59 protein-coding genes (1 of these 59 running past the window's edge) are annotated in these 57,671 nt (G+C 44.8%); 24 read left to right on the top strand and 35 right to left on the bottom strand.

Going from position 1 to position 57,671, the window contains the following annotated elements:
- The 3 genes from gltS to NCCP2331_RS02590 all read left to right on the top strand — a co-directional run.
- A protein-coding gene (gene gltS, locus NCCP2331_RS02600) for a sodium/glutamate symporter (RefSeq protein WP_153723350.1) crosses the window boundary here: on the top strand, positions 1-798 show its 3' portion. 393 nt of this gene lie to the left of the window's left edge; the window shows 798 of its 1,191 coding nt (coding positions 394-1,191); its start codon lies beyond the left edge, outside the window; it ends in the stop codon at positions 796-798.
- A gap of 311 nt (positions 799-1,109) precedes the next feature.
- Entirely contained in the window at positions 1,110-2,336 is a 1,227-nt protein-coding gene (pepT, locus tag NCCP2331_RS02595; protein WP_251668288.1) for a peptidase T, read from the top strand.
- A gap of 4 nt (positions 2,337-2,340) precedes the next feature.
- The gene (locus NCCP2331_RS02590; protein WP_251668274.1) at positions 2,341-3,288 is read left to right on the top strand and encodes a DMT family transporter; all 948 of its coding nucleotides are present in this window, start codon (positions 2,341-2,343) and stop codon (positions 3,286-3,288) included.
- Between the two features lie 40 nt (positions 3,289-3,328).
- Here the strand turns inward: NCCP2331_RS02590 and NCCP2331_RS02585 are convergent, their stop codons facing one another.
- The 9 genes from NCCP2331_RS02585 to NCCP2331_RS02545 all read right to left on the bottom strand — a co-directional run bounded on the left by NCCP2331_RS02585 (position 3,329) and on the right by NCCP2331_RS02545 (position 13,827).
- On the bottom strand, positions 3,329-4,222 hold the full coding sequence (locus NCCP2331_RS02585) for a DMT family transporter (RefSeq protein ID WP_251668272.1): 894 nt from the start codon (positions 4,220-4,222) through the stop codon (positions 3,329-3,331).
- 319 nt (positions 4,223-4,541) lie between these two features.
- Complete coding sequence (locus tag NCCP2331_RS02580; RefSeq protein ID WP_251668469.1) at positions 4,542-5,612, bottom strand: ABC transporter substrate-binding protein; 1,071 nt, start codon at positions 5,610-5,612, stop codon at positions 4,542-4,544.
- A gap of 32 nt (positions 5,613-5,644) precedes the next feature.
- Positions 5,645-6,424: an ABC transporter ATP-binding protein gene (locus NCCP2331_RS02575; RefSeq protein WP_251668270.1), complete on the bottom strand. Its 780-nt coding sequence runs from the start codon at positions 6,422-6,424 to the stop codon at positions 5,645-5,647.
- Positions 6,425-6,429: 5 nt separating this feature from the next.
- Positions 6,430-7,248, bottom strand: coding sequence for an ABC transporter permease (locus tag NCCP2331_RS02570; RefSeq protein WP_251668268.1), 819 nt, complete (start codon positions 7,246-7,248; stop codon positions 6,430-6,432).
- A gap of 99 nt (positions 7,249-7,347) precedes the next feature.
- A complete protein-coding gene (locus NCCP2331_RS02565) occupies positions 7,348-8,274 on the bottom strand; it encodes an aminopeptidase (protein ID WP_251668266.1) in 927 nt (308 codons plus the stop codon).
- A 951-nt stretch (positions 8,275-9,225) separates the two neighbouring features.
- Positions 9,226-9,891 (bottom strand): AroM family protein, encoded by a 666-nt coding sequence (locus NCCP2331_RS02560; protein WP_264879206.1) that lies wholly within the window; start codon positions 9,889-9,891, stop codon positions 9,226-9,228.
- A complete protein-coding gene (locus tag NCCP2331_RS02555; protein ID WP_251668264.1) occupies positions 9,888-11,051 on the bottom strand; it encodes an amidohydrolase family protein in 1,164 nt (387 codons plus the stop codon). Before NCCP2331_RS02555 ends, NCCP2331_RS02560 begins: the two co-directional genes overlap by 4 nt.
- Positions 11,051-12,142, bottom strand: a complete 1,092-nt coding sequence (locus NCCP2331_RS02550) for an amidohydrolase family protein (protein WP_251668263.1) — start codon at positions 12,140-12,142, stop codon at positions 11,051-11,053. The genes NCCP2331_RS02555 and NCCP2331_RS02550 overlap by 1 nt, the downstream gene beginning before the upstream one ends.
- 77 nt (positions 12,143-12,219) lie before the next feature.
- Positions 12,220-13,827: an ABC transporter substrate-binding protein gene (locus NCCP2331_RS02545; protein ID WP_153723576.1), complete on the bottom strand. Its 1,608-nt coding sequence runs from the start codon at positions 13,825-13,827 to the stop codon at positions 12,220-12,222.
- 247 nt (positions 13,828-14,074) lie between these two features.
- On the opposite strand from NCCP2331_RS02545, the gene NCCP2331_RS02540 reads away from it, so the two are divergent.
- The 8 genes from NCCP2331_RS02540 to NCCP2331_RS02505 all read left to right on the top strand — a co-directional run bounded on the left by NCCP2331_RS02540 (position 14,075) and on the right by NCCP2331_RS02505 (position 21,777).
- A complete protein-coding gene (locus NCCP2331_RS02540) occupies positions 14,075-15,040 on the top strand; it encodes an ABC transporter permease (protein WP_153723575.1) in 966 nt (321 codons plus the stop codon).
- Complete coding sequence (locus tag NCCP2331_RS02535) at positions 15,040-15,939, top strand: ABC transporter permease (protein ID WP_251668262.1); 900 nt, start codon at positions 15,040-15,042, stop codon at positions 15,937-15,939. Before NCCP2331_RS02540 ends, NCCP2331_RS02535 begins: the two co-directional genes overlap by 1 nt.
- 18 nt (positions 15,940-15,957) lie before the next feature.
- Positions 15,958-16,971, top strand: a complete 1,014-nt coding sequence (locus NCCP2331_RS02530; RefSeq protein WP_153723574.1) for an ABC transporter ATP-binding protein — start codon at positions 15,958-15,960, stop codon at positions 16,969-16,971.
- Complete coding sequence (locus NCCP2331_RS02525) at positions 16,964-17,932, top strand: ABC transporter ATP-binding protein (protein WP_153723573.1); 969 nt, start codon at positions 16,964-16,966, stop codon at positions 17,930-17,932. The genes NCCP2331_RS02530 and NCCP2331_RS02525 overlap by 8 nt, the downstream gene beginning before the upstream one ends.
- A gap of 18 nt (positions 17,933-17,950) precedes the next feature.
- Positions 17,951-18,898 (top strand): DUF1177 domain-containing protein, encoded by a 948-nt coding sequence (locus NCCP2331_RS02520; RefSeq protein WP_251668261.1) that lies wholly within the window; start codon positions 17,951-17,953, stop codon positions 18,896-18,898.
- The gene (locus NCCP2331_RS02515) at positions 18,898-20,166 is read left to right on the top strand and encodes a M20 family metallopeptidase (RefSeq protein WP_251668260.1); all 1,269 of its coding nucleotides are present in this window, start codon (positions 18,898-18,900) and stop codon (positions 20,164-20,166) included. The genes NCCP2331_RS02520 and NCCP2331_RS02515 overlap by 1 nt, the downstream gene beginning before the upstream one ends.
- Before the next feature lie 53 nt (positions 20,167-20,219).
- Positions 20,220-20,975, top strand: coding sequence for an IclR family transcriptional regulator (locus NCCP2331_RS02510; protein ID WP_251668259.1), 756 nt, complete (start codon positions 20,220-20,222; stop codon positions 20,973-20,975).
- Positions 20,976-21,198: 223 nt separating this feature from the next.
- The gene (locus NCCP2331_RS02505; RefSeq protein ID WP_251668258.1) at positions 21,199-21,777 is read left to right on the top strand and encodes a hypothetical protein; all 579 of its coding nucleotides are present in this window, start codon (positions 21,199-21,201) and stop codon (positions 21,775-21,777) included.
- Positions 21,778-22,026: 249 nt separating this feature from the next.
- On the opposite strand, the gene NCCP2331_RS02500 is transcribed toward NCCP2331_RS02505, so the two are convergent.
- The 3 genes from NCCP2331_RS02500 to NCCP2331_RS02490 form a co-directional block, all read right to left on the bottom strand.
- Positions 22,027-22,320, bottom strand: coding sequence for a hypothetical protein (locus NCCP2331_RS02500; RefSeq protein ID WP_309296353.1), 294 nt, complete (start codon positions 22,318-22,320; stop codon positions 22,027-22,029).
- A 99-nt stretch (positions 22,321-22,419) separates the two neighbouring features.
- Positions 22,420-23,499: an AI-2E family transporter gene (locus NCCP2331_RS02495; RefSeq protein WP_153723567.1), complete on the bottom strand. Its 1,080-nt coding sequence runs from the start codon at positions 23,497-23,499 to the stop codon at positions 22,420-22,422.
- Between the two features lie 84 nt (positions 23,500-23,583).
- The gene (locus NCCP2331_RS02490; RefSeq protein ID WP_251668256.1) at positions 23,584-24,783 is read right to left on the bottom strand and encodes an MFS transporter; all 1,200 of its coding nucleotides are present in this window, start codon (positions 24,781-24,783) and stop codon (positions 23,584-23,586) included.
- 164 nt (positions 24,784-24,947) lie between these two features.
- Here NCCP2331_RS02490 and NCCP2331_RS18370 point away from each other — a divergent pair, with 164 nt between their 5' ends.
- Positions 24,948-25,070: a hypothetical protein gene (locus NCCP2331_RS18370; protein WP_255425152.1), complete on the top strand. Its 123-nt coding sequence runs from the start codon at positions 24,948-24,950 to the stop codon at positions 25,068-25,070.
- 64 nt (positions 25,071-25,134) lie between these two features.
- On the opposite strand, the gene NCCP2331_RS02485 is transcribed toward NCCP2331_RS18370, so the two are convergent.
- Positions 25,135-26,871 carry a methyl-accepting chemotaxis protein gene (locus NCCP2331_RS02485; RefSeq protein WP_251668254.1) on the bottom strand — a complete coding sequence of 579 codons (1,737 nt, stop codon included), beginning with the start codon at positions 26,869-26,871 and terminating at the stop codon, positions 25,135-25,137.
- 190 nt (positions 26,872-27,061) lie between these two features.
- Here NCCP2331_RS02485 and NCCP2331_RS02480 point away from each other — a divergent pair, with 190 nt between their 5' ends.
- On the top strand, positions 27,062-27,877 hold the full coding sequence (locus NCCP2331_RS02480) for a flagellin N-terminal helical domain-containing protein (protein ID WP_251668252.1): 816 nt from the start codon (positions 27,062-27,064) through the stop codon (positions 27,875-27,877).
- 67 nt (positions 27,878-27,944) lie between these two features.
- A complete protein-coding gene (locus NCCP2331_RS02475) occupies positions 27,945-28,157 on the top strand; it encodes a CsbD family protein (protein WP_153723563.1) in 213 nt (70 codons plus the stop codon).
- A 109-nt stretch (positions 28,158-28,266) separates the two neighbouring features.
- On the opposite strand, the gene NCCP2331_RS02470 is transcribed toward NCCP2331_RS02475, so the two are convergent.
- Complete coding sequence (locus tag NCCP2331_RS02470; RefSeq protein ID WP_251668250.1) at positions 28,267-28,740, bottom strand: YflT domain-containing protein; 474 nt, start codon at positions 28,738-28,740, stop codon at positions 28,267-28,269.
- Between the two features lie 158 nt (positions 28,741-28,898).
- Between NCCP2331_RS02470 and NCCP2331_RS02465 the strand changes: the two genes are divergently transcribed.
- From NCCP2331_RS02465 to NCCP2331_RS02455, 3 genes are all read left to right on the top strand, one after another.
- Positions 28,899-29,198, top strand: coding sequence for a DUF3243 domain-containing protein (locus tag NCCP2331_RS02465; RefSeq protein WP_228551158.1), 300 nt, complete (start codon positions 28,899-28,901; stop codon positions 29,196-29,198).
- Between the two features lie 16 nt (positions 29,199-29,214).
- Entirely contained in the window at positions 29,215-29,454 is a 240-nt protein-coding gene (locus NCCP2331_RS02460) for a hypothetical protein (RefSeq protein ID WP_153723560.1), read from the top strand.
- Positions 29,455-29,614: 160 nt separating this feature from the next.
- The gene (locus tag NCCP2331_RS02455; protein WP_251668248.1) at positions 29,615-30,511 is read left to right on the top strand and encodes an EamA family transporter; all 897 of its coding nucleotides are present in this window, start codon (positions 29,615-29,617) and stop codon (positions 30,509-30,511) included.
- Positions 30,512-30,575: 64 nt separating this feature from the next.
- On the opposite strand, the gene NCCP2331_RS02450 is transcribed toward NCCP2331_RS02455, so the two are convergent.
- From NCCP2331_RS02450 to NCCP2331_RS02390, 13 genes are all read right to left on the bottom strand, one after another.
- On the bottom strand, positions 30,576-31,316 hold the full coding sequence (locus NCCP2331_RS02450) for a hypothetical protein (protein WP_251668246.1): 741 nt from the start codon (positions 31,314-31,316) through the stop codon (positions 30,576-30,578).
- On the bottom strand, positions 31,306-31,803 hold the full coding sequence (locus NCCP2331_RS02445; RefSeq protein ID WP_251668244.1) for an RNA polymerase sigma factor: 498 nt from the start codon (positions 31,801-31,803) through the stop codon (positions 31,306-31,308). The genes NCCP2331_RS02450 and NCCP2331_RS02445 overlap by 11 nt, the downstream gene beginning before the upstream one ends.
- A 268-nt stretch (positions 31,804-32,071) precedes the next feature.
- Positions 32,072-32,263, bottom strand: coding sequence for a hypothetical protein (locus tag NCCP2331_RS02440; RefSeq protein ID WP_251668242.1), 192 nt, complete (start codon positions 32,261-32,263; stop codon positions 32,072-32,074).
- A 108-nt stretch (positions 32,264-32,371) separates the two neighbouring features.
- Positions 32,372-32,905: a dihydrofolate reductase family protein gene (locus NCCP2331_RS02435; protein WP_251668240.1), complete on the bottom strand. Its 534-nt coding sequence runs from the start codon at positions 32,903-32,905 to the stop codon at positions 32,372-32,374.
- Between the two features lie 143 nt (positions 32,906-33,048).
- Positions 33,049-33,231 (bottom strand): hypothetical protein, encoded by a 183-nt coding sequence (locus tag NCCP2331_RS02430; protein ID WP_251668238.1) that lies wholly within the window; start codon positions 33,229-33,231, stop codon positions 33,049-33,051.
- Positions 33,232-33,604: 373 nt separating this feature from the next.
- Positions 33,605-34,642: a DUF4179 domain-containing protein gene (locus NCCP2331_RS02425; RefSeq protein WP_251668236.1), complete on the bottom strand. Its 1,038-nt coding sequence runs from the start codon at positions 34,640-34,642 to the stop codon at positions 33,605-33,607.
- Positions 34,639-35,208: a sigma-70 family RNA polymerase sigma factor gene (locus NCCP2331_RS02420; RefSeq protein ID WP_251668234.1), complete on the bottom strand. Its 570-nt coding sequence runs from the start codon at positions 35,206-35,208 to the stop codon at positions 34,639-34,641. The genes NCCP2331_RS02425 and NCCP2331_RS02420 overlap by 4 nt, the downstream gene beginning before the upstream one ends.
- 83 nt (positions 35,209-35,291) lie before the next feature.
- A complete protein-coding gene (locus NCCP2331_RS02415; protein ID WP_251668232.1) occupies positions 35,292-35,861 on the bottom strand; it encodes a hypothetical protein in 570 nt (189 codons plus the stop codon).
- Positions 35,854-36,744, bottom strand: a complete 891-nt coding sequence (locus NCCP2331_RS02410) for a hypothetical protein (protein WP_251668231.1) — start codon at positions 36,742-36,744, stop codon at positions 35,854-35,856. The genes NCCP2331_RS02415 and NCCP2331_RS02410 overlap by 8 nt, the downstream gene beginning before the upstream one ends.
- Before the next feature lie 12 nt (positions 36,745-36,756).
- Positions 36,757-37,386 (bottom strand): alpha/beta hydrolase, encoded by a 630-nt coding sequence (locus NCCP2331_RS02405; protein ID WP_251668230.1) that lies wholly within the window; start codon positions 37,384-37,386, stop codon positions 36,757-36,759.
- Positions 37,387-37,478: 92 nt separating this feature from the next.
- Complete coding sequence (locus NCCP2331_RS02400; RefSeq protein ID WP_251668229.1) at positions 37,479-38,453, bottom strand: c-type cytochrome; 975 nt, start codon at positions 38,451-38,453, stop codon at positions 37,479-37,481.
- Positions 38,454-38,650: 197 nt separating this feature from the next.
- Positions 38,651-39,328 carry an ABC transporter ATP-binding protein gene (locus NCCP2331_RS02395; RefSeq protein ID WP_153723159.1) on the bottom strand — a complete coding sequence of 226 codons (678 nt, stop codon included), beginning with the start codon at positions 39,326-39,328 and terminating at the stop codon, positions 38,651-38,653.
- A gap of 1 nt (position 39,329) precedes the next feature.
- Complete coding sequence (locus tag NCCP2331_RS02390; protein WP_153723158.1) at positions 39,330-40,361, bottom strand: ABC transporter permease; 1,032 nt, start codon at positions 40,359-40,361, stop codon at positions 39,330-39,332.
- A 915-nt stretch (positions 40,362-41,276) separates the two neighbouring features.
- Here NCCP2331_RS02390 and NCCP2331_RS02385 point away from each other — a divergent pair.
- From NCCP2331_RS02385 to NCCP2331_RS02370, 4 genes are all read left to right on the top strand, one after another.
- Positions 41,277-42,227, top strand: coding sequence for an ABC transporter ATP-binding protein (locus NCCP2331_RS02385; protein ID WP_251668228.1), 951 nt, complete (start codon positions 41,277-41,279; stop codon positions 42,225-42,227).
- Positions 42,220-43,737, top strand: a complete 1,518-nt coding sequence (opuFB, locus tag NCCP2331_RS02380; protein ID WP_251668227.1) for an osmoprotectant update ABC transporter permease/substrate-binding subunit OpuFB — start codon at positions 42,220-42,222, stop codon at positions 43,735-43,737. Before NCCP2331_RS02385 ends, opuFB begins: the two co-directional genes overlap by 8 nt.
- A gap of 168 nt (positions 43,738-43,905) precedes the next feature.
- Positions 43,906-44,088 carry a KGG domain-containing protein gene (locus NCCP2331_RS02375; protein ID WP_251668226.1) on the top strand — a complete coding sequence of 61 codons (183 nt, stop codon included), beginning with the start codon at positions 43,906-43,908 and terminating at the stop codon, positions 44,086-44,088.
- A 102-nt stretch (positions 44,089-44,190) separates the two neighbouring features.
- Positions 44,191-44,445: a KGG domain-containing protein gene (locus tag NCCP2331_RS02370; protein WP_251668225.1), complete on the top strand. Its 255-nt coding sequence runs from the start codon at positions 44,191-44,193 to the stop codon at positions 44,443-44,445.
- Positions 44,446-44,550: 105 nt separating this feature from the next.
- Here NCCP2331_RS02370 and NCCP2331_RS02365 read toward each other — a convergent pair whose 3' ends face one another.
- Genes NCCP2331_RS02365 through NCCP2331_RS02355 form a run of 3 tightly spaced genes read right to left on the bottom strand, consistent with a single transcriptional unit; the run spans position 44,551 to position 46,731 of the window.
- Positions 44,551-44,721, bottom strand: coding sequence for an acyl-CoA dehydrogenase family protein (locus tag NCCP2331_RS02365; RefSeq protein WP_264879213.1), 171 nt, complete (start codon positions 44,719-44,721; stop codon positions 44,551-44,553).
- 1 nt (position 44,722) lies between these two features.
- Positions 44,723-45,454 (bottom strand): LytR/AlgR family response regulator transcription factor, encoded by a 732-nt coding sequence (locus tag NCCP2331_RS02360; protein ID WP_251668221.1) that lies wholly within the window; start codon positions 45,452-45,454, stop codon positions 44,723-44,725.
- On the bottom strand, positions 45,451-46,731 hold the full coding sequence (locus NCCP2331_RS02355; protein WP_251668219.1) for a sensor histidine kinase: 1,281 nt from the start codon (positions 46,729-46,731) through the stop codon (positions 45,451-45,453). Before NCCP2331_RS02355 ends, NCCP2331_RS02360 begins: the two co-directional genes overlap by 4 nt.
- A 160-nt stretch (positions 46,732-46,891) precedes the next feature.
- Between NCCP2331_RS02355 and ccsB the strand changes: the two genes are divergently transcribed.
- On the top strand, positions 46,892-48,064 hold the full coding sequence (gene ccsB, locus NCCP2331_RS02350) for a c-type cytochrome biogenesis protein CcsB (RefSeq protein ID WP_251668217.1): 1,173 nt from the start codon (positions 46,892-46,894) through the stop codon (positions 48,062-48,064).
- Positions 48,065-48,296: 232 nt separating this feature from the next.
- On the opposite strand, the gene NCCP2331_RS02345 is transcribed toward ccsB, so the two are convergent.
- Both NCCP2331_RS02345 and NCCP2331_RS02340 read right to left on the bottom strand, forming a co-directional pair.
- Positions 48,297-49,889, bottom strand: a complete 1,593-nt coding sequence (locus tag NCCP2331_RS02345; RefSeq protein WP_251668215.1) for a DUF4179 domain-containing protein — start codon at positions 49,887-49,889, stop codon at positions 48,297-48,299.
- Entirely contained in the window at positions 49,867-50,433 is a 567-nt protein-coding gene (locus NCCP2331_RS02340; RefSeq protein WP_251668213.1) for an RNA polymerase sigma factor, read from the bottom strand. Before NCCP2331_RS02340 ends, NCCP2331_RS02345 begins: the two co-directional genes overlap by 23 nt.
- A 175-nt stretch (positions 50,434-50,608) precedes the next feature.
- Here NCCP2331_RS02340 and NCCP2331_RS02335 point away from each other — a divergent pair, with 175 nt between their 5' ends.
- Entirely contained in the window at positions 50,609-51,196 is a 588-nt protein-coding gene (locus NCCP2331_RS02335; protein WP_251668211.1) for a hypothetical protein, read from the top strand.
- 233 nt (positions 51,197-51,429) lie between these two features.
- Here the strand turns inward: NCCP2331_RS02335 and NCCP2331_RS02330 are convergent, their stop codons facing one another.
- The 3 genes from NCCP2331_RS02330 to NCCP2331_RS18365 all read right to left on the bottom strand — a co-directional run bounded on the left by NCCP2331_RS02330 (position 51,430) and on the right by NCCP2331_RS18365 (position 55,233).
- Positions 51,430-51,867 (bottom strand): GatB/YqeY domain-containing protein, encoded by a 438-nt coding sequence (locus NCCP2331_RS02330; protein WP_251668209.1) that lies wholly within the window; start codon positions 51,865-51,867, stop codon positions 51,430-51,432.
- A 53-nt stretch (positions 51,868-51,920) separates the two neighbouring features.
- Positions 51,921-54,947, bottom strand: coding sequence for a hybrid sensor histidine kinase/response regulator (locus NCCP2331_RS02325; RefSeq protein ID WP_251668207.1), 3,027 nt, complete (start codon positions 54,945-54,947; stop codon positions 51,921-51,923).
- 163 nt (positions 54,948-55,110) lie between these two features.
- On the bottom strand, positions 55,111-55,233 hold the full coding sequence (locus NCCP2331_RS18365; protein ID WP_285835507.1) for a hypothetical protein: 123 nt from the start codon (positions 55,231-55,233) through the stop codon (positions 55,111-55,113).
- An 87-nt stretch (positions 55,234-55,320) separates the two neighbouring features.
- On the opposite strand from NCCP2331_RS18365, the gene NCCP2331_RS02320 reads away from it, so the two are divergent.
- A complete protein-coding gene (locus NCCP2331_RS02320; RefSeq protein WP_251668205.1) occupies positions 55,321-57,516 on the top strand; it encodes a DNA topoisomerase III in 2,196 nt (731 codons plus the stop codon).
- Positions 57,517-57,671: the final 155 nt, after the last annotated feature.

Genomic DNA, 57,671 nt, shown 5'->3' with positions numbered 1-57,671 from the left:
GCGGTTTCGATGGAAGGCGGTCACGGCGGTGCGACAGCCTATGGGGAAACGCTTGAGAGTCTCGGGATTGATTCAGCGCTGTCCATCGGGATTGCGGCTGCTACGTTCGGGCTTGTAGCAGGCGGTCTTGTCGGCGGTCCAATCGTCAAATACTTGATTAATAAGTATGATTTGAAATCAACGGAAACCGAGCACGAGGAAGCTTTTTCTGCAGAGGCCCTGGAGGAACCGATCCACACGGATAACTTCTTAACCCAGGTTCTGCTGATTACGCTTTGTATCGCAGGCGGTACGTTCATCGGTGATCTGTTCTCCGAAATAACCGGTTTTGTCATGCCGGGCTATGTCGGTGCCATGTTTGTTGCGGTTATCGTACGGAATATCGTGGACCGAATCAAAGATGACGCTGTGCATATGAAGAGCATCAATCTGATCGGTGATGTTTCATTAGGAATTTTCTTATCGATGGCACTCATGAGCATCAAGCTGTGGGAAGTCGCTGATCTAGCACTGCCATTACTGGTCATCGTTTTTGTGCAGGTACTATTCGTCGTACTCTTTTCGATTTTCGTCTTGTTCCGCATACTTGGAAAAGATTACGATGCCGCCGTGATGATCGCCGGCTTTGCAGGCCACGGGCTCGGTGCAACGCCGAATGCCATGGCGAACATGGCTGCAGTCACTGGCCGTTACGGTCCTTCGCGTAAAGCATTTTTGATTGTGCCGATCGTCGGTGCATTCCTGATCGACGTCGTATCGATGCCGATTATCATTACGACAATTAATATATTCAGCTAATCTGCAGCTGCCCGGAATTACATCCGGGCAGCTTTTTTATTTGCCAAACTTTGATGCAGCGAGCCAAAACAACGCTCAACCGCACGTAAGCATCCGCCAAGCGAGCGAAACTTGGTCTGCAGCGCACGAAACTCGGGCTTCAGCGCACCAAAATGCTTTTGCGGCGAGCCAAACCCCCTGCAAACCGCACCAATCCGGCTGGTATTCAGAATGCTTTACAATTCTTCATTGCATTCATTTTCAGCGTATTCAGTCTGTTTTTCTGTTAAAATGAAAACAGTAATTCGCATCTTGGAGAGGAGTTTTTTCTAATGAAAGAACAATTGATTGAACGGTTCATTCGCTACGCAAAAATTGATACGCAGTCAGACGCAGCATCTGACACAACACCTTCTACAGCTAAACAGTGGGATTTGCTGCACCTGCTTGAAAACGAGCTTGCTGAAATTGGTTTAGAGGACATTTCATTGGATGAAAACGGCTATTTATTTGCGACATTGCCATCCAATACAGACAAAAAACTGCCGACAGTCGGTTTCCTGGCTCACGTCGATACAGCGACCGATTATACCGGGACAGACGTCAATCCGCAGCGCATCGACAATTATGACGGCCAGGACATCCAATTAAACGAAAATACCGTCATGACGACCGCGGCATTTCCTGAATTGAATAATTATCATGGCCACACGCTCATCACGACGGATGGCACGACGCTGCTCGGCGCGGACGATAAAGCGGGCATCACAGAAATCATGACGGCCATGAAATATATAAAAGAGCATCCGGAAATCAAGCACGGCAAAGTACGCGTAGGCTTTACGCCTGACGAGGAAATTGGGCGCGGACCGCATAAATTCGATGTAGAACATTTTGGCGCAGACTATGCCTATACGATGGACGGCGGTCCGCTCGGCGAACTGCAGTATGAAAGTTTCAACGCAGCCGGCGCAGAGATTGTTTTCCGGGGAACAAACGTCCACCCGGGCACAGCAAAAGGAAAAATGGTCAATTCATTATTAATTGCGGCTGAATTCCAGGCAGCAATGCCCGCGAATGAAATCCCGCAGGAGACCGAGAATTATGAAGGATTTATTCATTTGATGGATGCGGAAGGCTCTGTTGAAAAGACTGTATATCAGTATATTATCCGCGACCATGACCGCCAGGCGTTTGAAGCCCGTAAGCAGCTGGTAAAAGACACGGTCAAGCGTCTGCAGGAGAAGCACGGGGAGCAGGCGGTTGAGCTGACGATGGCTGATCAGTACTTTAATATGCGTGAAAAAATTGAGCCGGTCATCGAGATTGTCGATTTGATGGCAGACGCCTACCGAAATCTCGGAATTGAACCGAAAATCGAACCGATCCGGGGCGGTACGGACGGCTCACAGCTGTCCTTTATGGGAATGCCGACACCTAACGTCTTTACAGGCGGCGAAAATTACCACGGCAAATATGAGTTTATTTCAGCAGATAGTATGGTAAAAGCGACAGAAGTGATTATCGAAGCACTGAAACTGCAGGAGCAACGCGGCTGATCCGATGAAAGCTATCTGGATCGGCATTTTATCTGCACTCTTTTTCGCTGTCACGTTTGTCTTGAATCGATCGATGGAGCTCGACGGCGGCAGCTGGCTGTGGAGCGCATCGCTGAGATATTTCTTCATGGTGCCGTTTCTCGTTGTAATCGTCGCCTTTCGCGGAGGCCTGCCTGGAATGAAACGCGAAATGACAGCAGCTCCCGTGCCATTTTTCATTTGGAGCTTCGTTGCCTTTGTACTATTTTATGGACCGTTGACATTTTCAGCCGGCTACAGCCCGGGATGGCTCGTCGCAGGAACATGGCAAATGACGATCGTAGCAGGCGTTTTGCTGGCCCCGCTCTTCACATTTCAGGCGAAGACCGGGACGGGTGAACTGCGGACGATCCGCCATCGGATTCCTGCGGCGTCGCTCATCATTTCATTGGTTATTCTGGCAGGTGTGGTATTGATTCAAATTCCGCACGCCGGCAGTGTATCGACGAAAACGGTTTTGCTTGGAACATTGCCGCTGGTAATTGCGGCGTTCTCCTATCCGCTCGGCAATCGTAAAATGATGAACCTGCTCGGCGGACGCCTCGATATGTTCCAGCGGGTGCTGGCGATGACGCTGATGACACTTCCTGTCTGGCTCGTCATGGCCGTCTATGCCACTGCAACAGTCGGTCTGCCGTCCGTGAGCCAAGTCGTGCAGTCGCTGATCGTGGCGGTGAGCTCTGGCGTCATCGCGACTTCCCTCTTCTTCATGGCGACCGATATGGTACAGCATGACCAAGGGAAGCTCGCTGCAGTGGAAGCAACGCAATCCGTCGAGCTGATTTTCGCAATGCTCGGTGAAATGCTGCTGCTCAGCCTGCCTTTGCCTGGTGCACTTTCATTGGTTGGAGTACTGGTCATCATCGGCGGCATGTCGCTGCACAGCTATCAAACCTCCTTAGCGGCAAAATAAAAATCGGACTGCCTATTTTCAGAGGCAGTCCAATTTCTGGTTATACGTTTCGTTCTTTCACCCGCTGAATGCTGCGTTTTTTGAAAAACTGCGGCTTCGTCTCGGATATCAATATCGCGATGAATATTAGCAGTGCTCCGATAAACATCCGCCCCGTTAATACTTCATAAGCCAGCGCGACAGAGAATGCCATGCCCCATACCGATTCCGTCGACAGAATAATCGCCGCTTTCGTCTCGGATAAATGCTTCTGGCCGACTGTCTGCATCAAAAATGCGATCGTTGTCGAGAATAGCGCCAAGTACAGCACCGAACCCACGCCGGCCGGATGCATCGAAAACGATGTTTCTCCTAATCCAACGACTGTCACACAGGCAATCAGCGCCGCAGTTCCCATTTGCAGAAGTGTCAGCAAAATTGCATCTTCCGTCCGGACAAATCGCCCTGTGCAGAAAATATGGAATGCGAACAGGACTGCGCAGCCCAGTGTCAGTACGTCTCCGAAGTTAATACTCGACGACCATTGCAGCGACAGCACCGCAACGCCGACTAATGCCAAAACCGCTCCGAATAATTCAAACGTATCAAGCTTCCGCTTATATAAGATCAACGCAATGAACGGCACAATCACCACATTGACACCCGTCAAAAATGCATTTTTCGAAGGTGTCGTAAATTGCAGTCCGACTGTCTGCAGAGCAAATGCCGTGTACAGCAGGAATCCCAGCAGCATACCTTTCCACAAAACCGCTTTGTTCATCTGACGCAGTTTTTTATGGAATACCAATCCCAATAAAACCGCCCCCAGCGCAAACCGCACCGCTAGTATTTGATACGGCGTATAATAATCCAGCGCCAGTGCACTCATGACAAAGCCGCTGCCCCAGATAATTGCCGTTATCATCAGGCCGATTTCCCCTATGTATCGCTTCAAGTAGTTCACCATTCTTCCACTATTCAGTCGTTTTAGTTTATCACGAATTTCATTGGGATTGTAGGCGGATTTTGTATTTTCAGGGCGTGTTCCTGGCAGGATTGGTGCGGCGCGGGGCTGGTTTGGCGCGGTCAAAGGGCTGTATGGTTCGGTAAAGCAGGAGAAATGTGCGGCAGAGGGCCGGTTACGCTCGGTTACTCAGCAGTTTGGTGCGGCCGGGTAATACTTTGGCGCGGCTGGGCGGCCTTCATGATCACGCCGCCAGTCTATCCAAATAAAAAAGGGAGCCGTCCGATGCGCCGGATAGCTCCCCCTCTTTTTACTCTTCGTACAAACCAATTTCCTCAATGGCCCGTTCCACAAGCGACGGATCGACCGACTTATCGAAATCGATATCTCCGCGAATCGCGCCGTTTGCTTTATATGTCTCATATTGCTTCTTGATATCATCAATAAACATTTTTCCGTTTGGATCAAGACCTGTGACGAAAACCCGCTCCCAAAGCTCAGGATCTTTCAGCGCCGTATGCTTCACCATGATATCGATGATTTCTGCTTCTCCCTCATCCTTAAAGAAGGCATCATTATAATCGCGCACACCTTTCAGATAGGCAGCCATGAAGCGCAGCGACAGCTCATCATTCTCCATAAATTGCGGTGAGGCGAGCACCATTGCGATTTGTGATTCAGGTGCATAATCTGTCGTATCTCCAAAACGGAGGTGGAAACCTTGATTGATTCCTTGGGCAATGAGAGGCTCAATATTCAGTGCCGCGTCAATCGTTCCTGAATCAATCGCGCCGAGCATCGCACCAAAATCGGCAATGTGTACATATTCGACATCTTCCTCCGTCAGACCTGCATGTTTCAGCATTTCTTCATAAATATAGCCATCAATCGAATTTCGGGAAGACACTGCAATTTTCTTGCCTTTGAAGTCACTGTACTCTTTAATTTGATCCTTCATATGATTTCCGATAACAAAACTGAAATACGATTCCCCGGGCATATTATGTCCTTTATCCGCTATGATCCGCACGTCAATGCCCTGTGCAATCGCGTTAAAGAAGGATGCAGTGGAAACGCCGCCTGCGATATCGACCTCTCCTGCTGCCAATGCCGGAAGCATGTCGTCACTATTGGCAAAATCCGCAAACTCTACAGAAATATTATAGTCCTCAAAGTAGCCCCTTTCCTTCGCAATATAGAATCCCGCCCCTGAAGCCGCTCCATCTTCCGCAATGAAAATTTTCGCCGGTTTCTCAAGCGGCGCCAAATCGCCGGACTTCGGTGTTTCATCAACTGGTGCCGGTTTCTCTGCTTCTTTCTGCGAGCACGCCCCGACCAATAAAACCACAGACAGCAACCCGGCCCACCCTGCTTTTTTCATCCACTTCCCCACATCATCTCTCCTTTGCCTGTTTATTCTCTAGATTTCCGTACTTCTTCCTGCAAATGATGCCAAATTTCAATAAATTTCGCGGCCATTTCCGGATCATTCCGGATGTCTTCTACTTTTCGCGGCCGCGGCTTGTCAATCACAATTTCCTCAATAATCTTCCCAGGCTGCGTTCCCATCAGTAAAATGCGGTCGCTCAAAAGCAAGGCTTCATCAATACTGTGCGTAATGAACAGCACCGTCTTCTTCGTTTCCGCCCAGATACTCAGCAATTCTTCCTGCAGGATAAAGCGATTCTGTTCATCAAGCGCGCCGAACGGTTCATCCATTAAGAGAATTTCGGGATCATTCGCAAACGCACGTGCGATGCTCACCCGCTGCTTCATACCGCCCGACAGTTCTTTCGGATACAGCGAAGCAAATCGTTCCAGACCTGTTTTCCGCAGGTAATAATCCGTCCGCTCCACAATCAATTCTTTCGGCAAATTGCGCATCTTCAGTCCGAATGCTACATTTTCCGCCACAGTCAGCCAGGGAATCACACCACGCTCCTGAAACACCATCGACTGCAGCGGCCGGTCCTGCTGCTCCGTATCAATCGTAAAGCTGCCCGTACTCGGCTGTTCAAGCCCCGCCAAAATCCGCAGCAGCGTCGTCTTGCCACAGCCGCTCGGTCCGACCAGGCAGACGAATTCCCCTTCCTGCACAGTCAACGATATATCCTCCAGTGCGACCACACTTCCCTGCTTCTTATAAAAAGATTTCATGAGATTGTCTACCGTAATCTTAGGTTTCCCCTCCATTTCATTCACCTCCATGGCAGTAACTTATTCTGCATTGCGCGCAGGATGATGGAAAACAAATAGCCGAAAAAGGAGATGAGTATCAGGCCGACGAACATTTCGGGCAATAAAAACGCCTTATACGACGTCCAGATCAAATAACCGATTCCCGAAGTAGCTCCCATCATTTCCGCCGCCACAATCGTCAGCAAGGCAATCGCCTGCCCCATCTGAATCCCTTCGAGCATGACCGGCAGTGCTCCCGGCAGCGCAATTTTAAAAAAGAAATTCCAGCGCCCCGTCTGATAATTATGGGCGACGTCCAAATAGATTTTATCGATATTCAGCACCCCGGCCGCCGTATTGATCACCACAGGGAAAAAGACACTTCCGGCAATCGTCACCACTTTCGACAAATCCCCGATGCCGAATAAAATAATGATGATCGGCAATAATGCGATTGTCGGGATCGGCATGAGCGCCATGACAATCGGCTGGATGAAATGCCGGATCGGTGAATACAGCCCCATGAGCAGCCCGATGATCACGCCCGGTATGACACCGGCCAAAAATCCAAGGAAAATCCGGTACATCGAAACGCCTACATGCTGCGCCATCGTCCCGCTGACCACCATTTCAAAAAACGTCTGCAAAATGACGCTCGGCGGAGGGAAAAAGCGTATATCCAGCATGCCGGTCCTTGACAATACTTCCCATAGAAGCAGCATAAAAATTGGTGATACGACCGTCAGCAGCTGCCTACCCCGCTGCTTGCGCTGCCGCCGTTTCCACTCCTGCTGCTCCACTTCAAATGACTCATTGTGTATAAGCTGTTGCTTCTCCACCTTTCACCACCTCTTCACTGCCTATAATATGTGTATGCCTAGTGAATTGGTTGGGCATGCCTAAAAAAAGCATCGGCTGATTTAGCCGATGCTCGTCCGTTATATGGATATATTACTGTCCCATTCAATTCGTGGCTGCTTTGTTACACAATCGATATGAACAGTAGATTTAATCATCCCGCCAAATGTATGGTTAGAGCCAAAAGCAATATGGGCAGTCTGATAAGCTTTTTCATCCTCTAAAATTTTTCCTGTCAGCCGAGCAGCATGATTAGTCCCGATACCCAGTTCACACAAAAGTCTGCCGCTTTCTTGTCCTAATAACGATAATAGTTTTTCACCATCAGTTCCGGTTGCTTCTGTTAAGCATCCTTTTTTTATGGTCAGCACAACAGGCTCTTGTACTAATCCAATACCTGCAATGGAGCCATTGATTTCAATCGTCCCTTCTGCCTGGCCTTCCAGCGGAGCGACGTATGCTTCACCAGACGGCAAATTGCCCGACATCCCTTTTTCCTTAAAGACACCCGTGCTGGCGATCCCCTGTCTATCTCCTATTGGTATAATTAACTTGTGATTACCTCCTGTATAAAGAGTCACCTGTTGAAAAGTATTCAGTTTCTCTGTCATTTCAATCGTTTCCTGCTCGACCCTGCTATAATCAGCACGCATAGCGCCATTTAAAAACATATCTTCTGAAATGCCCGGCATGGTTATGACACTTATCCCCTTGGCATTCGCTTGCTTACGCGCAACTGTATGTGTTAAGGAGTGCTTAGTCAAACAAAAGACCATATCATATTTCAGCATATGACGTGCCGCTTCAACAGACGGCTCTTCTCCTGATTTTGTACGATCCTCCATTACAAATAGATCTGTCTTCCATTCATCTGCTTTTAATGCACTTTCGAACTTACGGCCAACGTCTTCCGTGCTTCGATCTGTCAATACTAGAATAGATGCTGACCGATCCAATGAGAAGTTCGTACTCATGAGGCCTTTAACAATTGTTGCAAATTGAGACATTTTCAACATCCTTTCTTATAAATTAATTATTTTACTTTGTAAAATCGGCTCTTCACCAAAACATGTGCTTGACAACCTGTCACGTGCATGTTGGCAGTGTGTGGATCTACTATGTGCGAATTTCGTTTCTCGACTTTTTATGGATTTTAATTGAAGTGTGAGTTTGCAGTGTAAACCCGCTTTGGCGCTGGGGGATTGCCTTACGCTATGAGCCTACTGACGAAGAGCATGCCAGCAGTCTCACAGCCACGGCCTACCCCGCAGTTGCGCCTGCGCTGGTGTTGGAAAAGTACAATGTACTGATTTTTTTGCAGAGTATGAATTAGCTTGTCTTGTTCCGCATCTCGAGTTTGTAAATGCATCGATCACAAGAATCTAAGCCTTTGCATGATGATAAGTATGGCATGAAAAACCTTACCCATTGTCATAGCCCCAAATAGTGTGCTCATACTGCCTGCTCACACAAAAAGTCTTGAAACACCAGCCAGTGTACCTTCGTTCCAGGCAACCTAAGTACGCCGACAGGTGCCTTAATTTCTGCGAAGGACACAGAAATACGGCAAAGCGAACCCTACGCTGTTCGCTTGGCAACGGTTGCATGACTCACTTCGTGTGAGCCCGCGGCTAAAAACACTCTGGGAGGATCAGCCCGACAGGTGAGACAACTTGCGGGAGCGAAAGCCTTTACGAAGAAAGGCTTTTGCGAATAAAAGCGTAGCGTTATGAGCACAGTTTGCCTAAATTTCTGCAAAGAGCGCAGAAATACGGCAAAGCGAACCCTTCGCTGTTCGCTTGGCTCACCGCGGGCCCTCAAGACACGCGTCCGCCTGGAACGCAGGGAAACGGTATCCTTCCACGCTCATCCTATATTGCGCAATCACAGTCCAATCTCAAACTGCTCATGAAATAGCCTGTCAAGCACACATTTGGGTGCAGACCCGTAAAATCGCACTAAAACATTTCAGCAACTGCAGCAAACACCAGATTTCTTGAGGGAAGGATTGGTTTTGCAGTATAACGGGCCATATAGTGCTTCATTTCATCATCGTATCCCATACAATCTAAAACAATAGCTTGTATAGGCAAATCATCCATATACCTCGCTGCCTTCTGAAATTCATTCCAATCCAATTGATAGGGTGAGCAATAATCAAGCATACAATTGATTTCAGCTTCTTTCCACTTCCCAGAAATTTCGGTTTGCTGTTCGGATAACGGGACAATCACGCCGATTTCCTTTTCACGGAACAACCCTTTTACTATCTGACTCACAATATAGTCGGGATACAAAATAGGTTTTGTTGAAGTTAATAATTCAAACTTCCCTGTACAAGCAACCAATATAGCATCCACATGTTCATTTTGACATACTGCAACCAACTTGTTTAATTCCGCATCGACAAATTTCTTATCCAAACGCACCTTAGAACCATCGCGCAAACGGGAAACGAGCGTCTGCCCCGACTGAGAAGGGACTAACATTTCTATTTCATCCATTGAATAGGAATCCAAAATACCTCGTTCCACTATATTTACATGCGGAATGTACTTTTTGAAAGTCTCATGCATATCCTCTCTTGGACTTTGACCAATCGTTAAGACACATAGCGTTTTCAACGTATCATTCCTGCATGGCGAAATACTTCTTTACCTTCTATATAGGTAGAAAGAACATTTGCTTTCGTTTCAAATGGTTTGTGTGACCAAATAGCAAAATCGGCGTCTTTTCCTTCTTCAATCGAACCTACTTTATCGGCAATACCCATAATCTCAGCTGCAGCCAGTGTGATACTTTTAAGTCCCGCCATCTCATCCAATCCATACTTGACTGCTTCTACTACACAATAATACAGGTACTGGATTGGGATAAATGGATGGTCGGTCATAATCGCAAACGGAATATCCAACTCATGGAAGTGTTTTGGACTCTTAGCTGTAGAAAGTCTATTTTCATATTTCGATGCGGGCGTCATATAAGGACCCAATGTTACGGTGGCTCCACTCGCTTTAATGGCATCGAGCATCAACACCCCTTCCGTACAATGTTCCAATGACAATTTAACATCGAACTCTTTCGCAATTCGAATAGCAGTCGCTATATCATCGGCTCGGTGACAATGTAACCGAAGAGGCATTTTCCTTTCCAATACTTCAGCAAATGGAACCAATTCTGAATGATTCTCTGCCAGCCGCTCCCTCTCACAATCTTTCAAATGCAATACTTCCAGGAAGCCTTTGCGAATCAAGTGCGCCACCGCCATTCTTGTCATCGGCATCGTTTTATATTGATTGCCAAACACATTCTTTGGGTTTTCTCCTAAAGCTCCTTTCAATCCACTTCGCTCTATTATTATTCTGTCGTCAAATGATACGCCTGCTGTCTTTAAAATACTCCATACACCACCGATTGGATTAGCACTGCCTGCTCCGGTTTGAACAGTTGTGACTCCTCCCATTACGGCCTGTTCAAACGAGAAGTGCCGTGGATCAATACCATCCTTTGCATTCATTAAAGGAGTCCAAGGACTGGAATATTCATTGGCATCGTTTTGTCTTTCCGTAACTTCCGCCCATAATCCCACATGTGTGTGCGCATCTATTAATCCAGGAGTAATAAATTGGCCCGAACAATCTATAACCTGTGAATCCGAAGGCAGATCAAAGCATTTGCTGACCTTTACAATTTTTCCTTCACTCACCCAGATATCTGCATTCTGCAGAACTTCATTTGACTTATTCATCGTATACACTGTACTGTTACGTAAAACTGTTACCATCAGAAATCACCTCTACTATAAACTTCAGTACCTTTAATAAACGTCTTCCATACTGTAGCTGTTACATTCATTGGATGTTGATCCCAAATTACTAGATCGCCAAACATTCCGGCCTCGATTGTTCCCGTTACATGATCAATTGACAAGAGTTCAGCCGCTCCTTTAGTTAATGCGTAAAGCGCTTCATTCTCAGGCACTCCTTCTCTAATGGCCAAAGCCGCCTCCAGCTTCAAATTGGAAACTCCGCTTTTGGGATGGTCGGATGCAAAAACGAACTTTTTTTGGCGTTGATATAAGTTCTGGTATATAGAGGGATGCAGTTTCATCAATTCATTGCGTTCGATAGATTGAAACACAGGTCCCGCAATAATTTCCTCAACCTGATCAGACCAACGTTCATCCATCGAGGTGAATTCAGTGGCATGGACGAGTGTAATGGATTTATCCATTTCCTTTGCAATTCGCAATGCTGTTTCCAAATCATCAGCTCGATGACAACGGATAAAAATGCGCTTGTCCTTCAAGTCGGAAGATTGATTGAGCTGATGCATCATTTTCCGCATCTGTGCAGCAATCCCCATTCGTGTCAAAGGTTTTCCAGTCGCATCAAAAAAAGCCTGCTTGGGTACATCGCCCATCGAAAAGGAAATACCTGCTCCATCTGCAATACACATTTCCTCAAATGTAGTTCCTGCAGAATGGATGACTGCGGTCACCGCACCGACAACGCTTTCGGGACCCGACATGATATGACTGGCGGTTACTCCGGCTTCCAATGCATCTTTAAACGAAGTATCAAAAGGGTATATCCCATCCCGGACGTGGAAGATCATTCCTTCATCGGCATATGGCTCATAGCTGTCATTACCTTCCCGGCCAATTCCAGATTCCTTTAAACCAATGGAAGAACAGGTATCGATTAATCCCGGAGTCACATACATTCCATTCGCATCAATCAACATATCTGCTTCTTGTTCGTTCGATCCATCTGTTACTTCATAAATACGCTCCTCTTCAAGCAAAATATCTTTTTTAAAAAACGCCTTATGAATGGTGTCAAATACAAATCCATTACAAATTAATATTTTCAACGCTTCCGCCTCACTTTTCATCTGTCAAAGAAAAAAGCAGAGTGACGTGCACTCTACTTTTCTCTTTGCTTGATATTTTATTGCTTCAACCAAACATTGGCGCCATTTGGATGAACAATTTGAATGGAGTTATCTGGTGATACGTCAAACCCTTGTACTTTTTTATTCACCCCGGCAGTTGATTCTTGTACATCAATTTCAAGACGAGGTACATCTTTCAAGATGATTTTCAATGCTTCTTGATACAACTTTGCACGTTCCTCTTGATCTGCTGTATCTGAAAGTGCGCTATTTAATAATTTATCTACTTCCGGATTTTCATATCCTTTACCATTGCCCAATGCGCTCAACTGATCGGTATGGAACAGCTGGTATAAGAAGAAGTAAGGATCTGGATACCATGACCAGCCGCCGATTGACATAGGTGCATTTCCTTTAGACACCGTATCACTGTAAGTTCCCCACTCGACAACTTTAATCTCTACATCAATATTTAAGTTTTCTTTCATTTGGTTCTGGAAGATGGTTGCATATGGAACGCGTGCTTCCGCTACATAAATCTCTGTTTCAAAACCATCCGGATAGCCTGCTTCTGCAAGTAATTCCTTCGCTTTTTCAGGTTCGAATGTTGGCACTAAATCTTCCAAAGCTTCATCATATCCCCATGAACCTGGAGGTAATGGTAGATAAGAGCGTACAGCTCCGCCCCACTGACTCACACCTTGTACAAGCTCATCTACATTCGTTGCTTTATAGATTGCTTCACGGACTTTTGGATCCGCAGTGGGTCCTTTTTTGTTATTCAAATCCAAGTACGTGATTGATAATGCTTGCGTTGTAAGCAAGTCCAAATTTTCGTCTTGTTCAATTAATGCACGGTTTTGCCCTTTTACGTCCATCGCGATATCGATATCACCTGAGCGCAATGCATTTGTCATCATATTCGTATCCGCAATTACTTTCATCTTCACGGAATCTACGTGAGGCTTTTCGCCCCAATACTTATCGAAACGGTCCAATGTCAGCTGCTGATCTTTCTGCCAATCTGTAATCATGAATGGGCCTGTCCCAACTAGATTCGCACCAAAACTCTCTCCCCATCCTTCTACTTCTTCTTTCGGTACAATAACGTTCCCTGCGTCTGTCAATACCGCCAATAAAGCTGCATTGGCTTTTTCTAAATGTACTTCCACTTCATTTTCGCCTGTCACTTCTACTTTTGTTACTCCGCGTAATCGATTCATAACAGATTCTTTTGCAGATCTTTCCAAACTATACTTTACGTCTTCTGCTGTCATTTTACGTCCATCCTGATATTTGCCCGGCTGGAAATAAATATCGTCTCGCAGCTTGAATGTATATACCAATAAATCATCGGAAATTTCCCACTCTGTCGCAAGTGATGGTTTAATTTCGGATAAATCTTTACTGTAAACTACTAGTGTATCCGCTACTGATCTCATAACCTGAGACTCATATACCCCGGTATACTTCACTGGATCCAATGTTTGTGGATTCGCTGATAAACCAATTTGCAATACTCCGCCGTCTTGTGGTTCCCCACTAGTTGAATCTCCACTGCTTGCTGACTCATCACCTGTCGTAGACTTCTTTCCCGAACAAGCACTCAGAACCAACAATAACGCCATACCCAGTAAAAATATTCTTAACGTTTTACTTCTCATCTTTCTCCCACTTCCTTCTGTTTCATATTGTGAACCAATGATTCACTGACTAAGATAGTTAATAATTTATCACAGAGATCTTTTCATGTAAAGAGGTAATTTCAAATATTCTGACCCTTCGTATACTTGCTAATTAATTATGGAGACAGAAAATTTATCATTTACTTTTAATTCTTACAATGCTAGAATTACGAATATTCACATTGTGGACCAGTGGTTCAAATTTATGAAACAGAGGTGAAGGCGCATGGGGAAATATATAATCAGACGATTATTCGACCTACTTCCTACCGTTTTTGTAGTAGCAGTCATTGTATTCATCATCACACGACTGATCCCCGGTAATCCTGCGGCTGTCATGTTAGGACCGACAGCGAGCGTAGAAGATATTGAAAAATTAACTACACAATTGGGATTGGATCAACCGCTTTATAAACAATTTTTTGACTATCTGCTGGGATTATTACAAGGCGATTTTGGGACTTCCCTTAGTTATAACCAGCCTGTCGTTCAATTAATAATGGAGCGTTTTCCTAATACAGTGATTCTAGCTCTTGCAGCTCTGATCATTGCATTGCTTATCGGAATTCCTGCAGGCATGATTTCAGCTGCACGCCAAAACTCCGCATTGGATTATGGCGTTATGCTTGTTTCATTACTTGGGGTTTCGATGCCGATTTTCTGGTTAGGCGTCATGCTCGTTCTATTCTTCAGCGTAAACTTAGGATGGTTTCCGGCAACAGGAATGGGGACGCTCGATGATGGTTGGATTTCATATATAAAACATCTCATACTTCCAAGTATTACTCTGGCGACGATCCCGATGGCGACATTTGCCCGAATTACACGATCTAGTATGTTAGAAGTAATTTCACAAGAGTATATTAAGACCGCACGTGCAAAAGGTGTTGCCGAATTTTGGGTCATCTCGAAACACGTATTGAAAAACGCTTTAACACCAATCTTGACTGTCCTTGGTATGCAAATTTCCATGCTTTTAGGCGGTGCAGTTCTAACAGAAACCATTTTTAGTTGGCCGGGCATGGGCCGACTCATCGTAGATGCAATCGATAAACGGGATTTCGTCGTCGTTCAGGGAACCGTTCTATTCATTGCCATTATCTTCGTATTAGTGAACTTACTCGTTGATATCTTATATAAAGTTGTCAATCCAAGAGTTAATTATGAATCTAGCAAAGGAGGCGGACAGTAATGATGAACGTCCAACCGAACACTCCTGAAACGATTGCTGCAGCAAAAGGCAATATTCCTGCTAACGAAAAAGTGTTCTTGAAAAAACTATTGAAAAATAAATTAGCAGCAGTTGGGCTGGCCGTTACCATACTGATGATTCTCGTTGCTGTCTTTGCACCTTTTATCGCTACACATCCGCCAAACGAAATGAATGTGGGAAACTCTTTAAAACCGATCGGAACGGATGGTCACATTCTAGGTACAGATAATTACGGCCGTGATTTATTCAGCCGTCTGGTATATGGAGCTAGAATTTCACTGCTAGTCGGTGTTTCTGCTGTTTTATTCGGTGCGATCTTAGGTACATTCCTTGGTTTGATTTCGGGTTATTTCGGCGGAAGACTTGATTCCATCATCATGCGTACGATGGATGGACTGTTCGCATTCCCATTCATTCTTCTGGCAATCACGCTAATGACTGTACTCGGTCAAGGTCTCGTCAACGTAATTATTGCCATTGGTATTGCGAATATTCCCGGCTTTGCAAGGATTGTGCGCGGACAAGTACTAAGTGTGAAAGAAGAAGAATATATCGAAGTCACACATTCACTTGGGGCAACTCATTCGAGAATTTTATTCCATCACGTGCTGCCTAACTGTCTGGCGCCGCTGATTGTGTATGGAACAATGAGCGTAGCGGGCGCCATTATTTCAGAAGCCGCACTTAGTTTCCTTGGTCTAGGTGTTCAGCCCCCTACTGCTTCATGGGGAAGTATTTTGAAGGACGGAAAAGATTTCTTAGTTTTAAATCCACAAATGGCGACATTCTCAGGACTCGCCATTCTTATTACAGTTTTAGGCATCAATTTATTCGGTGACGGCTTACGAGATGCTCTTGATCCAAAAATGCGCGTGTAACTGATAGGAGGAATCGAAATGTCGGAGAATTTGCTATCCATCGAAGGGCTGGATGTGGAATTCCGCTCTTCCTCTTCTACTGTCAAGGCCGTTAACGGTGTAAATCTGACATTGAAGAAAAAAGAGACGTTAGGAATCGTAGGCGAGTCGGGATCAGGTAAAAGTGTCACAGCTACAGCATTGATGCAACTCATCCCCTCACCTCCTGGTAAAATCAGCAGCGGTAAAATTTTATTTAACGGTACAGACTTATTGACTCTGTCCAAAAAAGAAATGCGGGCCATCCGCGGAAATGAAATTGCTATGATCTTCCAAGATCCGATGACCAGCTTAAACCCTGTTTTCACAGTAGGCAATCAGATTATTGAAGCCATTCGACAGCATAAAAAGCTATCGAAGAAAGAGGCAAGATTGGAAGCCATAGAAATGCTGAAAACGGTTGGTATACCCGAACCGGAAAAGAGAATTGATATGTACCCCCATGAATTTTCTGGAGGTATGCGGCAGCGCGCCATGATTGCAATCGCTCTATCCTGTAATCCCAAATTATTGATTGCAGATGAGCCGACGACAGCACTTGATGTGACAGTGCAGGCACAGATTTTGGAGCTAATGAAAGATCTTCAAGAATCAAACGATACGTCCATCATCATGATTACTCATGATCTGGGTGTTGTCTGGGAAATGTGTGACAACATCATCGTCATGTATGCGGGAACTACGGTGGAATCGGGGTCTGTTGAAACCATCTTCAAAAACCCGTTGCATCCTTACACATGGGGACTGCTGGAATCACAAATCACAAAAGATGTTCAGCATAACGAAAAATTGCCTGCTATTCCGGGAAGTCCTCCAGACTTACGGAAACCTGTCCCTGGCTGTCCTTTTGTTGACCGATGTCCGTACAGCGCAGAAATCTGCCACACGAAAAAACCTGAATATATTGAAGTAGAGCCAGGACACTTTGCTGCCTGCCATTTTCAAACTGCAACAAGCCGATTGGAGAAGAAGGAGGGAATGTTCGTTGACTGAAACTATTATTAAAGCGACCGATTTAAAAAAACACTTCCCTATTTCAGATCCAATGCCTTTTAAAAAATCTACACAAAGTGTCAAAGCCGTAGATGGGGTAAGTTTTGATGTATTCAAAGGAGAAACGCTTGGAATCGTAGGCGAATCAGGCTGCGGGAAATCTACATTAGCGCGATTGATTAACCAGCTGATCAGTCCTACTTCGGGATCTGTTGAATTCAATGGTACTGACTTAGCGTCTCTCGGTATAAAAGAAATCCGCAGTGCACGAAAATCTATTCAGATGGTATTCCAAAATCCCGATGCATCGTTAGATCCGCGGAAAACTATTGAATCGTTAATTGCCGAACCATTGGTCATTCATAAAATCGGCACGAAAGAGAGCCGCCGCAAACGTGTGCATGAGCTGTTGGAAATTGTAGGGTTAAGCAGTTATCATGCCAGCCGATATCCGCATGAGTTTTCCGGAGGGCAAAAGCAGCGGATCAATATCGCTCGGGCATTGACGTTAAATCCAGATGTCATCATCTGCGATGAGCCTGTTTCAGCTCTTGACGTATCCGTACAGGCTCAAGTCATTAATTTGTTGAAGAGTCTTCAAAAGGAATTCAACTTAACCTATATATTTATCTCCCATGACTTGAATGTTGTCCGCTATATGTGCGACAGGATTGCAGTGATGTATCTAGGTAAAATCGTCGAAACAGGTACATTCAAGGAGATTTATGAGGATCCTAAACACCCTTATACAAAGGCACTTCTTTCGGCTATTCCAAAAGAGAATCCATATGAACAGCGGGAAAGAATTATTTTAAAAGGTGATGTTCCAAGTCCTGTGAATCCGCCATCCGGCTGTCATTTCCATAAACGTTGTCCTTTTGTAATGGATGTTTGTAAGAATACACGGCCCGAATTACAAGAATTAGATGAAGGCCATAAAGTTTCTTGTCACCTATATTAAAAACTGGAGGAATTATAAATGTCATTAAAGCATGTAGTTGAACTATTAGAGGTTATGGATCACCACACCGTATCAGGTGAAGATGTGAAAAGCTACTTGGAACAAATTTCATCAGCTGCTACAATTCATGTCCAAACGGTAGAAGGAGAAAAAGGATCAACTGATTTTATCAAGGTAACCATTCCAGGCGTAAATGGAAAAATCAACGGGGGTTCAGCGAAAACTCTAGGTATTATCGGACGCTTGGGTGGAATTGGGGCACGCCCTGAAATGACCGGTTTTGTATCTGACGGAGATGGAGCACTTGCAAGTATGTCAGCTGCCGCAAAATTATTAGATATGTGCAATAAAGGAGATCGTTTACAAGGAGATGTAGTTTTAACAACGCATATTTGTCCTGTAGCTCCGACTTCTCCACACGAACCGGTGCCGTTTATGGGTTCTCCGGTAGATATTATGGAAATGAACCAGCATGAAGTGACGAAAGAAATGGATGCCATCATTTCAATCGATACAACAAAAGGAAATATGATCACCAACCATAAAGGCTTTGCCATCACTCCTACTGTAAAAGAAGGATATATCTTAAAAGTTAGCAATGATCTTCTACATCTGTATACACAATCTGCTGGTATTTTACCGGTCACACTGCCAATTACAACACAAGATATTACACCATATGGCAACGGAGTGTATCACGTAAATAGCATCTTGCAGCCAGCAGTTGCGACCAATAGTCCAGTAGTAGGCATCGCTCTTACAACTCAAACGGCTGTAGCAGGCTGTTCAACAGGCGCAACTCATCCAACAGATGTGGAACAAGCTGTGCGTTACGCAATTGAAGTTGCAAAGTATTACGGCGAAGGGAAATGTTCCTTCTTCGATGAGAAAGAGTTCGAGCATCTTGAAGCACTGTACGGAAAAATGAGTCACTTGCAAACTAAAGGAAACGAGGTAAATGCTTAATGACTAACTTAGAAGATTTAAAAAAATTCGTTGTGGATGAAGTAGAAAAAAATAAAGAGGAGCTATTGCAGCTGTGCAGTTCATTGATTCAGATCCCAAGTGAAAACCCTCCTGGTGATTCAACAGAAATCAGTAATTTCATTGCGAGCTATTTAAAAAAATCAGGGGTAGAGTTGGACTGGCATGAAGCTGCTGACAAGATGTATAACTTGTTAGCCTCCCAAGGTGCTGAAGGCGGTAAGGAACTGGTATATTGCGGACACACCGATGTTGTTCCAGCAGGCGACCTCTCGAAGTGGGATTTCAATCCATTCTCAGGTGAAATAAAAGATGGATGGATGTTAGGCCGCGGCGCCAGTGATATGAAAGCAGGCTTGGCAGGATTAATTTTCGTTTTCGGTTTGTTCAAGCGCTTAAATATTGAACTGCCCGGTAAATTAACATTGGCCATTGTTCCTGATGAAGAAACTGGCGGAGAATACGGTGTGCCTTGGTTACTGGAAAGAAAGCTGGTAACGGGAGACGGTGCATTAATCGCCGAACCTTCCTCTCCATTAAATCCAACGATCGGTCAAAAAGGATCCTATTGGTTTGAACTTGAAGTGTTTGGCGAACCTGGACATGGCAGTCTTTCCCCTATCGCAGGCAACAATGCCATTACAGATGCGATTCTTGCGATCCAAAAAATTCAAGGCTTATGGGAGCTGGATGTACATATTCCTGAAGAGATACAGCCATTGATAGAAGTTTCGAAACGCTATATGCGGGAAGTAGAAAAAGATAGAATCAAATATCAACCGGTATTGGAAAGAATTACAGTGAACATCGGTACAATCAACGGGGGTACGAAATCCAATGTAATACCCGAAAGTTGTAAAGTGCAAGTAGACTGCCGATTGCCTTTCGGTGTCACACATGCACAAGTCTCGGAATACTTGAAAAAGGAATTGGACAGCCTGGATATTCGCTACTCCATTCGATTATTTGGTTTTAAAAGCGAAGCCAACTATACGCCTGCGGAAGACCCGGTATGCCGTGCGATCGTTGACAATATCAGCGCTATAACAGGCAAGGAGTCATATGGTGTCATGCAGTGGGCAAGCAGTGACGCAAGACATTTCCGAGATCATAATATTCCCGTATTACAATACGGACCTGCTTACTTACCAAGCATTCATGGATATAATGAAAAAGTCCAAGTGGAAGATATTGTACGATGTGCAAAGGTATATGCAGCCGCTGCCATTGATTTCCTACACAATAATTAGTATTATTTACTTATACGAGTGAATAATAAATAAATTAATAAAAGGAGTCTTCTATGCTAAAGACAGTCAACTTGGCACTAGTCATTCTGAAGATGTTTACACGTGAAAAAAGTGTTTGGGGTGGCAGAGAATTGGCTGCTGAAATGGGACTTAACCATACCAATGTCTATAGAATACTAGAAACATTGGAACGAAATGGATTCATCTCTAAAGACCCGATCACCAAACAGTATAAGCTCGGCTCTGCTGTTTGGGAATTGGGCACTGTTTTCTATGAAAATTTGAATGTCCAAGAGATGATCAATCCTCATTTACAAGAGCTATGTGATCAAACAGGGGAATCTGTATTTTTCACAGTTTTAGATGGGGATGATACGTTAATGCTAACCGTCATCGAACCGGAAAACAAAGTCCGTTTCCCTATCACACCTGGAAGCCGTGCCCCTTTATATGTTGGTGCATCTTATCGTTCCATTCTGGCCTATCTGTCAGATGAGAGAATTGAAAAAGTCCTTTCTGGTGAAATGGTTAAATTTACCGATAAAACGAAAACGGATCCTGATGAACTGCGCAAAGAGCTTCAGTTGATAAAAAAGAATGGATTTGCTATGAGTCAAAGCGAATATACCCCTGACGTCGTTGCGACAGCTGTCCCATTGATCATCGATGGAGAGGTTCTTGGTTCGCTGACTGTAGCTGGCCCTTCGTATCGAATTGACCAAGAGCAACAATCTTCGTTCATTCCCCACCTTCGAAAAACACGGGATGCTATCTTGTGTAATATGCAGAAGTATAATCTAGCCCTTTAAAAGAAAGAGTGCCAGCGCTCCCCTGCTGGCACTCTTTCTTTTTTGCATAACTATCCCGGTTGTTTCTCTTACATCATTTTACTATACTGAATACATGACTATACTTACACCAGATCAAATCAGAGAATTGAATAGCTACAGTATTTATTTAGAGAACCCGGAACATCCCGTATTCACGCTGGCCGACCTCCAAGATCCTGCGCGGAATAAAGATTGTATCTTGGTGGCAAAAACTGTTAGTCAAAGTCCGAATGAAACTGTCGCTGCTTCCTTCTTCATGCGCCGGCTCGGCATGTTTTTTGCGATGCAGCTGTATAATCTCGCCGCGTATGATGAAATGTGGAAAGGATCTGCAGATGATCTGCGTTTCGGAGCAATTATGGAGTTCGGCAATCGGACCATCAGCACCTATGCAGACGCAGCTGATTGGGAAATTGTTGAGGATAATGAAAGACTGTCAGCCATACGAGGTGTGTTAGAGAATGCACATGCCGTCATCACAGCAATGCGGATGACTGTCAGCATTTCTCCATTAACTTTATGGGAAAATATTTTCGGCTTCTGGCTGTGGCAATATCATGTGCTGCTTTCAGATCCGAGCACAGAGATGGAGGCCCGGGAAGACTCGAACATATTAAAAAACGATGAAACATGGAAAGGCATTGCCGGCCATTCCCGCTTTGCAAAATATTTAAACGGCAGTGAACCATCTGATTTGCTGAACACCACCGTCCGTACCACCTGCTGTTTCTCAAAGGACGTGCCAGGTTTGATACAATGCGGGTTCTGCCCGTTAAAATAAATTTGGGATGCGCGTGCGTTTGGCGCCCGGCAGAACCGAGATACTTTGGTCCGCTTCATTCATTCGCGCAGACACGCAAAAAAAGCTGTCCAGAAAGTCACACACAACTTTCTGGACAGCTTTTTCAATGGCCTTTCTGCCGAATGCTCATTGGATACCCCTAAGTGATCATTAATACTGCCCCACGCTCATTTGCCTTCACAAGGATCATATAAGCGCGTAAATCGCTCGCACTTGCACTTCAGGCGATCATTCAGCAGTCCCTTTTCTTCTTCGATAAGCATAAAACGACTGCTTTGTGGAATAAATAATACCCATGGCTGCACCGCTGTAGAAAAACCCCATAAAAATCCCAGCTGACAGATTTTTTGGGTGGCTGATGAATATAGAAAGTGCCAATGCGAGAACCGTGGCCACTGTTGAAAGCCAGCTCGCCGGCATGCGAAACAGCCACTTGGCAAGCAGGACCACGACCAGCACGACCGGCACAGCCCAGACCGCATCCCAAATATTTGTATGGACTACAGGAAACTCTGTTAACATGCCATACATCCTTTCGTTTGGGGTAGGATGTGCAGAATGTCAGCAGTTATCCTGTTTAATCAAAAAGCCCCCCGGTCCGAAGACTAGGAGGCGAGGCGGCTACACTTCTTTCGTAGCCGCATGGCGTATTTCTTTACGACGTTCATAAATATTCTGGACGATGACTTTTCCGACTGCATAGGCCGGCACAGCCACCACGATTCCCAGGAATCCCGCGATGCTTCCCGCCACTAATAGCACGGTAATGACGGTCAGCGGATGAATATCGAGAGTTTTTCCCATAACATTCGGTGTGATCAGATTACTGTCTGTCTGCTGCGCAACAAGCGTCACGACAGCTACCCAGATGACCAGCTTCGGATCCTGCAGATAGGCTATTAAAATAGCCGGAGCTACTGCGATCCATGGCCCGATAAACGGAATCAGGTTCATGAACAAGGCCAAAATAGCCAGCAGCAATGCATACTCCAAACCGATAATTAAATATCCGATTAAAATAATAGTGGCGAGAATCGAACTGATCAGCAACTGACCTTGGATATAAGAACGAAGTACTCTGTCGATATCTTCTAACGTCTTTTTCACCCAGACCTTACGCTGCCCTGAAAACAAATCATAAATTTTCGGTGCCAGTTTTTCATGGTCCTTCAGCATGAAGAAAAAGAAAAAGGGAACGAGCAAAAGTAAAACGACTGCCTGTACGAATGACTGGATGAATGTGACAAACCATTTACCAAATTGCACGGCAAATGACTGAATAGATTCAAAAGCTGAATTCAGCGAATCCTGCAGACTGTCGGGCAAATTGTCTTTTTGATTAATGGCTTCATTTTTCAGCTGGTCCAGCTGGCTGGCTAACGCAGGAGCGTTTTCGACCAGATTATTCACCTGTTTCGTTACAATTGGACCAATCAATGCCACTAAAATCCAAATGACCGCCACTAAGATTAACATGACAGAAACAATGCTTCCCCAACGCGGCATTCCACGTTTCTCAAGTATACGCTGAATTGGCTCTGTCATGTAATACAGCAATCCGCCAAAGATCAGCGGCAGCATAATGGTCTGGAGAATAATTCCGACCGGTTTAAAAATATAGTTCACTTCTAAAAAATACTTGGTGATTAACAGTGCCAGTAAAACACCAATACCAACCTGAAACCATACCTTTTTCGTCAAATTCCCACTTCCTTTATTCCGGATTAAACAAGTACTTTAAGTATACGCGGTCAGCAGGCTTCTGTCGAAAATAACCTTGAAGTGTTAATTGGCAATTTGAAGCTTTCTTCTGCGGAACCGGAGCATCATAACATAGATAAACGGCACTAAAGCTGAGAACAATGCTAAACCACTCCATCCTGCTGCCTGCCAAAGCGGTGCTACCAGCGTACTTCCGGCTGCCATGCCAATATAGTAAGAAACCAGATACAAACTGGATGCACTTCCTTTGTGATGTGTGGCTTCTTTACCGACCGACGCAGCTGTCAGTGAATGGGCAGAAAAGAAACCGAGGCACATGACACAGTAACCCAGTACGATAAAAGGCAATTTCATTGGAATGGTAAGGAGACATCCGGCCGCCAGCAAAATCACCGCCGTTAAACGAACAGGATTCGTACCATACTTTCCGGCAAGTGACCCGGCGACAGGTGCGCCGACAATCCCGAATGCATAAGCAAAATACACATAAGATACTTGATCCAGTGTCAGTGAAAATGGCGTTGCAGTTAAATGGAACGGAAGGAATGTCCACATGCCTGTAAAACTGAGCTGCAGAACGATGCCAAGCCCAAATACAATCAGTAAATTGGGATTCCGTAAATGGTAGCCAAACCCTTCGATATCCTTCTTAATCGTTTCCACACTCGGCTGAAAGTTTGCTGACTTCGGCAGAACGATTATCAGCATAATAAAGACACCGGCGCCTAAGACAGCTAATGCCTGCAAGGCCAGCTCCCACGATCCGCGTTCCGTCAAATAACCGGTCACGAACCGGCCGAACATTCCACCGGTCCCGTTAAACGATATATAGAGTGCAGTTGCCACGCTCACTACCCGCCCGTGAATTTCTTCATTGATGTAGGCCAGTGCAGCGGCTAAAATACCGGCCATCGCAAATCCTTGGATAAATCGAAAGACCAGAATCACGGCAAATGAATTCGTTAGAAACATGGGGATAAATAAAAGTGCGGTCACTAAAATAGATGTTTTTACAAAAACAGATCTGCCCAGCCTGTCTGAATAGAAACCAAGGATGACGAGTCCTACAATCAAACCGATTGTATTGATCGACATCGTCAGACTGGCAGTAGATACAGAAACATCGAATTCTTCTGTGAAAACAGGGAGCAAGGGCTGCATGGAATACATGGCAGCAAAAATAAATACAGATGCTACGCCGAGCCCGACGACAATACGCCAAAAACGTGCTTCGCGCATGGTCGATTTAGTAAAATGAGTCATGATGCCACTTCCAGTCTATAATTTGCGAATAATGAAATTATAGCATTATATAGAAAACTTCTCATACTATTCCTTGCGTACCTCGAAATAAACAACAAAATTTCAAATTCAGCTGCATACTTTTCAAGTTTCCTCTCATGCTATATATCGGAGGTGGCAGACAAATGAACAAAATGGCAATGACCGCTGTTGGGCTTGGCGCACTTTACCTAATGCGAAACAAGCAGTCCCGGGAAAAACTCATGGAGCAAATCAATCAATTTGCAGGAATGAAGAACACACCGTAAGCCATACATTTGTTGTACACACCAAAAAAACCGGAAACCTCATAGGTTCCCGGTTTTTCTTCGCTTAATATTTGAATGTCCGCACTGCCGCCTGCAGATCTTCTGCCATTTGAGCCAGCGTATCTGAACCTGCGGCGATTTCCTCAATGGAAGCCGTCTGTTCTTCTGCAGCTGCTGCAATCGTTTGTGTGTGATCTGCTGATTGTTCTGCAATTTCTGTCGTCAGATCAATGGTTTGGACGATTAACTGTGCATCTGTAGAAATTTGTTCAACACCACCCGATACTTCTGTAATATCGGCAGTTACTTTATTGACAGCTGAGGCAATTGTACGGAAAGAACTGCCCGCTTCATTCACCAGACGGATTCCTTCCTCAACTGAAAGATTTCCTTTGCTGATTGCTTCTACTGATTCATCAATTTCTTCGCGAATTTCGAGGATAAGATGATTTACTTTATTCGCAGCCTGGGCGGATTGTTCTGCCAGTTTACGAACTTCATCCGCCACCACAGCGAAGCCTTTTCCGTGTTCGCCCGCTCTTGCTGCTTCAATAGCGGCATTTAGCGCCAATAAATTCGTCTGTTCCGCTACATTAGTGATCATCGAAACCATCTCGCCGATTTCATGAGATTTATTCCCTAATTCATTGACGACAGTTGCAGTGACGGCTGTTTCCTCCTGAATTAAATGAATGCGCTGAATGGCCTGATCGACGACATCCACACCGTCATTCGCAAGCATTGACGTTTCATTTGCTGTACTGGTAACACCCTGTACATGATGATTTAATTCTGCGATTTCTTTGGAAATATGTGTGACCAGCTCATTGGACTTCAATGTCTGCGTCACTTGATTTTCCGCACCGTATGCGACTTCCTGAATAGCGCTTGCCACTTGCTCAACAGCCAGGCTTGTCTGCTCACTGCTTGCGGACAGCTCTTCACTGGTCGCAGCGACTTGCATGGATGCATTAGAAACTTGATCGACCATACTGCGAAGATTAGCTGTCATCTTGCTGATCGATAGTGCCAGTTCACCTATTTCATCATGATTAGTAACGGTGATATCACGCTCGCGCAAGTCCCCTTCCGCCACTTCCCCGACGTGTTTCGTCAACCGGTGAAGAGGGTTTGATAAATGTCGTGCAAACCACACGATGAGTACAGTACCAAGTGCCAATGCAATAACTAGGACAACAGCCAGCATCTTCAAGACACCAGTTGCTCCTTCGTTGAAATCCATCAGGTAAGCGCCGGCATTGACGACCCATCCCCAGTTAGGATCCAGTTCCGTATAGACAATTTTAGGAGCGATCTGATCCTCTGTACCCGGAACCGCAAAATCAAATTCCAGGAATCCACCGCCTTTTTCTGCAGTTTTGATCGTTTCACGTGTCGTGTACATTCCATCCGGCGCCTGCGAATCAAATAAGTCTTTTCCTTCGAACATCGGATGGCCTACTCCCACACCCTGCTGATCCAAAATGAAAAAGTATCCGTACTCCCCCATATCCACGGTAGACTCAATCGTCCGCTTGCCGTCTGCCTGCATAGGTCCAATCAATTTCTGTTTGACTTGTTCCTGCGCTTCTTCCAATGTCAGATTGCCTTCTTCGACTTGCTGATTGGCCATGTCAATCAGCTGAAGCGCCAGCTGGACATCGTTTTTCAGTCCTTTGGCCCCAATGTCGTCCAGATTCTCTTTTGCCGTGCTGTAGCCCATGATGCCAATGATCAAACTTGGTACAATGAGAAGTATAGTCGTAATGGCTATTAATTTGCCCCGGATCGATAGTTTCATATGTATAGCCTCCTGTCTTACTTCTATTATCGCTTATAGGCTGTAAGAATCAATATCAATATGTTTCAAAATTGTAACCATTTATTAATACTAGATAATTTCTCATAGAGGCTGAGTCTTTACATCTATAGATTATAGTAAATTTTAACCGATAATACCAGTAAATATAGGGAAGAAGGGAGGCGGCGTTATGCTCGGGCAATGGAATGCTGCAGGATTGAATATATTACGCAATATGAATATCCATAACATGCAGGCGATGCGATCAATGGAACGTCTTTCATCCGGGATGCGGATCAACCGCGCAGGAGACGACCCTGCCGGTTTGGCAATATCTGAAAAAATGCGCGGACAGATTCGCGGTCTTGCGATGGCGCAACGCAATATCCAGGATTCGATTTCATTATTTCAGACAGCAGAAGGCGCGCTGAATGAAACGCATGATATGCTGCAGAGAATGCGTGAACTGAGTGTACAGGCAGCCAGCGATACATTAACGGATAATGATCGAAAACAAATCTCCCTGGAATTCGAAGAACTAAAAAAAGAAATACAGCGGACTGCAACGGATACACAGTTTAATACCATGCCGTTGCTTGACGGTTCCAGAAATTCAATAAAAGTGCAGGCAGGAGCAAATGCAGGTCAGTCCATTGAATTTTCAATCGGTGATATGAGAACTGCAGAACTCGGAATTAGCGGGGCATCCATCGATACACGTGAAGATGCAGACAAGGCAATTGGCCTGCTGGACAAGGCGATTTCTAAAGTTTCCTCCGAACGATCTAAAATGGGCGCTTACATGAACCGGCTTGAACATGCGTACAGCAATGCACAGACAATGGAAATGAATTTGACGGCAGCTGAATCCCGTATACGCGATGCAGATATCGCGAAAGAAATGATGGCGTTGACAAAAGCCAATATCTTATTGCAGGCAGGTCAATATGTACTGTCGCTCCATATGCAGCAGGCGCAATCGGTTCTTCAGCTGCTCCGTCAATAAACAGGATGTTTTCCTTTTTTCTAAAGTGGGTAATTATATACTAACTACAGAAACGGAGGAGATTTTCATGGACCACAAAGATCATGGTATGGAAGAAAAAATTAAAGGTGCAGGAAATAAAATGAAAGGCAGCGTAAAAGATGTTGCCGGAGATGTTATGAACGATACAAAAATGCAGGCTGAAGGCAAGCTGGATAAAGTAAAAGGTGAAGCCCAGCAAAAAATGGGTGAGGCAAAAGAACATTTCAGTGATGCGGAAGCACGCCGAGACCGCCCATAATAGATAATCAGAAGTCTGCTGTTGCTAACAGCAGGCTTTTTTTGTTCACAGTAAAAAAAGCTGCCCGGGAAGTCATTATGAATTGGATAATTTCCCGGACAGCTTTTTCTTATAAATTTGTTGTATCTATCCGGGGACTGTTTGGAATCGGCGTTCCTGCTTCCTCAATAGTTTCACCTTCAAGGCTTTCCCCGCTTGTTGTCTGCTGAGACGAACTGTCATGAGGATCGATGGTTGCCGCTCTCTCTTCATCAGTCAGCTTATCAACAAATAAAGCAATGCCGCCTTCAGCCAGATCGTTATAGAATGTCTTGGCTTCTGCTTTTGAAAATCCCATCTTAATGAAAATAGTCAGCATTTCATCTTTGCTGTTGAACAGCCTGCGTGTATGATCCCAAAGTGAGCCATCCTGTATGCCAATCAGTTCAATTTCGGAATCATCCTCCAGTATCTTCAAATCGTCCCGAACATTTGAAACTGCGCACATATGCCGTTTCGTGTACCCTTGCGCTTCCAATTCCGTTATTTTATACAGTACATTGTCAACGGAATGAAAAGTACCTGCATATTGTCTGTCCGCCATTATTGCACCTCCTTTACGGTATGTTCTATTTGTACCCGCCGCGCAGGTTCCTCACACCTTCACTGCCAGGTATTCATCCCAATTTCCTATGTGCATACTTTCACTTTTCCTGCACACGCTATTGGCATCAAATGAAAAGGAGTGATGTGTCAGTGGAAATGAAAAATAAAGTGGAGTCTGAAATTTCCAATATGAACGAGGAAAAGAAAGACCAGATCCTTGAGAACTTTAACCGATTTAAAGGCTTTTTATCGGATAAAGTAGAAAAAGGCGAAAATTTAGGACTCAGCGATGAACAGCTTGCAAAAACAACTGAATTTATCGCCAACTATTTATCGCGTCATGAAGAACCACGCAACAGAGAGCAATATTTATTGCAGGAACTGTGGGATTCAGGCTCTAAAGAAGAACAGCATTCTCTTGCGCATATGCTGTTGAAGATGGTTCGCCAAGCATAAAACGGAGGCGATACAAATGGCTGCCAGAGGCAACCCCGGTCCGAACATGAATACCGACATATATCGGTTAGTCCAAACACATCCTGAGAATTTAAATACCAATACAGTCAGTTTGTTCGATTTGCACGAAGATATGCAGACTGTTGACTCTATTTCACTTCCTGACCAGCGTAAAGACCTCATGAAAGAAAAAATTAATCATTCCCCGCGTTACAGTGGAGGCAGCCCTTCGGCTGACTATGGTGCTCCGAAATAATTCTCTGATAAAAGCCGCACAGTGCTGAACATTGTGCGGCTTTTCCTCATATTTCCTCGTTTCCTGTCGATATTTCCCGGGAAATTTTTCGCTGTATTCTTTCATCCGCTTACATATTTCCATGATATACTGATATCCGATGGAAACGGAGGTGCAGCATGTGAAACCTTGGATGTATCCGCTGCTTGTCGTGATTGGCGCAAGCTGTTACGGTATCTTATCAACAATTATTAAACTGGCAATTCAAGACGGCTTCACTGCTTCCGAGGCAGTAACAAGCCAATATTATACAGGCTTTCTTTTAGCTCTTATAATTTATCTCTTCACCCGCAAAGGCATACCGACTTTGCGCGGCAGCTTTCCGGTGCTTCTCGCCGGCCTGTTCACTGCTATTACCGGATCAGTATACGGAAAATCGGTGGAATACATGCCGGCTTCACTGGCTGTCGTACTGCTGTTCCAATTCACATGGATCGGCATGCTGTACGATTGCCTAGCCGCGCGGCGTCTGCCGAAGAAAGCGGAGGTCGTATCGCTTGTGTTTTTATTCGGCGGCACGGTTTTAGCTGCCGGCCTCATTGATGCGGATATCAGCGGCATTCCTTGGCAGGGATGGGCATTCGGATTCGCAGCGGCATTTAGTTTCGCCGCGTTCGTTATGGCGAATCAAAAACCGGTGCCCGGCATGGACGTCGTCACCCGGCTATTTCTGATGTCGTTCTATGCGGCGATTGCCATTACATTCTTCCAGTCCCCTGAAATCGTCTGGAACGGGAAACTCGGCGAAGGACTCTGGATTTACGGAGCAATCTTAGGCATTTTCGGCATCGTGCTGCCGATTTTTCTGTTTTCCGTCGGGGTTCCGAAAGTCGGCGGAGGCATGTCTTCTATTTTAAGCGCAGTTGAATTGCCGGTTGCTATTTTGGCTTCGATGCTTCTGCTTGGCGAACGATTGACATGGCTGCAATTCGCCGGTATTTTCCTCGTGCTGTCCGGCATGATTCTGCCCGCTTTGCTGCAGCGGTTTGCCCTGTCGAAAAGAAGGCAGCTGGAATGAAAAAAACGCTCGATTTTGAGCGTTTTTCAATTTGACATTAGATGATTATTTCTTGCGGGAGATGTTACTTAAGCTTTAAGGAAATAGCATCTGATCCTTGAGTTACCACGATATCTTGCTGTTCAGATTTTCCATCTGTATATGTTACATTTGCTGTAATGATTACATCGCCACTTATTACTTCATTGCCATCATGAGGAATGGCAAGAGAATATTGATGTTTTTCCTGTTCATTATAGTTCACTGTGTAGGTACTCCCCACTTCCTTTATACCCTGGTATTCATCTGAACTAGGCTCCCTCGTAATGAAATTGATCTTCTCTGCTTGCAGCCATTCCCTGTCAATATACTCTTTATATGTGAATAAAACGTCTTCAATAAACTTCCCCCCGCTTAAAGTATAAGTGATGGTGTCAATCTGTTCTCCAGTTATCTTGAGCCGGATATCTGTAAAAATTAAATTAGCTCCGTCGCCGCTTATACTCAAAATACGATCCATTCTATCTTCTGTTGCTAAGTCAATAGTCGCTTTCTCGGATGTAATAGTAGTTGTATTTAACTCTTTCCCATCATCACTCAATGCATAAGCTGTAATCGAAAAATTTGTCACTTCTCCACTCTTAGTAAGATACGGCATGCCTATCATAATAGCTAAAAGGATACCAAATGCACAGGCTGCCGAAATCCATCTTTTATCATTCACTGGAACCGATTTTTTCTTTCCAATATTCTCTTTCACGCGATCTTCCATAGCTTTTGACATTTCAATAGAAGTCACGGCATCTTTAATCTTCTCAAAATCCATATTCATTCTCCTTTCGATAGCTTTCTCGAAGAATCTCTCTTCCTCGTTGTAACCTCTTTTTCACGGCTGACGTCGTAATAGCAAGAATTTTCGCTATTTCATCGACTTTATAGCCCTCTACATAATGAAGTAACAAGACTACTTTAGGTTTAGTTGGCAATCTCATGAGATGATCGAGTAAATCATGGTTTTTATCATTCTTGGAGTATAGTTGTAAATTATTGATATCTAGATGTTTACGAATAATATTGTACCTTCTCATATTCTTGCAGCGATTTGTGGCAATTGTTATTAACCAAGCTTTCTCATGTTCTGAATCGTTAAAAGCTGGAGATTTCGTTAGATAAGTAATGAAAGTGTCTTGTACGGCATCCTCCGCATCTTTTTCATTACATAAAATAACAAGACAAATACTAAATAGCATATTGCCATATGTATCAACAATTCGCTCTGCATCTGGCTCAGCCGACCAAACTAGTTGCAACATCCCTCAACTCCTTTCACTACTAACACACTTGAAGATACCGAATGGTGACTTTTTATTTTTGAAATAATTTATCCATATGAGCCCAACAACGACTGACATAAGTAATTTTCACACAAAGAAGTGCTTAGTCCATTGGAAACTAAGCACTTCTTTATTACTTCGGTATTCAAATATTCAACAAATATCTCCGAATACAACGATTTGGTCTTATTATGAAAAGTGTCTCTGAGCTTTCTTTAACTTCTGGAAGTAAACTTCTTGTATATATCTATTCGCTTTCGGTTTTTTTGCCATCTCTGTTTTCCATAACGAAAAAAACAAAAAGTGTTATGAGAATCACAAATGGAGTTGTACTAGGCTCCATTAACCCTAAGTTCGGCAATACTAAAGACAGAAGTATCAGTGAAGACGCTACTAAACGAACGATAACAAGGTTTTTAGGATGTTTTTTATTATCCAAATTACTTCCTCCTTTTCTTAGTATATCTCTAACAATATAGCTCGATTCTTCAGTATAGAGCGTATACTTATTTCAGAATTGTGCCTTTTAGCTGCATAACATTCGGGGTTATTTATTTACAGTATAATGTAATTCAACAAATTGATTGAAAGTTCTAGTACCTCTAAGCGAAAGATCTAACTGGTAATCCCCTGCTTTAAATAAGGGAATTCCCTCTCCGATGATTATTGGTGCCACTGTCACAATCAGATCATCGACTAACTTTTCTTTTATAAACGTATATAGTATGTCTCCACCACCAACTATCCAGATATCTTTACCATCTTCTTTTTTCAAATTATTAGTAAAATCAACAATATCTCCATTTACAAATGTAACGTCTTTAGTATTCGTTATTGATGACCTAGAAAAAACGTAACTATCTTTATTTGAATAAGGGAATTGACCTTTCTCTTGTTCCATAACCCAATCATATGTCCTTTTACCCATTAAGACTGTATCTACAGTTTTAAAAAACTTCGAATAACCATTATCTCCTTCGCCCTCAACCTTAAATAACCAATCAAGAGAGTCATCTTTTGTTGCGATATAACCATCTAAACTTTGAGCAATAAATAATACTAACTTCCGCTGTTTTTTCATAATAATCCTCCAAACCACTCCCGAAAAGGGAATATACGTTCCTAATGATATTAGCAGAGCGACGCCACTAATTCAATTCATCAAAATGACCCTTTTACGGCACAATCCTTATTCCAAAATTGCCCCTGATAACAGTAAACCCTTTAATTATCTAAATCATTATCAAGAAATGATTTTTTATTCACTACAGACTCGGGTGTTCTTTCGATTGATTGTCCCACCACAGACTTGTTAATTCCTTCTTTGACTGCTTTATAAATCACTAGATAAAGAATGAATAATCCTATAATCCAGAGAATAATCATCCCAAAAATCTGACTTACCATTATCTCTCACTCCATTCTTAGCTATTATCTAAAATCTTCAGCAATGAACTAACAGAAGAGAGTACATCTTTTGTTTTGTCATTTTACCTGTCCACATTTAGCATTGTTGAAAGAGCGTACATACTTTTCCAGAAAATACGCTCATGGGCTTTAAGGAATAAAGTTGGTTTGTAAGAAGCACACCTCCAGTTTGTAGAATGAACCTTTGCGTCTCTTTACCCCGAATCTTTCGTAATAATTCTTACCACTTTACCATACGTTCCCTGATCTCTCAGTCATTTGATTGGCAGGAATGAAAAAAACGCTCAGTTTTGAGCGTTTCTTGTTTCTATCTTTTCTCTTTGAACGGATGTATCCTTACACTGAACAGTTCTTATTTCTTAACCAGCTCAATTTCAATCGGTTCAAGCATCACTGTTTCGTTTTTATTTCCACTGCCATTATACATATAGATTTCCGGCGTAAAAATTAGAGAGGTTGCCTCTTTGTCGATTTTTTTCAGAGTCGTGCTAAAGTGGTAATCCTGGCCATTTTCACTGAACCCACCATTGCCATTGGACAAATATTCATTCCCCAGATTATCTTTCACTGCCAGATCGGCCGTGACCCATTCCCATTCATCCGTTACCGCAGAATCAACTTTCTGACTGTATTCGATGATTGTCGAGATCTCGGTGAAGCGAATTTCCTCAATAGTTATTTTAACACCTCGTTTGGCAGCCGACTGGTCAACCAGCTGAACATCGCCCGTCACCGGCTTCAGCTTAAAGTGAAATTCCCAGTCTCCTGCTGTTTCTTTCATCGTGTCATAATTCACGATACTGTCTGGAACCCAGCTGACGTCGACGAAATCTGGTTTCTTGTCAAAGTCTGGAGTAGTCGTGATCATACCGACATACTTATTGTCCGCCACCTTCTTCAACGCCGTGGAAGTTCCTGAAGAACCATTGGTGTGTTTTATATCCATTGGTGAATTGACGCCTGCATTTTGCCCCAGTTCTTTTGCGGTTTCAACAGAGTAGGTAAGTGTGACCGTCTTTCCGTCATACACCGCCCGATCCACCATGATGGTAATCCCTTTACTCGTCTGTGACTCGGCAATGTCGACAGCATATTCTTCATAATCGGTGTAAAATCCATCTTGGTCTTCGTTGAATATAGAGAAGATATTGCTGACGATCGGGATTTGGCTGGCAAGTGTCGGGAAGCCGATGCCGACTGCCGTCACTGACGCTACAGTGATGACTGCCGCAGCCGCCACATTCCGCCAGACTCTCGGAACACGTCTCCTCCGCTGTATTTTCATTCGCACTTGCTGCTTCATCGCCTCTTTTTCTTCCTCAGACACGTCCATCGGCTCGATTTCCTCCTCGCTCTTCAGCTCGTTGAACCGCTTATAAAGAGATTTCATATGCATTCTCCTCCCCATTCGCTCTTCATTAAAATAGATAGCTGCTTTTTGCCGCGATACAGCCGGTTATCGACTGCCGCCTTAGTCACGCGCAGGGATTCCGCAATTTCCCCATTCGACATATCCAGAAAATATTTCATTGTGAAAATATCTCGGTCCATTTCATTCAGCTTGCTCATCGCCATCAATAATTCTTCCTGCTCCTCTTTCGCCAGAAGTTCGCCTGCTGCATTGCTGTCGCTGATGAAATACATGTCATCCATCCCCTGTTCCCGATTATTCCGTTTCTCCATCCGCCGGTACTGATCAATCGCTTTGTACTTTGCGACCATGCAGATCCACTTTTTAAAATCTTCTGCTTCCCCTTCGAACTGATCGCTGTTCTCCCATACCGCCAGAAATACATCACTGATGCACTCCTCAATGTCCGCGTCTTTCTGCAAGGGGCCGAGCACTTTATACACCACTGCTTTGACGACGGGCAAATAAGCATCCACGATATATTCCACCGCATCTTCTTTTTTGCGTTTCAGCCGTCGGATAAAATTTCTCTCTGTCGATTTCATCAGCAATTCTCCTTGAAAAACTGTTCTCACTTACTACAACGAATGAACACATCAAGTATTCTCATAAAAATTTAAAAAAGTCCTCACGTCTCCGGTGAGGACTCATCAAGTTCTATAGGCGTTTCCCAATCCATCCTGCGCAGCGCTGCAATCAGCGCCAGCAGAACAATATCCATCGCAATAACCATCAGACTGAAAAACAAGAATACTGACGACCACTCACTGCCGCCGACATTTAACGAAAATGCGGTGAGCAGCATCATCACAAAATGAATACCCATATACCACACATACGTTATTTGCACGCGCTGGCGCAACCGGCTCTGTCCGACATTCTGAATGGCTGACTTCCAAGCCCCGAATAAATAATAGACCGTTATCACCTTCCAAATGAACAAGCCTTCTGCATACAGCATCCACAAGCCGCCCGTCACTTCAGACAAGTTCACGAAAACGCCCGGCACAGAAATCAGTATGCCGATAAAGGCCGCCTTTTCCGCTTTCTTTGCTGTAGGAAAACGGTCAGTCATAAGTCCCGCACCCAAATAAATCAGATAATAGCCAATCGGATCCGCCAGCAAATCGATGCCGAACTGAATCCGGAAAAAAATAAAAATATAGCCCCAGAACATCAGGCGAAATGCTTTATTCAATCGATTTCGCCTCCGTTCGCTTCTTTATCAGCTGCTTTATTTCCTCTCCGGTAAACTGCGGATAGGAGATATAGCTGGCTATTGTTGTAAAAGGCTCGTTTGCAGCTGTTTTTCCTGCTACTTCAATATCCATCTGCAAAACGCCCCGCAGCTTGAGATCTGCTGCGCTGGTGATGGTCAAACGCTCGCCTTTCTCCATATCAAACGGAAACTGAGCGGTCCGTACGTCTATTCCAGGAACATTCTGCCAGGACTTTTCTTCATACTCTGACATCCCTTCAGGCATAGCTCCTTGATCCAGTGAATGTTCACGCATATACAGCTTGATGAAAAATTGATTTTGCAGTACGTCATCAAAAGAAGTCTTCACCGATTCTATCGTGACGTCCTCACCCGGCAACAACTGCGTTTTTTCGTACTCTCCACTGGCACTTGACTGATCTGTAAACGGCTGGGCGCCAAATTCAGGCCGCAGAACCGTAATTTGCCCGATCTCCGTCTGAACAGTTGAACCGTCCGTAAAGTTAACCGTTATTTCACGGAACTTCTGCGCCTCTGTCACGGCAGGCGGCTGATTCATCTGCAGCGTCACACGGCGTAAAGAATAGCGGCCATATTGATCGACCTCTTCAAATTCAGGGTCTGTGCCAAAGTGTTCGGGAGCACCTTGCCAATCTCCCAGCTCCACTGATTGTATAGTCGAGCGGCCCTCTTTATTGGCCAGGTAATAGATTGAAAAATACGGGTTTTGCTCCCACCAGACATCTATATAATGGTCGACAAAGATAGGATGGGCGAGCTTTTTTGATTCTGCATAGGCAAAATTAGCAGCCCAGCTGATGAGAATGATTGTCATGATGACCCAGAACGGCCGCATTTTCATTTACTCCACCCCTTACAGTGACTGAAGAAACGCAGTCAGATCACGCTGGTTTTTAGGCGTCACGCCATGCCCGTCACCATACGTCTTAAACGTCACATTTGCCCCGAGGGATTCAAAATAGTCTTTGCTTTCCACACCCGACTGAGAAGGTATGACATAATCATAGTCCCCGTGCGAAATGAACACTTGTAATTGATCAACTGGCTGCTTTGCATATTCATTCTTCACAAAGTCGGGGATATAGCCGCTGAGCGCTGCTACTCCATGTAAAGATGGAATCATAGACAAACCAAGCGTTTGTGCAAGCACCGCTCCCTGACTGAATCCGACGGCCGTCAAGCGGTCTGGATCCAAGTCAAATTCCGTTATCGCTTCCCGGATGAATGCCTGGATGTAAACCACTACTTTATCAAATACTTCACGCACCGGTTTGCCTTCTTCTTCGATTGTAAAAAATGCATAGCCGGGTGCATGAACTACCGGCCCCCTTAAACTGAATATATGATGGCTGTCTTGGAAGTCCGAGACAAGTTGAGGAAGGTCTCCTTCATGACTGCCCATGCCATGAAACAAGAATATTGCCGGCTGCTTCCCCTCTTTTTCTGCAGGTGCTGTATGCGTAAACGTAAATGGTGATTGCATCTGTATTCCCCCTTTTCTTCTTCCATTCTTTTTTATAGTTTACCATAGAAAAAAACGCCTGCCATGATTACCCGGCAGACGTCTTCAAATCCTTATTTCTTTTCAGCGGGAGCAAGTACTTCATCCCAATTAATTGTGCCGTCTTTAATTTGATCGCGGCGCTCTTTCGTCATGGTATCATTCGGACGTCCGCCGTTCGGCCAGTCCTTATCATGATTTTTCCATTCAGGACGGTCTTTTGACAGTATGAAAGCTGCCAGGTCACTTGCTTCCTGATCTGAAAGTGTGTTTTTCTGACCCACCGGCATATTTTTCTGTACATAACCGGCCATTTTCGTCATACGCGCTATTCCTGCACCGTCGTTGAATGAACCATCACCCCATAATTTCGGACCTGTGTTCGAACCGGTTCCCTCGCCGTTATCTCCGTGACAAGCTATACAAGAAGCCTGATATAGCTCTTCACCATTCTCTACGTCTGGAGTCGGCAACTCATCGATACTGTTCTGGTGACGCCAATCCAATTCAGCTCCCACCGGTATACCTTCAGAAATATACGTTAAATAGGCCACCATTGCATCCAGATCTTCATCGTCTGCTGCAAATTTCTGACCATCCATACTTCTTACCATACAGCCGTTAATGCGTTCTTCCAATGTTACCATCTGTCCAGAGCGTCCAATATACATTGGATAGACCGCGGACATACCGACCATTGAAGAAACTCCTTCATCTGTTCCTGCTCCTGCGTGACAGCTTGTACAGGACAATTCATTTACACGTGCAATTCCGTCTTCCACTGACGCTGCTTCTGAGCGCAGTACATTTGATGTATCATCAAACAAGTCAAATCCTCGTTTGATTGCTTCCCCTTCAGGTCCATCCGGTACATCATCCATTGATGGCGGGTTGTGTTGAATTCCAGCTACTTCTTGTGTTGTTTCTTCATTTTCAGGAGTTTCTGACGCTTGATCCTTGTTGACACGGATTTGATTACCCATCAATGCGATGACAACCAAACAGACGATGACAATAAAACCCAAGACTAACGATGTTGTTCGTTTCATGTGTACTCCTCCTTTTTTCTACATTTTTTTCATCTCTTGCACTACAAACTTACCATATCTCGTAGAGTCGGTCTATGTCATTTCTGACTTAAAGTCAGTATGAATTATGTCAAAAGCCTGCTATGTAGGTGTTTCCTGTACTGGAAATTTTTTGTGACAAATTACAAAACAGACGGCGACAGAACGCCGCCATCTGTTTATTCCACTATATAACCGTCCCGCATCGTAATAATGCGGTCTGCGTACGGCAGCATTTCCTCATCATGTGTAACCATCAAAGTCGTTAAGTTCAGTGTTCTTGTTAGTTCCTGCAGCAGTTCCATGACGCCTTTCGAACGCTTTGTATCGAGACTTGCCGTCGGTTCATCTGCGAACAAAATTTTCGGACGGTGAATGATGGCACGCGCAATTGCCACACGCTGACGCTCCCCTCCGGATAAAGAAGACGGATAGGCATCTTTTCGATGTTCCATATCGACCAGCTGTAAAATTTCAGCAATCGCTTTTGCCTGCTCTTTTTTATTAATTTTTGTTTCAGAGACATCCAGCATCAACTGCAGCTGCTCTTCTACTGTCAAGAAGGGCACAAGATGAGAGGACTGGAAGACAAAGCCGAAATCTGTAGCGCGTATATGACGGATTTCTTCTTGGCTCATCTTTGTCATATCTTTTCCTTCAAACATGATCTCTCCGCCAGATGCTCTTTGCAAACCTGCAGCAATCGTCAGGATGGTTGACTTGCCCGAGCCAGACGGGCCTACAAGTGCCGTAATTTCTCCTTCTTTCAGCGATAAGTTGACACCTTTTAAAATCTCTTCTTCAATTTCACCGTTCGTAAAGGTTTTTTTCACTTCATCTATAGTAAAGGCAGACATGTTACATCTCTCCTTGTTGAATCGCCTGAAGCGGTTCGATTTTTTTGATTTGGAAACCGGAAATCGTAGCACCTATGAAACCGACGGCTAAAAATACGGCTGACAACATGAGAACAGTATCCATTGTTAAGTGGAACGGCATGCCTTCAGGTGCGATAAAGCTGAATCCTTGGCTAAGCAGGATGGAAAGCGCCAAAGCCACAATTGTAATGACGATCATTTGATACCAGATCATCTTGAACAATGATAGTGTTTTCATACCGATTGCTTTCAAGATACCGTACAAACCGATTTTCTGAACGTTCATCATATAGAAGAAAATCGCAAACAGCATACCACTGATAATCACAAGGAACCACACGATCATGTTAAGTGACATCTGTTCCGCACTGTAACTAGGGATGGCATTTAAGAACTCTTTATTCGAAAAAGCCTCAAGCCCGCTGATTGCCGGCGTCTCTTTTCCAGGAATGAAGATTGTCTGCATTTCCATCACACGATAGATTTCCTGATAGTTTTTCATGTGAATGAATGCGACCGGTGCGTGACTGTATTTCTGCTGGTCAACAAATCCTTTGACGGTGAATTCGCCGCTGAATTGATTGTTGGTCAGCACATCGCCGACTTTGATTCCTTTATCCTTCAATGAATTGTCCAGAACGATTTCGCCTTCTTTAACATTTTCGAACAATTTGGAATCCGTAGATGCAACGAAAGCTACGCTGTGCTGCTTGTCTTCGCTGTCGTTGACGAAGCCCATCTGCACCGAGAATGCTGTTGCTCCCGGGTTATCTGCCAACGTTTTCTTTTGTACCTCTTCATCTATTTTCGATAAGTTATAAGTTTGGTCTGCATCTTTGTCTAAGTAAAATTGTCCTTCCGGCAAATCCTTGATGAGTGCCGCATTATCCTGCGACAGCCCGTTAGCCAGTCCTGAGATGATGAACGTCAGGAAACTGACGAGGAATATGATGGATCCGAGGATCAGGAATTTCGCTTTACTTTTCTTCATTTCTTTCCATGCTATTTTCATGGATACCGCCTCCGTGTTTTGTGTATACCTGTATCTTACCCAATGAAGATGAACGCAAAATGAACTGGGCATTATAAATGAGCTCTTCACCAAAACATGTGCTTGATAATCAATTTAATGAGCAGTTTGAGAAGGGGTTTCGCATAATAGGATCGTAAATGGGTGGATACCGTTTCCCTACGTTCCAGGCGGGCAGCGTGTCTTGCGGACCCGCGGTGAGCCAAGCGAACAGCGAAGGGTTCGCTTTGCCGTATTTCTGCGTCCTTTGCAGAAATTAAGGCAAACTGTGCTCATAACGCTACGCTTTTATTCGCAAAAGCCTTTCTTCGTAAAGGCTTTCGCTCCCGCAAGTTGTCTCACCTGTCGGGCTGATCCTCCCAGAGTCGCCTAAAACCAGTGCTCCTAACGCTGCGCTTTTACTCGCAAAAGCCGTTCTTCGTGACGGCTTTCACTCCGGTACACTGGCTGGTTATTCAGGAATTATTATATGAATGGCAGTCATGAGCATGCTATTTGAGTTTATTACGTAAGGTGTGGCTTTTCATGCAATACTTAGCATTCTGCAAAAGCTTAGATTCTTGTGTTGAATGCATTTGCAAAGTCCAGAAACGGGAACTCCACCAACTAAATCCACACTCTGCAAAAAAGCAACATGTTATACTTTCCCCACATCAGCGAAGGCGCAACTGCGGGGTAGGCCGTGGCTGTGAGACTGCTGGCACGTTTTTCGCCAGTAGGCTCATAGCGTAAGGCAATCCCCAGCGTCGAAGCGGGTTTAAACTGCAGCATGATTTTCGCAATACTTACATGACAAGTTGTCAAGAACAGATTTTGGTGCAGTCGTTATAAACGGACTCTATTATTTCCCATTACCTTATTAATATGTGAAAATTAAAACAGTTAGGAGTGAGTGACTTGATTCGATTTGACGAGGTTTCGAAAAGTTATGATGGTGAACGTTTGGTGGTGGATTCAATAAATTTACAGATCGAGCGCGGAGAGTTTTTAGTGCTGGTCGGCCCAAGCGGGTGCGGGAAGACCACTACACTGAAGATGATTAACCGCTTAATTCCGTTAACAAAGGGAACAATCCGGCTCGATGAAAAAAGAATCAGTGATTATCCGATACATGAGCTGCGCTGGCAGATCGGCTATGTGCTGCAGCAGATTGCACTTTTCCCGCATATGACGATTGAAGAGAATATCGCGGTGGTGCCTGAATTGATCGGCTGGAAAAAACAGCGGATTCAGGAGCGGGTAACAGAACTGCTCGAAATGGTCGGACTAGATCCATCTATTTACCGCCGCCGCAAGCCGAGCGAGCTGTCAGGCGGACAGCAGCAGCGGGTCGGCGTCGTACGTGCACTCGCTGCTGATCCGGATATTTTATTGATGGACGAGCCTTTCAGTGCGCTCGATCCGATCAGTCGGGTGAAACTCCAGGATGATATGCTGGAACTTCAGCGCAATATTCAAAAGACCATTGTATTTGTGACGCATGATTTGCAGGAAGCTTTTAAAATGGGTGATCGTGTCTGCATTATGAACGCGGGGAAAATTGAACAGGTAGCGCCGCCCCAAGAAATCCTGACACATCCCGCGACGCCTTTTGTGCGGGAGTTCACGGCAGCAGCTATAGCGAGAACATTCTCTATTGAAGACTATTTAGAGCCGTTGCCGGACGGCTTCATTTCATCTTTTGCGCTTTCCATCGACAGCGGCTGGGGAGCTTTAGTACAGGAGCTGAAAAATAAGGAACGTGTGGCGATTGAGAAAGACGGCCGGATTGCCGGTTTCATAACGAGAGACAGCATTATGCAATTTTTAGCAGAGCAGTCAATGGAAGGAGCCGTGCCGAATGAATAATTTTCTGGAGGTATTTCAGGACCGCCGCGGACAGCTGCTGAGCGCGCTGCTTGAGCATATTCAAATTTCATTGATTGCGCTGCTGTTCGCTGTGCTCATTGCCATTCCGATCGGCATCTACTTGACCAATCACCGCAAAATCGCGGAATCGGTCATCGGTGCCAGTGCGGTGCTGCAGACCATTCCTTCCCTGGCACTGCTGGGCTTGCTGATCCCTTTATTCGGCATCGGAAAGATTCCAGCCATTATTGCGCTGGTTGCCTACGCGCTGCTGCCAATATTACGCAACACATATACCGGTATTAAGGAAGTTGATCCTTCCTTGAAAGAAGCAGCGACCGCGATGGGCATGAATACGTGGAAACGGCTGGTGAAAGTGGAGCTGCCGCTGGCGATGCCGGTGATGATGGCAGGAATCCGGACCTCGATGGTGTTAATAGTAGGAACAGCTACGCTCGCTGCATTAATCGGGGCAGGCGGTCTCGGTGATTTGATATTGCTCGGGATTGACCGCAATAACCCTTCATTGATTGTACTCGGCGCTATTCCGGCTGCTCTGCTTGCACTGTTCTTCGATTTCCTGTTAAAGATATTTGAAGGCCTTTCATTCAAAAAAGCAATGACTTCATTTACTGTATTTGTTATGGTGGCTGTCTTGATGATTGCAGCTCCTTTGTTCAGCGGAAATGCCAAAGACTCGATCGTTATCGGGGGCAAACTCGGTGCTGAACCCGAGATCCTGATTAATATGTATAAACTGCTGATTGAAGATCAGACCGATCTGACAGTTGAATTAAAGCCGGGGCTCGGCAAGACCTCGTTCGTATTTAATGCACTTCAATCAGGAAGCATCGATTTATATCCCGAATTCACGGGGACCGCAATTTCTGAGTTTCTGAAAGAGGAAGCCGTCAGCAATGACCGGGAGCAAGTGTATGAACAGGCAAGAGCGGGCTTGGAAGAAAAGTTCGACTTAGCACTGCTGCCGCCAATGGATTACAACAATACTTACACGCTGGCTGTTTCAAAAGAGTTCCAGCAAAAGTACAATCTGCAAACGATATCAGACCTCGCTGCAGTGGAACAGGCCGTCAATGCGGGCTTCACGTTAGAATTCAATGACCGGGAAGACGGTTATCTCGGCATACAAAAACTGTACGGCATTACCTTCCCTTCCGTACAGACGATGGAGCCGAAGCTGCGCTACCAGGCAATTGAAGCAGGCGAAATTAATGTAATGGATGCGTATTCCACAGACAGTGAACTGCGTGAATATGAATTGACCGTACTTGAAGATGATGAAAATTTATTTCCGCCTTATCAAGGAGCCCCTCTGGCAAGAAAAGAAACGCTGAAAAAATATCCCGAACTTGAGGAAGTTCTGAATGTACTTGTCGGACTGGTGACGGATGATGAAATGCGTGAAATGAACTTTCAGGTGAATACAGAGGATAAAAAAGCGGATGAAGTGGCGAAAGAATTCCTGCAAAAGCATGATTTGTTAAATTAATTTTTATTTTTTTATATGACCAACAACCCTTTACTGCCAATTCTCTGTAATTAGTGAGCAAGCTTTTCTTCGAAGATTTCAAGAGTAAAAGAAGTTTATTTTATAGCTGACGGGCTATATTAGAGAATGTAACGTACCAAAACATTTCGAAAAGGAGAGATTTTCATTATGGCACAACGCAACAACAATCAAGACAATAACCGTAACAAAATGTCCCTTGAAGAAGCAGGCAAAAAAGGCGGAGAGGCGACAGCCAGAAACCATGGCCACGAGTTCTATGAAGAAATCGGCAAAAAGGGCGGAGAAGCCCGTGCACGACAGAACGATTCAAATAACAACAAAAATAACTGAACTATGCAGCAGGTGAACAAGTGACAAGACCCGTTTTTGTACTTTACTCCCAATCGCATAGACCTTTGAAAAATTACTATTATAAAAGGAGAGATTTACATTATGGCACAACGTAACAATAATAATAATAATTCAAATAACACCAACAAAATGTCTTTGGAAGAAGCAGGTCAAAAAGGCGGAGAAGCGACTGCTAAAAATCATGGCCATGAATTCTATGAAGAGATCGGGCGCAAGGGCGGAGAAGCCACTGCGAAGAACCACGATAAAGAGTTCTACGAGGAAATCGGCCAAAAAGGCGGAGAGGCTCGCGCCAAGCAGAATAATTCAAACAACAACTCAAACAATAATAAATAATATGTGAAATGATAGACAAGAATTCCCCCTTTTGTCTTCACTTCACCTAGACAAACAGGCCAAAGCAGTGTGATCACCGCTTTGGCCTGTTTTTGCTGTTTTATATTAATCCATCCAAGGAACCTCGATCAATGTACGGCCGATCCACTCGCGTAATATTTCGTTTGTAGGACCCATAATGGCACCTGAGCGTCCGTCACGCACATATCTCTCGACCTGGCCTGTCATATAACCGTGGCTTCCTGAAACTTGCAGGGCTTTATTCGTTACTTTTATTTCATTCTGATAATCTGCTTTTCAATTCCTTGAATGCTCGGAATGAAACAGGACATACCGCACCGTTTGACATGGTGACCGTGCGGTTCCTTCTATCCGCCTCTATGACATGCAGCAAGTTAATTAAGCAGCTCGTATGGCAGCGGTAAAAAGAGGGAGCCATCTCTTCATACTCTTTCATTCTGCCGTAGAATTCATAATTTCCATGTTTTTCATACAAACTCAGTTTATGAGGGATACTGGAAGTTTCGATGAAATAAATATCTTGAAGGCTAATATTTCTAATGCGTTCCCCTATCGTAATTTGAAGAATGTCCGGCTGCGTGTCTTGCCCAATCTGAACATATCTTTCAAAAGCAGCCTGCAGTGCACGCTTTACATCGGAGGCTGTCCGATCCGGTGTATCTTTCACGATATAGTCAAGCGCTGCCAGCTTATAAGTAAATGTGAGTTTGAGGCGATCTGCATGCGTAGTGATAAAAATGATGGACGCCAGCGGATCTTTTTTACGGATTTCTGCAGCCAATGTCATTCCATCCATTTGGTGGTCTAATTCGATATCCAAGAAATAACAATCTGCTTTTTGGTATTCTAAATAGCTCAGTACTTCATCAGGTCTGCTTGCACATAAAACCACTTCCACACCAGGCTGGTGAAAGCCAGCGTAATTCACAATTTCTTTATGGATAAATTCTCTTTGAATCGGATGATCCTCGCAAATTATGACTCTCAATCAAACTCCTCCTTTATCATGATTTCATGGATGAACCATTGATTATCAATGCGGGTATTCCAAGTGATATTCGGATATCCCGACAAGATTCCCCTCACCGCCGGCAAACCCCAGCCCCTGTTCTCTCCTTTGGTCGAATACCGTTCGCCAAATAATGGCTGAACCGGTAGTTCGCTATCCGAGATTCTGTTTTCAATTACAATCACTAATTCGCCCTTCATAGCGAGAAATGCCAAGTTAATTTGTGGATTATCCACAACGACAGAAGCTTCTATCGCATTGTCTAATAAATTTCCTATGACCCGAGACAAATGCAGACGGCTGACAGAGCAATCCTCAATCAACTCTGGCACTTCAACCGAAACAGGTATGGATAATTCATCCGCACGCAGCAGTTTAGTAGAAATTAGACCCTTTATTTCTATCAGCTGAAGCCGGTCTAATTGGCTGAACAATTGGTTTTGGTACAGTGTATGATGCTCTACTTTTGTAACTTCTTCATCAAAATAAGTTTTAAGACCCGTCATATCTCCATTTTCCATATAGCCGCGCATTGAAAGGAGAATATTCGTATGATCATGACGAAAAGCCTGCATATTGCGATTCACTTGTTCCAAGGACTGCATGTACTGAGTGAATTGCTGCTGTTCTATAAACTTTTCCTGAACATCCTGCTCTTTCATCATGGTTTGCAGAAGGATTCTTATCAGGACAAGCATCGTCATAAAGTAAAACAACAGAATGACCAAGTTGCCTGTGGAAATCGGAATTTCCCCTTTTCCACCCGGTAAAAATATCAGCACATAAAAGACTAGGCCTGTGCTGACAGCGACAAGCAGTAATACCAGCTGAGAACTCCCCGGCAGCCTGACTTTATCATCATAGCGGGCCAAAATTTTTTTGTAACCAATCATAATGACAGCAATTTGCAGCAAAATGATGCTGCTGTGAACTGTGATCGACAGATGAAATATATCCACTACAATCAATGCTATGTATTCTGCGAGCACACAGCAGAGATAGATAAATAGTAAATGAAAAAAGGCCAGCTGCTTTCTCGTCATCACAAAAAATAACACGCCGCTTGCCACGATGCTGAAGATCATCGGAATCCACAGCGAGTGCGGATAACTGACAGCCAATACAGCAACGAATGTATTAATCAGCATAGAAGCTATTACTCGCTTGATTGTTATACGCAAATCCATAATATAAAACATCGATCCGTAGATAATCAAAAAATTAAATAGAGCAAAGAGGAAAAACAGATCAGTCACCTCGACACCTCTTTCTATAGTTTGCTGTTCTTTTGTCTGGTAATTGTACAGATATGATGAAATTTCTGACGTTTACGATAAAAACACCACAAATCATCCTGCCATCATTATAATAAGCCATGATCCCGCTTACGGATTATTTTCAAGTCTGGAGGCTTACATGAATATGGAGCGTTTAATAGAAATCAGTAATCAGTCTTTATTTACAGCATTTATTCTCCTGTTGGCCGCAATAGTGCCGATTGGTTTGTCGGTTACATCTACAAACAATTGGACAAGAAAGCTCGGCGTTGGATTGATCTATGCCGCTTTTGTATTGCAGCTCACTTATTTCGTCCTAAGATGGATTGCCATTGAGCACGCGCCGGTAAGCAATATGTATGAATTTATGACGTTTTTCGGTATTATGCTGATCGCAAGTACATTACTACTATATCAGCTATATAAACAAATCGTGCTGGTGCTATTCTCAATCCCTGTCTCATTAATTATATTGGGATTTGGAGGAGTATTCATGAGTGATGCTACTCCCCTGATCCCCGCCCTGCAAAGTAATTGGCTGTCTATCCATGTAATTACTGTAGCCCTCTCCAGCGCCATACTATCGGTTGCGTTTGCAACGGGTGTTATTTATTTGCTGCGTATACTGGATCCGGAAGTTACGTCTGGTCAGACAAGGTGCTTGGAGTTCGTTATGTTTTGTCTCATCTCGGTAATAGGATTCGTCTTTTGTTCCATTGCGTTTTCATTGGGGGCAGATGAAACAATCATCCAATTTGAAAATAAAGAACAAAGTTTGGAACAAGCTGTCTATTCCATGCCTGCGCTTATCGTAAACGAAGGAGCCGTAACTGTTAACGGCGGGCAGCCAATTGGATGGTTGGAACTGCCGAATTCAATAGACGCGGCACAGACTAATACTCTCCTTTGGACGTTTTTGGCAGGCAGCGTACTCTATCTGTTCATTCGACTGCTCACCAGGAAAAAGATCATTCAATTAGTAAAGCCATTTACGAATAAAGTGAGCCCCGTATTGATGGATGAAATCTCGTATCGAGCTGTGATTGTTGGATTTCCGTTATTCTCGCTCGGCGGTCTATTATTTGCGATGATCTGGGCGCATCTTGCATGGGGTCGTTTCTGGGGATGGGACCCGAAGGAAGTATGGGCGCTCATTACGTGGTTGTTTTACGCAGCCTTTTTGCATTTGCGGACCACGCAGGGCTGGGAAGGAAAAAGAACGGCCTGGCTGTCAATTATAGGTTTTGGTCTAATCGTGTTTAATCAAGTATTTGTTAATTTGGTCATTGCGGGTTTGCATTCTTATGCGTAGTATTTGGTGATGGCCGGGCTGCCCAATGAGCGGGCGAGACGTGTCTATGAGCGGACGCGGCATGGCAATGAGCGGCTGGAGGCTGTGTATGAGCGCTGGCGAGGTTTAGGAGCGGCAGCGGGTTCTCTATGAGCGCCCGGCCAAAGTTTATGATCACAGTCGAATGAATTTGACGAAAAAACCGAAAAAACATCCGTCCTATCATCTGCTGATGACAAGACGGATGCTATTTTTAATACAACGGCGCTTTCCACGTGTCTTTCACCGGTACATAGTGTTTCACCGAGAACAGATGCAGTGTCAGCTCTTCCGGTACCTTTTTTAATACAGGAAAATTCAGTGTAAAACCGATGTCTTCATTTGAAATGGAGCCGCTTGGGCCTGATGAGTAGACATTTCCTTCGCCGTCCTCGAGTAGCCAGATGCCCAGCTCACCCGCGTCCTTCTCTCTCTTGCCTTCCATCTCGACTACGAAAGTCTTCGCTCTTCCTACCGGCACGACTGATTTCCTTAAAAAGTAATCCGTCTCATTCTTCGCATGAATCACCTTCATCTGATTGCCTTCAAATTCGAAGGAGAACGCCTTTTTCCTGAGCTCCTTTGGATTGAATGTGATGGAGAAATCCGCCGGCTCTGTCTTGTACACGCCGTCCAGCACGAACGTCATGTCCGGCTGTTCCTTCTGCGGCACGAACGAGTTCACCCACTTGAGATTCCCTATTGTCTCCAGGTTTTCACCCGTTCCCTGCAGCATCCCCGCGTCGCTCACATATCCTTCTTCCGTATCCCAGCGATTCCAAGAATACAGATCCGCACCGCTTTCATCCTCTAAATGATACGCGATTTCAGGATCAAACGTACGCATCAATGATTCCACCGGCTCCGCACCGAACCGCTGCTTGAACTCCTCTCCCGCCTTCTCCATTCTTGCGCGTTCTTCTTCCGTGAATGAAGTCTCATAAAAGAGCTCAGTAGATGAAGGTGCCATCTGCATTTTCTGCAGTTCGATTGCCACGCCATCCGTGTCAAATGAAGCACCCTTCAGCGGCCGCGTTTGGGTCAGCTGACGCTTTTCGCTGAGATCCACCGGAACATCAAGCTGCCAATTCCCTTTCTCTCCGCGCAACTCGGTGACATCAAATCGGATCGTCAGTTGATCGATATCCTCATATCCGCGCAATGAAAGCTCATATACTCCATAATCGCCGCCATCCCACCAACTGTATCCAAGCTGGTCCAATTCATTTCCATTCTGGTCGATTGCCATGACACGGTTTGGAGTGTCATCCTCTTCCATATAGGCATTTTTCGGCTTGCCGTTTTTTAATACTTGATAGGAAAGCGTGATGCGTGAAGAGTCCGCCATCACATCCTCGACCTTCAATGTAATCCCCTGATCTTCCACCGCCAGATCCACTCGTTCTGCAAGCCCCGCTTCCATCGCCAAGCGAAGTCCGTCGTCCGCTTGTTCGGTGTTGAAGAAGCCCCCGATCAATTGAGCAAAACTCGGACTTAATGCCGCACTCAGCCCGACTGCCAGCACGACACCGGCTGCGGACAACATCAATTTTTTCCAAGGCGATTTTCGTTTTCTAACTTGCTGCTCATACGGTTCCAGCTGGTCCACTATTTTCGACGCAAAATCATCAGGCAGCCCAGGTGTTTGGAGAGTTTCCACCATAAAACGTTGCTCCCCGAGGAACGCTTCCACTACTTCCCGGCACTGCGTGCAGTCTTCCAGATGCGCCTGCACAAGGTCTGTTTCTTTTTCCGTCAATAAGTCATCGACATATTTTGATAAATCATCTATCGTTGGACAGTTCATGAAAATAGCCTCCTTCTCGTTTTACTGTTTCCCTCATTTTCTTTTTCGCCCGATGAAGTTTATTGCGAACAGTAGACAATGGGGTATCTGTCACTTCACTGATTTCTTCATAACTTAGTTCATTCGCATAACGCAGCAGGATGATCAATCGCTCATCTTCCGGAAGCGTGGCAAGCAGCCGTTCCAATTGCCGTTGTTTTTCTTTCTTCAAAAACACCACTTCGGGATGATTGCGGTCGACTGCCTGTTCTTCTGCAAACTCTGAAGGCACGGCTTGATGCCGCTTCTTCCTGAATTCATCCATACAATGATTCACAGCCACCCGATACAGCCAACTGGAGAAAGATCCGGTTTCTTTATACTTATCCAGCTGATGATACACTTTCAAAAATGCCTCCTGCACAAAGTCCTGTGCATCCTGCGGGTTCCGCGTCATCCGCAAAATCACGGCATAGAGCGGATTTTTGTATTTATCGATAATATGGGCGTACGCCTGCTTATTCCCCGCAAGCACCTCACGCACCCACTGAACATCCTCTTCCATAAGAACCTCCCTATCCAACGACCATGCGCATGTCTCGTTTCTTTATTTCATTCAGTATAACGGGTGCAGGATGGAAAACATTTCACTTTCCCAGTAAAATATTTTTACAAATGAATAACTGAAGGTTTTGAAAACTGTTATACTTGAAGAATAGAAGTAGAGGAGGTGCAGCGAAGTGAGGAAAATCATCCTGCTGTTCTGCCTGATCAGCGTGCTGGCGCTCGGTGCCTGTGCGGCGTCCGATAAAAATAAACTGACCATCCCTGAACTGACAGACCGCGAAGAACAAATCATTCAAACAGCTGCAGACCAGGTATTTATATTTGATTATGCAGCTGATCAAACCTATTCCGGCATTTCGCTTTGGATGGATAAATACGAAAAAGGGGAAAAGATCGGGGGGCCGCTCAGTGAGCTATCCATGCCATTGCCCGGCGAATCTACGAACGGAACATTAATCATGGCCATCAAACCGTACGACGATAAATTATTATTCTCGGCCAGCATCAGCGGGGCCGGTTTAATGAGTGAAGATCAGCTGCCGGAAATTGAAGACATGGCTACGCTGACAGCCGTCAATCCGCAGGAAGGCCTGCCGCTTTCGGAGAACATGCTGCTCGGTGCAATGGTCTATACAAACAGTTCAGAAGGCGTAATTGTCAGTTCCATTTCTGGTGATTTCTTCGAACAGAAGGAAGGCTATTTGGAGAAATTGAAGGAGTATGATGTAGCGTATTTAGTGAGGGCTTCGTTTAAGAAGTGAGGAAAGGTGCGGTAAACAGTCCGATTGGTTCGGTTCCGGCCTGGTTTGGTTCGTTTACAGCCTCGTTTGGTTCGATAATGATGATTAATGGTTCGGCACAGGAGGGTTTTGGCGCGGTTCAAGGCTGTTTTGGTTCGAATCTACAGCACTTCGATGCATCTAGGCACCCCTTTCGCTCCACACAATAAAAAAACCGCCGGGAAATCGTATCACCTACGATTTCCCGGCAGCCTTTACCCTTGCAAATATTCTTTTACAGCCTGCGAAACAGTCTTTCCTTCAGCGCGTCCGGCGACTTCTTTCATCACCGTGCCGATCGCCTGGCCCATCGGCGTGTCTTTTGAGATGCCGAGTGAGCTGATTAATTCCTTCACTTCTTCGACATTCATCTGTTTTGGCAGATAGGATTCAACAATCGTGATCTTCGCTTTTTCAGCTTCCACAATATCATCCCGATCCGCTTTTTGCGCTTCTTCAAGAGATTGTTTCGTCTGCTTGAGTTCGCGCTGGACGATTTTAATTTCCTCTTCTTCTGTTAATTCACGCTTCAGTTCCAGCTCCTCGTTCTGCAGACCCGCACGCAATAAATTGATAACGCCTTTTTTCATCTGGTCTTTTTCTTTCATTGCTGTCTTGATATCTGCCATCAGCCGTTCTTTTAATTCAGACATTCTGATCCCTCATTTCTAAAGTGTTAGTATCAGTATACAAAAAATTACTGCTTTCAGTCGCTTTTTTTCTCTTGAAGAGGGATTTGGAAAGAAATCTCTGTTCCTTTTCCTTCTTCGCTCAAAATAAATAAACCTTTGCCAAACAGCTGCTTACAACGTCGGTCGGTGTTGACGATTCCAATTCCGTTTCCATCTTGGATCGATTCCCCACTGGTCAGTTCCTGGACTTTTGCCGAATTCATTCCGACTCCGTCATCTATAATCGAGACTTCTGTATAATCTGTATGATTGGTAATTCGTATCGTGACAGTGCCTCCTTCCACCTTTTTCAAAACACCATGTCTGATGGCATTTTCGACAAGCGGCTGAATCGACAGCGGAGGTATTTGAATAGCCGGTTTATTATCAGTTTCCCATTCAATTCGCAGCCGTTCACCGAAGCGTTCCTGTTCAATATAGACATAAGAACGTGTGAGATCCAGTTCTTCCTCTAACGGAATAAGGGAATCGATATTGACATTGCTGAAACTTCTACGTAAATAGTTGGCGAATTCTTCAAGCAGACGAAGCATTCGTTTCGTGTCAAATTCAGCCAATGAAGCGATGGTATTGAGCGTATTGAATAGAAAATGCGGCTGTATTTGCGCCTGGAGCCAAGCCGCCTCCATCCGCAGTTGCTGATGAATAGATTGTTTTAATTCGATTAACCCTTCTACACGCATTTTCAATTCCATTGAGTCTACAGGCTTTGCGACATAATCGTTTGCACCTGCATCAAATCCTGTATAGATATCTTGCAATTCACTTCTTGCCGTTAGCAGCAAAATCGGTAATTCAGACATTGTATAGAGTTGGCGGATATATCGTGTCAATTCATAACCGGACATTCGCGGCATCATCACATCAGAAATAACCAGGTCAAACTCTTTCCTCTTTACATAGGCAAGCGCGTCTTCACCGCTGGTAGCTGTCGTGACCTCATAGTCTGAATCCAGCAGCATTGACATAACCCGGACATTTACAGGATCGTCATCAACGATTAAAATAGCTGCTTTTTCATTAACGGAAGCACTGTTTATTGGAAGACTTGAAGATTCGGCTGTGAAAATAGAGGATTTATTTGGATTGGCCGCTGGCAGCGCAGTTTTTGGCTGATGAGTTGCTTCCAGTTCCGGCTCAGGTGATAATGGCAGTGTGACAGTAAAGACGGTACCTTCGCCAACAGATGAAGCAACTGTGATTTTACCGCCATGCAGCTCTGCAAGCTCTCTACAAACTGCAAGACCTAAGCCAATCCCTCCTTGCGAAGTGGCTCTGCTATGCTCTTGTTCATACGGCTCGAACACTTTTTCTTGCATTGCTTCGCTCATACCGATGCCTGTATCTAAAACATGAATCGCAGCCATACCTTTCTCTTGCGTTGCGCTTACGACGATATGGCCTTCATTGGTGTACTTAATCGCATTCTGGATCAAGTTGGATAATATCTGAATCAGCCGGTTTTCATCCGCATACACTGGCGGAAAATCATCTTCCACCTCAAGATGCAGCTGCACAGGTTTACCATCCAGTACATAACGGTTCAAATCAAATATGCCGGGGACAATCCCTTGAATCCTGACACTTTTTTGATCAAGCCGTATAAAACCCTCCCGCAAGCGCGTCACATCCAGTAAATCATTGAGCAACAGAGTCATTCGCTGACCAACACTCACAAGCAACTCCAAACTGTTTTTGTCCTTTTCGGACTGACTTTTATTGTTCATAAGAGTTTGTGCAATTGTAATGATTCCGTGGAGAGGATTACGCAACTCATGGGCAGTATTCGCCAGGAACCCATCTTTTTGCTGATCGGCAGACTGCAGCTTCAGTGTTTGCTCCTCGTTTACTTTCACTACCCTGTCATGTTGCTTTAATAAGAGAAACGCAATAACCACTACAGAAACGATAAAGTCGAACGGGTAATACGGTATGTGAAGGCCGCCCGCTTTGATGATGGATCCCCAGATAACATTTGATGAGTAGCATGCTATCCAAAACAGGATGAAAATCGCCTCAGAGTAGCCTTTGCGAATTGTTTTTATCGTCTGGCTGAATAGAAAATACAGCGAACTTATATAAAACAGGGATAGCGGCACGCTCAGGTACAATGAATGCGCGTATGGAATGACAGTCAGCGCAATGGCGAGCACCGCATACAGCCCCGTTATATAAGTAAGAAACCGGCTTTTGATGTTAAATAAATGCTTGACGACATACAACATCGCCAGCAGGATACTCATGAATAAAAACATCAGCAGGTGATTGGCTGCCTGTACTCCTATTGGCAGCTGAATGACCGCATCATCGTCCAGCAAAATGGAAAACGCGCTGATCACCAGGAAGATTCCATAGATCAGCAGCTGTCTTTGACCTTTTCTTTTGCCGGAGAAGTAAATCGCAAATGCATAGAGACTATGAAGCAAATAAATGATGCCGACTGTCAGTTGCAGAGAAAAAGATTGATTAGCCTCTTTAATGACAGCCGTATCGGAACCGATCATCACTGACTCCAGGATTCCTCCGCCAAAAGGATATTCATAATTGGAGACATGGACCAATAATTCGATGTCACTTTTATTCTTGTGAAATAACGCGTAAAACGGACCGCGCACGGAAGCATTTTTAGTACCCGCTTCATTTGGCGTATTATATTCCCCGACTTGTTTGCCATTTACAAAGACCGCAGCCGCCGTTTTTATTTCTTTGAATCGCAATCCGTATAACTGCTGCTCACTGTCAGGCAGCTTAATGGTAATCCGATATGTGCCGTAACCATAACCCGTTTTCTGTTCTGCATCGGCGATTTGCTCTTTCCAGTCTTGCGGGACATGTATATATCCGCTTGGAACTTCCAATTTGCCAGTCATAGAAGGCTCAATGAACTCCTCCGGATAAAACTCCCATTCACCGTCAAGTGAAATGGTCTGATCATCGGTAAACGTCCAACCCCGTAAATCAATGACACCTTTTTCCGCTTGCACGTTGTCAGGCGACTGAAAATAGGAGATCCAACCAATTCTCGAGATGGTTAACGTCAATATAAATAAACTCCCAAGTAGAAAAATCTTCTTTTTTGGCATGGCACTCCTGCTGTTGCCTCCAACCATAGAACTCAATCCCTTTTCGATTTTCAGCTTCCTTCCCACTGGATATACTCCAATAAATTACTTGGAAAAGGATACCTATTCCTTTTACTTTATCCTACGTCTCCGTAAAATACAATGCGATTTCCGCGGAGGAAAACAGTGTTGTCGTCTTCCATTTCTCAATGGAAACAGGCCCTGTTAAATTGACGAATCTACTCCGCTGGTTTACACTTTTCATTAAGCAGCTCCTTCTGATAGCATAAGGCCTTCCCTTATCTACGCGAGGAGTTTTTTGACATGTATATACCCAAAGGAGTTTAACTATATGAAAAAAAGTGTTGTATTGGCGGAAAAGCCTTCCGTGGCGCGGGATATTGCCCGTGTGCTTAATTGTAATAAAAAAGGAAACGGTTATTTAGAAGGAGATAAATATATCGTGACATGGGCGCTTGGACATTTGGTGACGCTTGCCGATCCCGAGACGTACGATACGAAATATAAGGCGTGGAAGCTGGAAGACTTGCCGATGATGCCCGAAGATCTGAAATTGACGGTCATTAAGCAGACAGGCAAGCAATATAATACGGTGAAATCACAGCTCACGCGCTCCGATGTGTCGAATATCATCATTGGAACGGACGCAGGACGCGAAGGGGAGCTTGTTGCACGATGGATTATCGAGAAGGCGAAAGTGAAGAAGCCGATTCAGCGCTTGTGGATTTCATCCGTTACAGATAAAGCAATCAAAGATGGATTTGCTCAGCTGAAGCCGGGCAAAGCTTATGAAAATCTGTATGAAGCAGCGGTCGCCCGTTCCGAAGCCGACTGGTATATCGGACTGAATGCCACCCGCGCGCTGACGACGAAATTCAACGCCCAGCTGAACTGCGGCCGTGTCCAGACACCTGTTGTCGCCATCATTGCGAAGCGCGAGGAAGAGATCAACACATTCCGTGCGAAAACATTTTACGGCATCGAAGCGCAGACCGATTCGAAATTAAAGCTGACGTGGCAGGATGGAAAAACGAATGACACGCGTTCATTCGACCGTGAAAAACTGTCTGCCATCGTCAAGAAAATTGACGGTAAGCCGGCGGTCATCGAAAATGTCGACAAAAAAGCTAAAAAGACGTTCTCGCCGGGACTGTATGACCTGACCGAATTGCAGCGTGACGCCAACAAGCTTTTCGGCTATTCTGCGAAAGAAACGCTGAACATCATGCAAAAGCTTTACGAGCAGCACAAACTGCTGACGTATCCGCGTACTGATTCGCGTTTCCTGTCTAGCGATCTCGTCGCCACATTGCCGGAACGTCTGAAGTCCGCCGGCATCGGTGAGTACCGTTCAGCTGCCAATAAAATCCTGAAGAAACCGATCAAAGTGAATAAATCATTCGTCGACGACACCAAAGTATCCGATCACCACGCGATCATCCCGACAGAAGAAATTGTTCTGCTCGATAAACTGTCCGATAAAGAACGCCGGATTTATGACTTGGTCGTCAAACGCTTTCTGGCTGTCCTGTTTCCTGCCCATGAGTACGAACAGCTCACAGTCCAAGCGAAAATCGCCGATGAACGCTTCACGGCGCGCGGCAAAACCGTTCTCGTTCCCGGCTGGAAAGAAGTTTATAATAACCAGTTCGATGAAGAGGAAGCAGAGCAGGATACGAAAGAACAGCTGCTGCCGAATCTCTCAAAAGGCGATACATTAAAAGTTCAGCTGATTAAAGAAACATCCGGCCAGACCAAACCGCCGGCGCGTTTCAATGAAGCAACTCTTTTATCCGCGATGGAAAACCCGGTGAAATATATGGACGGCACGCAGGACAAAAAGCTGGCGGACACGCTGAAATCCACCGGCGGACTCGGCACAGTCGCGACCCGTGCGGATATCATCGATAAATTATTTAATTCCTTCCTGATCGAGAAACGCGGAAAAGATATCCACGTGACGAATAAAGGGAAGCAGCTGCTGGAATTAGTGCCGGACGAACTGAAGTCACCTACTCTGACTGCTGAGTGGGAATTGAAGCTCGAGAAAATCGCCAAAGGCCAATTGAAGAAGGAAGCTTTCATTAATGAAATGAAGGGCTATACGAAAGAGATTGTGTCGGAGATTAAAGCGAGTGATGCCAAGTTCAAGCATGATAATATTTCGACGAAAACCTGTCCGGACTGCGGCAAGCCGATGCTCGAAGTGAATGGCAAGCACGGCAAGATGCTTGTCTGCCAGGACCGCGAATGCGGCCACCGCAAAAACGTCTCGCGTGTTACGAATGCCCGCTGTCCGCAGTGTAAGAAGAAAATGGAGCTTCGCGGAGAAGGCGAAGGACAGATTTTCACTTGTAAATGCGGTTACCGCGAGAAGCTTTCTACATTTAAAGCGCGTCGCGAGAAAGAGTCGAAAGGCAAAGTAAATAAACGTGATGTACAGAAGTATTTGAAGAATAATAATGACGAGGAACCGGTCAATAATCCATTTGCGGATGCATTGAAAGGTTTGAAGCTGGACGACTGATCGGCGTTTGGTTCGTGCAACTGTGCATTTGGGGCGGCCAGCGTGAACTTTGGTGCGGTGCCGGACCGGTTTGGCGCGGCGGGCCTGAGTATTGGTTCGCTGCCGGGCCGGTTTGGTGGGCCTGAGTTTTGGCTCGCTGCCGGGCCGGTTTGGCG

Origin of the sequence: Sporosarcina sp. NCCP-2331 (genome assembly GCF_023707945.1) — a bacterium.
GTDB classification, from domain to species: Bacteria; Bacillota; Bacilli; order Bacillales_A; family Planococcaceae; genus Sporosarcina; species Sporosarcina cascadiensis.
Note: the sequence above shows the minus strand (reverse complement) of the source record. Positions and strands in the feature narration are given on the sequence as shown.

Excerpts from the sequence above, each read along its gene's own strand:
- NCCP2331_RS02565 (WP_251668266.1), bottom strand. The coding sequence starts at position 8,274 with ATGTCTCAATTTGCAACAATTGTTAAAGGCCTCATGAGTACGAACTTC.
- NCCP2331_RS02515 (WP_251668260.1), top strand. The coding sequence starts at position 18,898 with ATGACTAACTTAGAAGATTTAAAAAAATTCGTTGTGGATGAAGTAGAA.
- NCCP2331_RS02450 (WP_251668246.1), bottom strand. The coding sequence starts at position 31,316 with ATGGATTTTGAGAAGATTAAAGATGCCGTGACTTCTATTGAAATGTCA.
- NCCP2331_RS02425 (WP_251668236.1), bottom strand. The coding sequence starts at position 34,642 with ATGAAATCTCTTTATAAGCGGTTCAACGAGCTGAAGAGCGAGGAGGAA.
- pepT (WP_251668288.1), top strand. The coding sequence starts at position 1,110 with ATGAAAGAACAATTGATTGAACGGTTCATTCGCTACGCAAAAATTGAT.
- NCCP2331_RS02530 (WP_153723574.1), top strand. The coding sequence starts at position 15,958 with ATGTCGGAGAATTTGCTATCCATCGAAGGGCTGGATGTGGAATTCCGC.
- NCCP2331_RS02465 (WP_228551158.1), top strand. The coding sequence starts at position 28,899 with ATGAAAAATAAAGTGGAGTCTGAAATTTCCAATATGAACGAGGAAAAG.
- NCCP2331_RS02405 (WP_251668230.1), bottom strand. The coding sequence starts at position 37,386 with ATGCAATCACCATTTACGTTTACGCATACAGCACCTGCAGAAAAAGAG.
- NCCP2331_RS02420 (WP_251668234.1), bottom strand. The coding sequence starts at position 35,208 with ATGAAATCGACAGAGAGAAATTTTATCCGACGGCTGAAACGCAAAAAA.
- NCCP2331_RS02475 (WP_153723563.1), top strand. The coding sequence starts at position 27,945 with ATGGACCACAAAGATCATGGTATGGAAGAAAAAATTAAAGGTGCAGGA.
- NCCP2331_RS02575 (WP_251668270.1), bottom strand. The coding sequence starts at position 6,424 with ATGGAGGGGAAACCTAAGATTACGGTAGACAATCTCATGAAATCTTTT.
- NCCP2331_RS02500 (WP_309296353.1), bottom strand. The coding sequence starts at position 22,320 with ATGTTAACAGAGTTTCCTGTAGTCCATACAAATATTTGGGATGCGGTC.
- NCCP2331_RS02410 (WP_251668231.1), bottom strand. The coding sequence starts at position 36,744 with ATGAAAATGCGGCCGTTCTGGGTCATCATGACAATCATTCTCATCAGC.
- NCCP2331_RS02540 (WP_153723575.1), top strand. The coding sequence starts at position 14,075 with ATGGGGAAATATATAATCAGACGATTATTCGACCTACTTCCTACCGTT.
- NCCP2331_RS18370 (WP_255425152.1), top strand. The coding sequence starts at position 24,948 with ATGAACAAAATGGCAATGACCGCTGTTGGGCTTGGCGCACTTTACCTA.
- NCCP2331_RS02520 (WP_251668261.1), top strand. The coding sequence starts at position 17,951 with ATGTCATTAAAGCATGTAGTTGAACTATTAGAGGTTATGGATCACCAC.
- NCCP2331_RS02590 (WP_251668274.1), top strand. The coding sequence starts at position 2,341 with ATGAAAGCTATCTGGATCGGCATTTTATCTGCACTCTTTTTCGCTGTC.
- NCCP2331_RS02400 (WP_251668229.1), bottom strand. The coding sequence starts at position 38,453 with ATGAAACGAACAACATCGTTAGTCTTGGGTTTTATTGTCATCGTCTGT.
- NCCP2331_RS02320 (WP_251668205.1), top strand. The coding sequence starts at position 55,321 with ATGAAAAAAAGTGTTGTATTGGCGGAAAAGCCTTCCGTGGCGCGGGAT.
- ccsB (WP_251668217.1), top strand. The coding sequence starts at position 46,892 with ATGAATATGGAGCGTTTAATAGAAATCAGTAATCAGTCTTTATTTACA.
- NCCP2331_RS02370 (WP_251668225.1), top strand. The coding sequence starts at position 44,191 with ATGGCACAACGTAACAATAATAATAATAATTCAAATAACACCAACAAA.
- NCCP2331_RS02340 (WP_251668213.1), bottom strand. The coding sequence starts at position 50,433 with ATGGAAGAGGATGTTCAGTGGGTGCGTGAGGTGCTTGCGGGGAATAAG.
- NCCP2331_RS02510 (WP_251668259.1), top strand. The coding sequence starts at position 20,220 with ATGCTAAAGACAGTCAACTTGGCACTAGTCATTCTGAAGATGTTTACA.
- NCCP2331_RS02580 (WP_251668469.1), bottom strand. The coding sequence starts at position 5,612 with ATGAAAAAAGCAGGGTGGGCCGGGTTGCTGTCTGTGGTTTTATTGGTC.
- NCCP2331_RS02480 (WP_251668252.1), top strand. The coding sequence starts at position 27,062 with ATGCTCGGGCAATGGAATGCTGCAGGATTGAATATATTACGCAATATG.
- NCCP2331_RS02535 (WP_251668262.1), top strand. The coding sequence starts at position 15,040 with ATGATGAACGTCCAACCGAACACTCCTGAAACGATTGCTGCAGCAAAA.
- NCCP2331_RS02435 (WP_251668240.1), bottom strand. The coding sequence starts at position 32,905 with ATGAAAAAACAGCGGAAGTTAGTATTATTTATTGCTCAAAGTTTAGAT.
- NCCP2331_RS02430 (WP_251668238.1), bottom strand. The coding sequence starts at position 33,231 with ATGGTAAGTCAGATTTTTGGGATGATTATTCTCTGGATTATAGGATTA.
- NCCP2331_RS02470 (WP_251668250.1), bottom strand. The coding sequence starts at position 28,740 with ATGGCGGACAGACAATATGCAGGTACTTTTCATTCCGTTGACAATGTA.
- NCCP2331_RS02555 (WP_251668264.1), bottom strand. The coding sequence starts at position 11,051 with ATGGTAACAGTTTTACGTAACAGTACAGTGTATACGATGAATAAGTCA.
- NCCP2331_RS02345 (WP_251668215.1), bottom strand. The coding sequence starts at position 49,889 with ATGAACTGTCCAACGATAGATGATTTATCAAAATATGTCGATGACTTA.
- NCCP2331_RS02375 (WP_251668226.1), top strand. The coding sequence starts at position 43,906 with ATGGCACAACGCAACAACAATCAAGACAATAACCGTAACAAAATGTCC.
- NCCP2331_RS02330 (WP_251668209.1), bottom strand. The coding sequence starts at position 51,867 with ATGTCTGAATTAAAAGAACGGCTGATGGCAGATATCAAGACAGCAATG.
- NCCP2331_RS02445 (WP_251668244.1), bottom strand. The coding sequence starts at position 31,803 with ATGTTGCAACTAGTTTGGTCGGCTGAGCCAGATGCAGAGCGAATTGTT.
- NCCP2331_RS02545 (WP_153723576.1), bottom strand. The coding sequence starts at position 13,827 with ATGAGAAGTAAAACGTTAAGAATATTTTTACTGGGTATGGCGTTATTG.
- NCCP2331_RS02490 (WP_251668256.1), bottom strand. The coding sequence starts at position 24,783 with ATGACTCATTTTACTAAATCGACCATGCGCGAAGCACGTTTTTGGCGT.
- opuFB (WP_251668227.1), top strand. The coding sequence starts at position 42,220 with ATGAATAATTTTCTGGAGGTATTTCAGGACCGCCGCGGACAGCTGCTG.
- NCCP2331_RS02395 (WP_153723159.1), bottom strand. The coding sequence starts at position 39,328 with ATGTCTGCCTTTACTATAGATGAAGTGAAAAAAACCTTTACGAACGGT.
- NCCP2331_RS02390 (WP_153723158.1), bottom strand. The coding sequence starts at position 40,361 with ATGAAAATAGCATGGAAAGAAATGAAGAAAAGTAAAGCGAAATTCCTG.
- NCCP2331_RS02485 (WP_251668254.1), bottom strand. The coding sequence starts at position 26,871 with ATGAAACTATCGATCCGGGGCAAATTAATAGCCATTACGACTATACTT.
- NCCP2331_RS02460 (WP_153723560.1), top strand. The coding sequence starts at position 29,215 with ATGGCTGCCAGAGGCAACCCCGGTCCGAACATGAATACCGACATATAT.
- NCCP2331_RS18365 (WP_285835507.1), bottom strand. The coding sequence starts at position 55,233 with ATGAAAAGTGTAAACCAGCGGAGTAGATTCGTCAATTTAACAGGGCCT.